We start from the raw sequence: 55,679 nt of genomic DNA on the forward strand, positions 1-55,679 counted from the left end.
GTGGCCGCCGGGCACGACGTCACCGCGGTCGCCCGCAACGCCGATCGGATCGGCTCGGAGGGCAGCGTCCGGGCCGTGCAGGCGGATCTGGCCGACCCGTCCCCGACCGCCTCGGCCGCGCTCAGCTCGGCGGTGGCCGGCAGCGACGCCGTGCTCTCCGGTCTCGGCCCGCGCACCCGGGCCGATGTGGGCATCGCCGAGCAGGGCACCCGGACACTGATCCGCGCCATGCAGGCGGTCGACGCCCGGCGGCTCGTGGTGGTGAGCGCGGCACCGGTCTCGACCACCTCGGCGCCCGACCCGGGCAACGGCTTCTGGGCCCGGCACCTGCTGTACCCGGTGATCGGGCGGGCGCTGCGGGGGAACTACGCAGACCTGGCCGAGATGGAGCGGGCGCTGGCGGCCAGCGGGCTGCAGTGGACGGCGGTCCGCCCGCCCCGGCTGACGGACGGCCCGCTGACCCGGCGGTACCGCAGTGCTCTCGACCAGAACGTCCGCGGTGGACTGTCCATCTCCCGGGCCGACGTGGCCCACCTGATGCTCGACGTCGCCGGTCGTCCGGAGACGGCCGGGCACACCGTGGGTTGTGGATACTGAGAACGCGGGCGAGGAGTACGCCGCCCATCGGAACCTGTTGTTCTCGCACTGGCCCGGCAGGCAGTGATCCGCCGGCGCCGGGAGACGTACGTCGGGCCGTGGCTGCCCGAGCCACTGGTCGGCGCGGCGGAGGGCACCGAGGAGGCGGTGCTGCGCCAGGAGCTGGTCTCGATGGCGGTGCTCGTCGTGCTGGAGACGCTGAGCCCGCTGGAACGGGCCGTGTTCGTGCTGCACGAAGTGTTCGGGTACGGGCACACCGAGACCGCGGTGGTCCTCGGGCGCAGCCCCGCCGCGGTACGGCAGCTCGCCCATCGGGCCCGGGAACACGTGCGCGCCCGTCGTCCCCGCTTCGAGGCCGACCCCGCCACCCAGGCGCGGGTCACCGAGCAGTTCGTGCGCGCCGCTACGAACGGTGACTGGCCGGCTCTGATGGAGCTGCTGGCGCCCGAAGTCACGCTGTGGACCGACGGCGGTGGGAAGGTCGCCGCCGCGGGCCTGAGGCCGATCACCGGCCGGGAGAAGGTGGTTCGGGCCCTCGGTGGCTACGCGCGCCGGGGCGCTGCCCTGGACATCCAGTTCCGACCGGTCAACGGCACTCCATCGATCGTGGTCTTCGACGGGGAGCGGCCGCACGTGGTGATCGGGCTGGACCTCGATCTGGGGCTGGCCCCGGGCCGGGGGCCGGTGCGGGCTCTGTACGCACTGACCAACCCGGACAAGCTCGGCCTGGTCCGGCGCTGAGTCAGGTCAGAGGGTGGGTCGGAGGGCGGGCCGGGCCGGCTGCGGAGGGCGGCCCGCCCACAGCGCCACGAGCATCTGCACGCCGGCGATCCCGGCCACCATCAGCACCGACGCGTCCCAGCCGCCGGTGCGCTCGGCCAGGAACCCGGCCGCGATCGGCCCGAGGGTGGCCAGCAGGTAGCCGAGCGACTGGGCCATGCCCGAGAGCCGGGTGGTCTCGTGCTGGCTGCGCCCGCGCAGGCTGATCAGGGCCAGCGCCACCACCAGGGCGGCGCCGGTGCCGATGCCCGAGCAGATCGCCCAGAGCAGGAACAGCGACGGGGCCAGGAGCACCCCGAACGACCAGATCACGACCGGGACGGCGGCGGCCACCGCGGCCACGACCTGGCTGCGCCCGCGCATCAGGAACGGCACCAGCAGGCCCCCCACGATGCCCGCGCCGGAGGCCAGGAACAGGTGCAGCCCGGCCACTTCGGCGCTCACCCCCTGCGCGGTCTCGATCGAGGGCAGCCAGGTGATGGTGATGTAGAACGTGGTCGACTGCAGGCCCATGTAGGCCGTCACCAGCCAGGCGGTGGGCCACTTCCAGACATTGGTGCCGGCTGCCTCTTCCGGTTCGGTCTGCTCCGCAACGGCCGTCACCGGCCGCTCGGCCGAGAGGGCCCGGGGCAACCAGAGCAGTGCCACCACGAACGGCGGGATCGCCCAGAAGGCCAGGGAAAAGCGCCAATTGAAGACGTTTGCGAGCGGCACCGCCACCAGGCTCGCGGTCGCGGCGGCCCCGGTGATGAAAGCGGTGTACACGCCCATCGCCCCGGAGACCCGTTCCGCGTAGTCGCGTTTCACCAGAGCCGGCCCGAGCACGTTCCCGACCGCGATCGACGCGCCGACCACCGCCGTCCCCAACCACAGACCCAAGGTGCCCAGACCTGCCCAGGAGCGCACCAGCGTCCCCAGACCCAGCACGATCAGCGAGATCACGACGGTGCGCTCGTAGCCGGTGTGCCGGGCCAGGCGGTGCACGAACGGTGAGATCGCGGCGAAGGCGAGCAGCGGGATGGCGCCGAGCACCCCCTGGGCGCCCTCACCGAGGTTCTCCTCGGCCCCGATCCGCTCCAGGACCGGGCCCACCGAGGTGATGGCCGGGCGCAGGCAGACCGCCAGCAGGAAGACGCCGGCGGCCAGCAGCAGCCCGGAACGTTTGGTCGCGGTCACCAGGGTCGACGCTGCTCCGCGAGAGGAAGCATGTGCAGCGGCTCGGTCTCCCACACCGCGCCGAACCGCCCGCCCTCCGGGTCGAGTTCGAGCACCAGGCCGTGCGGCGTCTCCAGGAACACCACGTCGACCCGCAGCCCGGCCCGGCCCAGGGCCGGCGTGGTCTGGGTGGCCACCACGTCGGTGGTCACCCAGCCGGAGGGGGCCAGGGACGCGACCACGTCCTTGCCGCCGTCACCGATCACGATCTCCCAGCCGGTCGGCCCGCCCTCGCGGATCTCGACCTCGGTGACCGCACGGGCCTCGCTGGCCCCGGCGACGGCGTACACGCTGGACACCTCGGCCACGTCGGCCGGCTCGAAGGCGGCTGCGGTGAACGATGCCTCGCCGCGCCCGGTGACCACCGGCAGGGTGAGCGCGGCCAACTGCGCGGCCAGGGCCCGGTCGGCCGCCTCGCCCTCGGCGCCGCCGGTCAGCGCGGGCAGCAGGTGCTCCCAGACCAGGTCGACCAGGGCCTGCTGGTCGGGCGACTGCGAGGTGATCGCGACCACCGCGTCCTGCTCCGGCAGCACCATGACCAGCTGGCCGAAGGCACCGTCGGCCCGGTAGCCGTGGGTGCTGCGCCAGAACTGGAATCCGTAGCCCAGCCGCCAGTCGGGCTTGTCCTGGTCCGGGTCGTCGTTGCTGACGTGCACCCGGGTGGCCAGCTCGACCCAGCCCTCGGGCAGCACCCGGCGGCCCTCCCAGACACCGTCCTGGTGGTAGAGCAGACCGAGCTTGGCCAGCACCTCGGTGGTCACGTGCAGACCGGAGAAGCCGAGCTCGCGGCCCTGCCCGTCGCGGATCCAGCCCATCCCCTCGACGTCCACCCCGAGCGGTTCGAACAGCCGCGGGCGCAGGTACTCCAGCAGGCCGGTTCCGGAAGTGCGCTGCACGATCTGGGCCAGCGCGATGGTGCAGGGCTGGTTGTAGGCGAAGATCGAGCCCGGCTCGGCGTCGGGCGGCAGCCGCAGGAAACCGCGCATGATGTTGCCGGTCTCGTCCAGCTCGGCGGCGCCGTACGTCTCCTCCTGGTGGCCGCTGGCCATCGCCGCCACGTGCCGCACCTTCATCGCCCGGGAGCGGGGATCGGTGACGTCGGCGTCGAGCTCGGGGAAGTACGACAGCACCGGGGCGTCCAGGTCGACCAGACCCTCGCCGACCGCGAGACCCAGGGCGGTGGCGGTGAAGCTCTTGCTCACCGAGTAGACCAGGTGCGGCCGCTCGGGCGCGTAGGGGGCCGACCAGCCCTCGGCCACCACCTGGCCGGACTTCACCACCATCAGACTGTGCAGCTCGACCCCGCTGCGCCGGGACGCGGCCTCGGTGAAGGCCGCGATGCCGGAGGCGCTCACCGCCTGCGCGGAGGGCGTGCTGCGGGGGAGCGGGACGGACTGGGCGGTCGACATGGTCCCTATTGGATCACGGTGCCGGACCGTGGCATCAGCAGCCGGATCCGTCACCACCGCAGCTGTCGACCGTGCCAGACCCGAGCTGTGGACCGTGCCGGACCCGAGCCGTGGACCGTGCCAGATCTGAGCTGTGGACCGTGCCGGACCTGCCTACTATCGCGGGTATGGCCGACTCAGCCCTCGGGGACTTCCTGACCAGCCGCCGCGCCCAGGTGAAACCGGCCGACGCCGGCCTGCCCACCGCCGGGTTGCGCCGGGTGCCGGGGTTGCGGCGGGAAGAGGTGGCGACCCTGGCCGGGGTGAGCGTGGACTACTACGTGCGCCTGGAGCAGGGACGCGAACGGCATCCCTCGGCCCAGGTGGTGGCCGCGCTGGCGTCGGCGCTCGGGCTGGCCGAAGACGCCCGGCGGCACCTCTTCCGGCTGGCCGGGGTCTCGGAGGTGGGCGCGGCCCCGGCCTCGACCGACGAGGTGCACCCGAGTCTGCGCGAGCTCATGGACACATGGCCGGACAACCCGGCGCTGGTCTACAACCGGGCCTACGACGTGCTGGCCGCGAACACCGTGGCCGACGAGCTGTTCCTGGGCTGGAACCGCTCGCGCAACCTGCTGGAGTTCCTGTTCCATGACCCGGGGGCGCGTTCCTTCTACCGCGACTGGGACGAGGTGGCCCGCAACTCGGTGGCCGGGTTCCGGCTCGCCCACGGTGAGGCCCCGGACGACCCGCGGGTGCGGCAGGTGCTGGCGGCCCTGCTGCGCGGCGAGTGGTTCGCGAACGAGTGGGAGCGGCACGACGTGCGCGGCAAGTCCCTGGAGCGCAAGCGGTTCCAGCACCCCGAGGTGGGCCCGCTGGAGCTCACCATGCAGACCTTCGCCGTGCGCGGGGCGCCCGGGCAGGAACTCGTGGTCTACCACGCCGAGCCCGGATCGGCCGACGCCCAGGCCCTGCGCCTGCTCGGCAGCCTGGCCGCCACCCGGGATCAGCCGAGCTGGAACGGGTCCCGGGTGCCGCCGGTGAGTTCCACGTAGACCGACTTGGTCTCGGTGTACTCGTTCACCGCCTCGAGGCCGTTCTCCCGCCCGATGCCGCTGGCCCCGAACCCGCCGAAGGGCATGTTGGGGGCGATCACCCGGTAGGCGTTGATCCAGACGCTGCCCGCCCGCAGACGCGCGGCCACCCGGTGCGCGCGATGGACGTCCTTCGTCCAGACCGCGCCGGCCAGGCCGTAGGGGGTGTCGTTGGCCAGTCCCAGCGCCTCGTCCTCGTCGGTGAACGAGTACACGCTCAGCACCGGGCCGAAAACCTCTTCCCGCACGATGGTGCTGGCCGGCGTCACCCCGGTGACCACCGTGGGCCGGACGAACAACCCACCCAGGTCCGGGTCGGGCGAACCGCCGCAGGCGAAGGTGGCGCCCTCGTCCGCGGCGGTGCGCAGATGGCCCAGGATCCTCTCGAACTGAGGACGATTGGCCACCGGTCCCATCTCGGTGTCCGGATCGGTGGGGTCACCGAGGCGGATCGACCGGGCCCGCCGGATCACCTTCTCCAGCAGGGCGTCCTGGACCGACTCGTGCACGATCAGCCGGGAGCCGGCCATGCAGGTCTGTCCGGTGGCCGCGAAAACCCCTGCGACCAGGCCGTTCGTGGCTGCGTCGAGATCGGCGTCGGGGAACACGATCTGCGGGCTCTTGCCGCCCAGCTCCAGGGTCACCCGGTTGATGTTCGCCCCGGCGGCCTGGGCGATGCGGGCGCCGGTGGCGGTGGAGCCGGTGAACGCCACCTTGTCGATGCCGGTGTGCCCGGCCAGGGTTGCGCCGGCCGAGCGGTCCCCGGCGGTGACCACGTTCAGCACACCGGCGGGAAGCCCGGCCTCGTGCAGGATCTCGGCGAACGCGACGGTGGAGGCCGGGGCGTGCTCGGAGGGCTTGGCCACGCAGGTGTTGCCGGCCGCCAGCAGGGGAGCCAGTTTCCAGGTCAGGAGCAGCAGGGGCGAGTTCCACGGGGTGATCGCGGCGACCACCCCGACCGGCTCCCGGCGGGTGTAGCAGAAGTAGTTCGGATTGGCCGGGGGCGGGGTGCGGCCCTCGAGCTTGTCGGCCAGCCCGGCGAAGTAGTGGAACCACTGGGGCAGGGCGGTCAGCTGCCCGCGCATCTCCCGCAGCAGCTTGCCCGAGTCCCGTACCTCCAGAAGGGCCAGCCGCTCGGCGTTGTCGGCCACCGCCTCGCCCAGCCGCCGCATCACCGCCGCCCGCTGGAACCCGGTCAGCGCCCCCCACTCGCCCTCGAACGCCGCGCGGGCCGAGGCCACCGCGTCGTCCACGTCGGCCGCCTCCGCCTCGGCCAGCACGGCCCAGGTCTGGCCGGTGTAGGGGTCGACCGACTCGAAGGTGCGCCCCGAACGGGCGGGCCGCGAGCGTCCGTCGATGAACAGGCCGAACTGCTCGAGGTCGGTCACGTCGCGCTCTCCCCGGATCGGCCTGTCTCGCTGATGATCTCGCTGGTGTGTTCCCCCAGACGCGGGGGTGGGCGGTGCGCGGCCGGAGGGTGGCCGTCGAACCGGAAGGGGGTGTTCACCACGCCGGTCGGTGGTCCACCGGCCGAGGTGACGCTGAGCACCATGCCCCGGCGCGCGGTCTCCGGATCGTCGAAGACCTCGCCCAGGTCACGGACCGGCCCGACCGGCACCCCGGCCTGTTGCAGGCGCTCGGTGACCTCCTGGCTGCCGAGTGAGCCGATCGCGGCGCCGACCACCGAGAGCACCTCCTCCCGGGCGGCGAGCCGCTGCGGGTTGGTCCGGAACCCGCCGATCGCCGCGGTCAGCCCCAGGGCCTCGCACAGCCGGGCGAACTGCGCGTCGTTGCCCACGCAGACGTTCACGAACCCGTCCGCGCTGGCGAACAGGCCGTAGGGCACGATCGCGCTGTGGTTGTTGCCGTCGTTCGGCACCGGCCGGCCGGTGGCCAGGTGACGGGCGGCCTGGTGGGTGAGCATCGACACCAGCGAGTCCTGCATGGAGATGTCGATCGTGCGCCCGGTGCCGGTGCGCTGCCGCTCGTACAGCGCCGCCAGCACCGACCCGGCCGCGAACATGCCCGCGCAGATGTCCGCCGAGGGCACCCCCCACTTCGTCGGCGAACCGGCCGGGCCGGTCAGCGACATCACGCCCGAGGTGCCCTGCACGATCTGGTCGTACCCGGCCAGCGGCGGCCCGTCCTGCCCGTAGCCGCTGATCGAGCAGTAGATCAGGCGCGGATCGGCCCGGCGCAGCTGCTCGGCGCCCAGGCCGAGCCGGGAGGCCGTTCCCGGGCGCCAGTTCTCGACCACCACGTCGGCCCGCCCGATCAGCCGGTCCAGGTGTTCCCGGTCGGCGGGTGACTTCAGGTCCAGGGCGGCGCTGCGCTTGTTCCGGTTCACCGCCACGAAGTAGGCGGCGTCCGGCCCGACGAAGGGCGGCCCCCAGTGCCGGGCGTCGTCACCCCGGCCCGGCGCCTCCACCTTCACCACGTCCGCCCCCAGGTCGGCGAGCATCAGGGTGCAGTAGGGGCCGGACAGGGCCTGGGTGAAGTCGACCACCCGGACCCCGTCCAGCACCGTCAGACCTGTCACCCCTCGGTCCCGTGGGAGTGGGGGTGGGAGTGGGGGTGGCTGTGCGGCATCGGGTCCCCGGCCCGCAGAGGTGACTTCTCGAACCGTCCCTCGTGGGCCAGCACCGGCCGCCGGTCGCCCTGCAGTTCGGGGTGCTTGTCCTCCAGCCGCCGGCGGGTCTCCCACTCCCGCCGCAGTTCTCCGATGTACTCGCGGTTGCCGTCCTGGGTGCCGCGCCAGGTCTGCGGCATCAGCTCCATCGGCCGGCCGGGATCGGCCCGGCCGCCCAGCGCCACCCGGGAGGGCACCTTGACCGCGGTGTCCGGGCAGGCCGGACACGGTTGCCCGGTCACCGACGGGGTGGGCACCAGTCGCTCGAAGCGGCATCCGCAGGCGCAGCGGTAGTCGTAGATCGGCATCCGGCGCTCACCAGTTCTCGATCGATCGGGCGAAGATCCCGGCGATGTCGTCCTCGCTGGGGGTGCGCGGGCAGGTGGCCAGAAGGCGTTGCTGCTTCATGGTTCCCGGAACCAGGGCGGGGATGTCGGCCTCGGTGTACCCGACGGCCCCGATCCCGTTCGGGATGCCGATGTCGCGCATCAGGTCGACCAGAACGCTGGGCAACTGCTCGACCGGGTCGTTGTGCAGTTCCGCGTCCGGCGAGAGCCACCGGGCCGCCCGCAGATGCCGTTCCGGCGCGCTCTCGAAGCTGAACCGGAAGGCCTCCGGGGCGGTCAGCGAGACCGACATGCCGTGCGGCACCATCGGCTCGTCCTGCGGGTAGCCGGCCGGGTGGAAATCCTTGACCATGCCCGCGATCGGGTAGGCGTTGGCGTGCGGGATGTGCACCCCGGAGTTGCCGAAGCCCATCCCGGCGAAGGTGGCGGCCAGCATCATCTCGCTGCGCGCCTCGAGGTCGTCGGCCCCGTGGTGCACCGCCCGGCGGAACGAGCCGGCGATCAGCTTCAGCGACTTCTCGCACCACAGGTCCGAGACCGGGTTGGAACCGCAGTAGGTCACCCGGTCCTCGGCCCGTTTCCGGTCGAAGGTCTCGTACCAGCGGGCGGTGTACGACTCCAGGGCGTGGCAGACGATGTCCATCCCGGCGCTGGCGGTCACCTCGGGCGGCAGGCTGAGCGTCAGCAGCGGGTCGACCACGGCCAGGGTGGGCCGCAGCCGCCAGTGGCTGATGCCGGTCTTGACTTTGAGCGAGAGCACGTCCAGCACGCACATCGCGGTGCTCTCCGAGCCGGTCCCGGCCGTGGTGGGCACCGCGATCAGCGGTTTGAGCTGCCCGGCGGGGGCTTTGGCGGCCCCGATCGGCTTGTTCAGGTAGTCGAGCAGCTCACCGCCGTCGGTGATGATCAGGTTGACCGCCTTGGCGGTGTCGATCACCGAGCCGCCGCCGACCGCCACGAAGGCGTCCCAGGGACCCTGCTCCCGGGCGTAGCCGGCCGCCTTGTCCATGCTGTCGTCGGTGGGCTCGACGTGCACGCCGTCGAAGATCTCGGAGCGGATCCGGTAGCGGGTGAGCTGTTCCTGGATGCGCTGCGGGATGCCGGTGGCGCTGATCGTGGCGTCGGTGATGATCAGTACGCGGGAGACGTCGTACTGGCTCATCTCGAAGCCGATCTCGTCGATCGCGCCGGGGCCGAACTTCAGCGGCGGGGCGCCCCAGGTGAAGATCGTCTCGTTCACGCGTACACCCCCGGCGCGACGCGCAGCTGCCGGATCTGTTCCGGGTCGTGGCCGAAAACCATGGTCGCGTCGGTCTCCTCGGCGATCCCGCGGAGCTTCTCCACCGAGGAGTACCAGCTCTCCAGATTGTTGACGATGGCGGCCGGCACCGAGGGCGGCCCGTAGCTCTCACCCCGGTAGACCGCGTCCGCGGTGAAGATCATCGTGCCGGACTCGGGCAGGTCGACCCGCAGCGACATGCTGCCCGGGGTGTGGCCGGGAGTCTGGATGAAGCTGACGCCGGGCAGGAACTCGGTGTCGCCGCTGACGGTCCGGAACTCCACGTCCTGGTAGTCGGACTTGATGTGGGCCCCGCTGAACGCCCCGTCGAAACCGAACGCGAACTCCTTCTCCACGTCGCTGACCACGAACGCGGCGCCGCTGTCGCGGAACAGGCCGAGGTTGCCGGCGTGGTCGAAGTGCAGGTGCGAGAGCACCACGTAGTCGATGTCCCCGGGCGCCACGCCGAGTTGCTGCAGCCGGGCGTGCAGGTACTCGTCCTCGGACACCTTGTCGTAGGGGAAGAAGTCGTGCAGGCCGGTCGGTTCCCAGCGCTGCTCCCAGTCCGGCGGGCAGCTGGTGTCCCACAGCAGCCGGCCCTCCGGGGTGTCGACCAGGACGCAGTGCGTGGGCACGTCCACCCACTCGGGCGGTTCGGCCTTCTGCTGCCGGCTGCGGATCGCCCGGCCCGGCGCCAGCAGCAGCCAGGTGAGGTCCGCGGTCATCGCCCCGCAGGGCAGGATCGTCAGCTTGGTGCCGGGTTTCGCGAGGGCCATGCGGATCCTCCGTCGACGTCGTCGTCACGTGCGAGGACACCTCCGGGCACGACCGCGCCCGGAAATGTACGGCCAAAGTCCGATGCGGAAACCCTCCGTCCGCTCCGGCCGTCTGTCAAGACCGTCGGCGCCGCCCGGTCAGCCGTGCCTGCGCAGCCGGATCCGGTACGAGTAGTGCTGCGGGTCGAAGTGGCTGACCGCCAGCTCCAGGGGCCGGCCGGTGCCGTCACGGTAGAGCCGCTCGATCCGCAGGACGGGTGAGCCCGGCGGGCAGGCCAGCACCTCGGCCGGCCCGGCGGCGCAGGGGGCCGCGGTGACGGTCTGCTCCGCGTCGCGGATCGGCCGGCCCAGGTGCTGCTCGAGCAGGCCGATCACGGTGGCGGCGCTGCGGTGGCCGGGCCGGGCCAGCTCCGGGGCGGCGGCGACCAGCATCTCTCCGGCGGTCGGGGGCAGGCTCACCTCGGTGTGGCAGAACGTCACGCCGCCGTGGGTGCGGGCGAACGAGAGCCGGCCCACGTCGTCGCCGTCGAGCTCCAGCCGGGCGGCGGCCGCGGCGTCGGTCCGGGTGCGCAGCGGGTGCAGGATCTGCGCCTCGGTGTCCACCGACAGGCTCATCAGTTCCTCGACCGAGCCGATGTGCCGCAGGTAGCGCTCCGAGCGGTCGACCGCGTAGGTGCCCCGGCCGGGCACCCGGTCGACCAGCCCCTCGGAGACCAGTTCCTGCATCGCCCGGCGCACCGTCTGACGGCTGACCTGGTGGGTGTCGGCCAGTTCGGCCTCGGTGGGCAGGCGCACCCCGCCGGCGAAGTCACCCCGGCGGATGGCCTCGCGCAGGGCGGCCGCCATCGCGCCGTAGGTGCTGTTGCGGGGAGAGGCCATCTCAGGACGGCTGCTTCCGGGTGGCCTCGGTGGTCCGGCAGGCCTGCGTGGTCTTCTCGTCCTTCTCCGGCTCCGGGTCGGGCCGGTCCGCCTTGGGCAGCCCCGGCAGGGCCTCGGCGATCTTGCTGAGCACCGGCTTCTTCTCGTTAACGGCCTTCAGTTCGGCCTCGCGGGCGGCGGCCTCCGCGGCGGCCCGGCGCTTCTCGTCCTGCTGCCGGCGGCGGCGCAGTTCGGCCTGGGTCACGAAGAAGGCGATCAGCACCGGCCAGACGTACTGCACCCAGCCGGGCAGGTTCGGCAGGTCGGGCAGGTTGATGTCGATGTCGGGCCAGGGGATGTCGGGCAGGTCGATCTCCGGCCAGGGGATGCGCGGGAGCTGGATGCGCGGCAGGTCGATCCGGGGCAGGTCGATGTCGGGCCGCCAGGTGATCTGGCGCAGCAGCCAGATCAGCGCGACCGGCACGAGCACCCCGGCCAGGGCGGTGGCCGTGCGGCGGGCCGCGTACTGGTTCGGGTGTTCGCGGATCCAGGCCTCCCGGCGGGCCGCCCGGCTGCCCTCCTCGGGCACGAAGTCGGTACCGCCCACCCCGAGGTGGGCCTGGCCGGCCGCGCCCAGGTCCTTGCTCTTCTTGGCCCCCTCGTCCGCGGCGGAGTACAGCGTGACCTGGCGGGCCGGACCGGTCAGGGAGGGCAGCTTCAGGCGCACCGCTCCGTGGTCCTTGCCGTCCAGCACCACCGTGCTGTCGGAGGTCTTCTTGGCCGCCACCTCGGTGCCGTCGCTGGTCCAGCGCAGCACCCAGGACGCGGCCGTGGTGGAGATCTCGACCGTGTGCTCGTGGCCGTCCTGGGCCAGGTGCCAGCGTTCGGGTTCCTTCGACATCAGCTCATCCGTAAGGTCGTCGACTATTAGTAGAGTAGATGCTCTATTAATATAGACGCCGGACCGCCGCACGTCATCCGTCGTGAAGCGGATCGCCGTCCGTCCCGGGAGGGAGTTGCCATGGCCCGCACCGTCGACCCGGCCCGGCACCGGGCCCGGCGCCTGCAGATCATCGACGCGGCCCTCACCCGGTTCAGCGAGGACGGGTTCGACCGGGCCACCACCACGGCGATCTGCCGCACGGCGGGCATCGGCTCGGGCACCTTCTTCCACTACTTCCCGACCAAGACGGCGGTGCTGCTGGCGGTGCTGGAAGAGGGCACCGCCGAGACCGAGGAGTGGTTCGCCGCCCGGAAGGGCAGTGCCGAACCGGCGCGGGTGGTCCTGGAGTACGCCGAGCACCATGCGCTGCAGTGCGCCGACCCCCGGGTCCCGGGGTTCGTGCGGTCGGTGGGGGCGATCGCGAACGACGCGGAGGTCGCCGTCGCCCTGGAACGCGACGAGGAGGTCATCCGCCAGGGCCTGGAGCCGCTGATCGCCGCGGCCGCCGGGCGCGGGCAGGTGCGCTCCGACCAGCCCGCCGAGCGCCTCGCGGTCTGGGTGGGGGTGCTGCTGGACGGGTACATCAGCCGGGTGGCGGGGCAGGGCCGGTTCGACCACCCGGCCGAGCGGGCGATGCTCCTGGACGCGGTGACCCGCCTGCTCAGACCCTGACGGCCGGGCCGAGTACCTTGACCGCATGAACAGGATTGCGGTGATCAGTGGGGCCAGCAGCGGCATCGGCGCGGCGACCGCGCGCGGGCTGGCCGGGGCCGGGTACGAGGTGGTTCTGCTCGCCCGCCGCGAGGACCGGCTGAAGCAGGTCTGCGAGGAGATCCGGCAGGCCGGCGGCATCGCCTGGTACCAGGTGCTCGACGTCACCGACGGCGCCGCCGTGCGGGCCTTCGCCGACAGCGTCGAGCGCTGCGACGTGCTGGTCAACAACGCCGGGGGCGCGGTCGGGGCCGACCCGGTGCTCAGCGCCGACGCGGCCGACTGGCGGGCCATGTACGAGGTCAACGTGATCGGCCCGCTGCAGCTCACCCAGGCCCTGGCGCCGAAGATGCGGCACACCGACGACGCGGTGATCGTGGTGATCGGCTCCACCGCCGGTGCGGTGGTCTACGAGGGCGGGGGCGGCTACACCGCGGCCAAGCACGGTGAGCACGCCCTGGCCGGCACGCTGCGGCTGGAACTGTGCGGCGAACCGGTGCGGGTGATCGAGATCCAGCCGGGAATGGTGGCCACCGCGGAGTTCTCGCTCAACCGGTTCGGTGGCGACCAGGCCCGGGCCGACGCGGTCTACGCCGGTGTGCCCGAGCCGCTCACCGCCGAGGACGTGGCCGACACCGTGGTCTGGACGGTCACCCGGCCGAGGCACGTGAACGTCGACCTCCTGGTGCTGCGGCCCCGTGCGCAGGCCGCCCAGCACAAGGTGCACCGGGTCAGCCAGGAGTAGCCGTGCGCTCCGAGCGCCTGCTGTCGATCATGCTGTTGCTGCAGACCCACGGGCAACTCAGCGCGTCCGATCTGGCCGCCCGGCTGGAGGTTTCCCCGCGCACCATCATGCGCGACGTGGAGGCGCTGTCGTCCGCCGGTGTGCCGGTGTACTCGGTGCGGGGCCCGTACGGCGGGATCGCCCTGCTGCCGGGGTACCGCACCGACGTCACCGGTCTCACCGCGGACGAGTCCCGGGCGCTGTTCGTCCTGCTCAGCGGGGGAGTGCACCGCGACCTGGGGCTCGGCGAGGCGATCGGGCCGGCGCTGCGCAAGGTGATGGCGGCGCTGCCCTCACCGCACCGGCCGGACGCCGACCTGCTCAGCCGCCGCATCCTGGTCGACCCCTCGCGCTGGCGGGGTGCGAGTGCCCGCCCCGCGGCCGATCTGGACGTGCTGCAGCAGGCCGTGCTGAGCGACCGGCGGCTGCGGGTGCGCTACCGGCACGGCGGCGACGGTGCCGAGCGCGACTACACGCTGGACCCGCACGGCCTGGTCAGCAAGGCGGGTACCTGGTACCTGGTGGCCGAGCACCGTTCCCGGCCGAAACTCTTCCGTTCCGACCGGATCCGGCGGGCCGAGGTCCTGGACGAGGAGGTGCGCCGGTCCGACCCGCGGGAGCTGCCGCAGATCTGGGACGGACTGCGCCGGGCGATCGACGAGGTGCCCACCCCGCTACTGGCCCGGGTCCGGGTGAGACGCTCGGTGCTGCAACGGTTCCGGATGGTGCAGGAGACGGACCTGGCGCCCGGTGCGGATTTCGAGGACGACGGTGACGAGTACGTGGTCACCACCCTGGCCTTCCGGTCGGTGGAGGCCGGGGCGATGCTGCTCGCCTTCGGCCCGGACGTGGAGGTCCTCGACCCGCCCGAGATGCGCCGCTACCTGGCCGGGCGGGCTCTGGCGACCCACGAGCAGTACAAGTTCTGAGGTATATGACAGAAGGTGTCAGGTATCCCCGGAAGAGTGCTCCAGGTCAGCAGCGAGACCCCTTCCGGAAGGAAATGCCGTGAGCACCAAGGACATCGTCACCGCCTACTTCGAGGCCTGGACCACCGGTGACATCCCGACCGCGCTGAAGTACGTGGCCCCCGACGTGGTCGTGGTCGGCCCGGCCGGCCGGCTGGACGGGGCGGACGCCTTCGCCCAGTTCTGCGGCAACTTCGCCGCCCGTCTCACCGGCATCCGGCTGCTCAGGCTGCTGGCCGACGACGAGGGGGCGGTGCTGTTCTACGAGACGGCCACCGACGCCTCCGCGTCGGCCCTCGCCGCCGAGTACCTGACCGTGAAGGACGGCGTGATCACCGAGGCCCGCTACGCCTTCGACCGGCTTCCCTTTGCACAACTGGCCCAGGGATAAAAGCCTTTTCCCCGACACCGCCAGATGTCACAATTTGTCGCGTGACTGCGACGAAGCGTGCACTGATCGTCCGGGGCGGCTGGGCCGGGCACGAGCCGGTGGCCGCCACCGACCTCTTCATCCCCTTCCTGGAGTCCTCCGGCTTCGACGTCCGGATCGAGGACGGCCCGGCCGTCTACGCCGACGGTGAGCTGATGGCCGGCATCGACCTGGTGGTGCAGTGCGTGACCATGTCGACGATCGAGCGGGACCAGGCGCGGGGGCTGAGCCGGGCGGTGGCGGCCGGCACCGGGCTGGCCGGCTGGCACGGCGGGATCGCCGACTCCTACCGTGACTCGGCCGACTACGTGCAGCTGGTCGGCGGGGTCTTCGCCTGTCATCCGGGCAAGGACCCGGCCGAGCGGGACGACAGCGAGCGGGACAACTTCATCCCGCACCGCGTCGACATCGCCGCCGGCGACCACCCGATCACCGCCGGGATCGACTCGTTCGACCTGGTCACCGAGCAGTACTGGGTGCTCTCGGACGAGTACAACGAGGTGCTGGCCACCACGACGGTGGCGGCCCAGCCCTGGAACGAGTGGAGCCGGCCGATCACCAGCCCGGCGGTCTGGACCCGGCGGTGGGGCCAGGGGCGGGTGTTCGTGGCCACTCCCGGCCACTCCCTCGACGTTCTGCGCACTCCGCAGGTCAGGACGCTGATCGAAAGGGGCCTGACGTGGGCGAGCCGGTGAGCACCCAGCAGTTGCGGATCGGCGTGATCGGCGCCGGGGCGATCAGTGGGCAGTACTCGCGCACGCTGTCGCGGCTGCCGCACCTGCCGGTCACGGCGGTGGCCGACCTGAGCCCCGAACGGGCCCAGGCCCTGGCCGGGCAGCATCCGGGGGCCCGGGTGACCGGCGTCGAAGAGCTGCTCGCGGCCGACGACGTGGACCTGGTGCTGAACCTGACCATCCCGGCCGTGCACGGCGAGATCGCCCTCGCCGCAACGAAGGCCGGCAAGCACGTCTACGGCGAGAAGCCGCTTGCCCTCACCGTGGAGGAGGGCCGGGCGGTGATGAGATCGGCCGAGGACGCCGGGGTGCGGGTCGGGTGCGCGCCGGACACGGTGCTGGGCACCGGGATCCAGACGGCGCGCTCGCTGCTGGATGCCGGCCGGATCGGGGTGCCGGTCGCGGCCACGGCCTTCATGACGACTCCGGGCCACGAACGCTGGCACCCTGATCCGGAGTTCCTCTACCGCCCCGGTGGAGGCCCGCTGCTGGACATGGGCCCCTACTACCTGACCTCGCTCGTGCACCTGCTCGGCCCGGTGGTCAGCGTGACCGGCGTGTCCACGCGCCCCACCACCTCCCGGGTGATCGGCAGCGGGCCGCGCGCCGGAACGGCTTTCGACGTCGAGGTGGACACCCACGTCACCGGTCTGCTCGCGCACGCCTCGGGTGCGGTCTCCACGCTGATGATCAGCTTCGACGTGTGGGCCGCCCGGCTGCCGCGGATCGAGGTCTACGGTTCCTCGGGCAGTCTCTCGGTGCCGGACCCCAACCACTTCTCCGGTGACGTGGAGCTGTTCACCTCGGAAACGCCTGAGTGGGAACTCGTTCCGCCGAGCGCCGGGTACGCCGACGGCGGCCGGGGCATCGGGATCGCCGACCTGGCCGAGTCTCTGGCCGCCGGTGGGCAGCACCGGGTCTCCGGCGAACTGGGCCTGCACGTGCTCGACGTGATGGAGACCCTGCTGAGGGCCGCCCAGGAGGGCCGCACCCTGCCGGTCTCCACCCCGGGCACCCGGCCGGACCCGGTGGCCGGCATCCTCAGCTTCTGAAGCCGGATCTGGTTAGGCTGCGCCACATGAGCTTCCAGGTTCCTGCCTACGCCGCCTTCTCCGCGCACGAGCCGCTGGCTCCGTACACGGTGGAGCGCCGCGACGTCGGCGCCCGCGACGTGCGCATCGACATCAAGTTCGCCGGGATCTGCCACTCCGACATCCACACCGCCCGGAGCGAATGGGGCGAAACCCCCTATCCGGTGGTGGTCGGGCACGAGATCGCCGGGATCGTGGCCGAGGTCGGTCCCGAGGTGACCAAGTACGCCGTGGGTGACCGGGTCGGGGTCGGCTGCATGGTCGACTCCTGCCGCGAGTGCGAGAACTGCAAGGCCGGTGACGAGCAGTACTGCCGCAAGGGCAACACCGGCACCTACGCCAGTACCGACGCCGACGGCCGGATCACCCACGGCGGGTACGCCCGGGCGATCGTGGTCACCGAGGACTTCGTGCTGCGCATCCCCGAGGGCCTGGAGCTGGACGTGGCCGCCCCGCTGCTGTGCGCGGGTATCACCACCTACTCGCCGCTGCGGCACTGGAACGCCGGCCCGGGCAAGCAGGTCGCCGTGGTCGGTCTGGGCGGTCTCGGCCACATGGCGGTCAAGCTCGCGCACGCCATGGGTGCCGAGGTGACGGTGCTGTCGCAGTCGCTGAAGAAGCAGGAAGACGGTCTGCGTCTGGGCGCCGACCACTACCACTCGACTGCCGACGCGGACACGTTCACCCGGCTGCACTCGTCCTTCGACCTGATCATCAACACGGTCAGCGCCAAGCTGGACGTCGGCGCCTTCCTGGGGCTGCTCAAGGTCGACGGCACCATGGTCAATGTCGGCGCCCCGGACGAGTCGCTCTCGGTCAACGCCTTCGCCCTGATCAACGGCCGCCGCTCGTGGGCCGGCTCGAACATCGGGGGGATCGCCGAGACCCAGGAGATGCTCGACTTCTGCGCCGAGCACCGGCTCGGCGCCGAGATCGAGGTGATCGGGGCCGAGCAGATCAACGAGGCCTACGAGCGGGTCCTGGCCTCGGACGTGCGCTACCGCTTCGTCATCGACACCTCGACCCTGGGCTGATCCGGGCCCGCGGTTTCCGCCGATTTTCGCCGCCGTCTGATGAACTGGGGCGGTGGCAGACACCGACGTGAAACTGTGGTCCCGACGACTCGCCGCCGGCGTGCTGGTGCTGGGGGTGGCCGGGTGCGGCGCCGAGAACGACGAATCGGAGTCCGCCGCGTCGCCCCCGGCGACCACCACCCAGGCGGCGCCGGCCACCCAGGCTCCCGAGACGTCCTCAATCGGTTCGGTCGCCATCGACCTGAGCAGCCCCGAAGAAGTGGCGACGGGCATCGAGGTGCCCTGGGGGCTGGCGTTCCTGCCGAACGGTGACGCCCTGGTGGCCGAGCGGGACTCGGCGCGGGTTCTGCGGATACCGGCCGAAGGCGGTGCGCCGGAACCGGTCTACGAGGTTCCGGGCGTGAGTGCAGAGGGTGAGGGCGGCCTGCTGGGGCTGGCCGTCTCACCCGAGTACGACTCCGACGAGACGGTCTACGCCTACTACACGGCCTCCGGCGACAACCGGATCGTGCGGTTCCAGCTGGACGGGGGCAAGCCGGAGGTGATCTTCGACGGCATCGCCCGCAACACGTTCCACAACGGCGGCCGGATCGCCTTCGGCCCCGACGGCCTGCTCTACGTGGGCACCGGAGACGCGGGAGACACGGCCACCTCGCAGGACCAGCAGAGCGTCAACGGCAAGATCCTGCGGCTGACGCCGGAAGGTGAACCGGCGCCCGGCAATCCGGAGAACGGCTCACCCGTCTACAGTTCCGGCCACCGCAACGTGCAGGGGCTGGCCTGGGACGCCGAAGAACGGCTGTTCGCCGCGGAGTTCGGGCAGAACGAGCTCGACGAGGTGAACCTGATCGAGCCGGGCCGCAACTACGGCTGGCCCGAGGTCGAGGGTGAAGGAGACACCGACGGCGGGCGTTTCACCAATCCGCTGGTGACCTGGTCGACCGACGAGGCCTCGCCGTCCGGCATCGCGATCGCCGGAGACATGCTCTTCGTTGCCGCGCTGCGGGGCGAACGTCTGTGGACGGTTCCGCTCACCGGCGGTGAGACCGGTGAGCCGGAAGCGCGTTTCGAAGGAGACTACGGACGGCTGCGGACGGTCGAGGCTGCCCCGGACGGTTCGTTGTGGCTCACCACTTCGAACACCGACGGACGAGGCGATGTCCAGGACGGCGACGACCGCATCCTTCGTTTCCCAGCCGCTGGGTAGTCGGTGATCAGTAGTCAGCGTTCGAACCGGGCCCGGGCCAGCGAGTGGGCCTTGGTGATCAGCTCCCGCAGGTCGCTCTCGGTGGCCGGGCCCGGGTTCTTGACCGCGAGCCAGCCCAGCGTGCCGTAGGTGGGGTGGGCGAACACCACGTCGTCGGTGGCGCTGAGCGGTTCCAGGTCACCGGCCGGGGCCCGGGGCTCCCGGCCGATCCGGGCCACGAACTCGTCCTTGCCGCTGCCCACGTTCACCCGGAACGCCCCCGGCTGGTTCAGGCCCGAGGGCACCTCGTCCGGGTAGTCCTTGGTCACGATGGTGGCGAACGGCTGGGTGCGGGGCGCCTCGCCGTCGGGGGAGTAGTGGAAGAACACATCGCCCCAGGCGATCTGCGGCGAGCCGTCGCCCTCGGTGGGCCGCTGCACCAGGACACCCTCGAGCGAGGTGACGAACTCGGTGATCTCCTCAAGCGTCATCCGCCCAGGTTTTCACAACCGGCCGCTGCTAGCGTCCCCACCGTGCTGAAACCTGCGTTCGAGGCCGTGCTGTTCGACTGCGACGGCGTGCTGGTCGACTCCGAGCAGATCACCAACGGCGTGCTCCGGGGGATGCTGCACGAGCTGGGCTGGCAGATCAGCGCCCCGGAGTGCTTCGGGCGGTTCGTCGGCCGCTCGCTGAAGGACGAGTTCGGGGTGATCGAGGAGAACACCGGGTTCCGCCCCGACCTGGACTGGCTGGCCGAGTTCCGCCGCCGGCGCGACGCCGAGCTGGCGATCAGCCTGCAGGAGATCCCCGGCGCCGGCGAGGCCGCGCGAGCTCTGTTCCAGGCGCTCGGCGGCAAGGTGGCCTGCGCCAGCGGGGCCGACCGGGGGAAGGTCGAGATGCAGCTGGCCCGGGTGGGCCTGCTCGACGTGTTCGAGGGCCGGATCTTCAGCGGTGAGGAGATGCCGCACAGCAAGCCCGCCCCCGACGTCTACCTGGCCGCCGCCGCGGCGCTGGGCGTCGACCCGGCCCGGTCGGCGGTGGTCGAGGACACCATCTCCGGCACACAGGCCGGGGTCGCGGCCGGAGCCACCGTGTTCGGCTACTGCCCGCCCGACAGCCCTTCGCACAGCCGGCCGGAGTGGCTGCTGGAGGCCGGGGCCGCGCACATCTTCACCAGCATGAAGGAACTGCCGGGTCTGCTTTCGGCCGAGTTGGGCCGACGCGAAGTTCCGTAAGAGAATGCGCCGGTGACTGACAGCACTGACGTTGATCCCGACATCCAGGCCTGGGTGAAGCAGGCCGCACTGCCCCAGGGCACCGTGCGCAAGGTGACCATGCGGGGCAACCCGGTGCTGCACCGTCCCTGCCAGGAGGTCACCGAGTTCGGGGCCGACCTGCGCCAGCTGGTGGCCGACATGTTCGCCAGCATGGAGGCCGCCAACGGGGTGGGCCTGGCCGCCAACCAGATCGGGGTCGACGCCCGGGTCTTCGTCTACAACTGCCCCGACGCCCGCGACGAGTACCAGACCGGCGCCATCGTCAACCCGGTGCTGGTGCCGGTGCCCGGTCAGGCCCTGACGCCGCCGGTGGAGGACGAGGAGGGCTGCCTGTCGGTGCCCGGCGAGTACGCGCCGCTGGCCCGGCCCGGGGTGGCCGAGGTCCAGGGGCAGGACATCGACGGCAAGCCGCTGCGGGTGCGCGGTGACGGTGTGCTGGCCCGCTGCCTGCAGCACGAGACCGACCACCTCAACGGCCTGCTCTACGTCGACCGGCTGGCCGGGCCCGAGCTGAGCCGGGTGCTGGAGTCGCTCGAGGCCCGGGTGCGCAAGGGCGACCTGCCGGCCTGGTCCGAGGGCGCCTCGTCGTAATCGCCGCAACAGCCCTGGTGGTCGCGCTCGGAGCGGTCTGCCAGGTGCTGTCCGGTGTGGGGTTCGCCCTGGTGGTCTCACCGTTGGTGATGCTCACCCTGGGGCACGAGGCCGGGTTGCGCACGGTGCTGATCCTGTCGGCGGTGCTCAACCTGTCGGTGATCGCGCGGATGCCGGGCCAGGTGCGCCGGCCCGACGTGGTGCGCCTGCTGGTCCCCGCGGCGCTCGTGATCCCGCCGATGCTGCTGCTCAGCGACCTGTTGCGGGGCACTGCGCTCAATCTGGTGGCGGGCCTGTCGATCCTCGCGGCCACCGCGGTGAGCATCGCCGGCCGGCCGCTGCCATTCTTCGAGCGTCCGGGCGGGGCGGTGGTGGCCGGGGGAGTCAGTGGCGCGCTGAACGTCCTGGCCGGTGCTTCGGGCCCGCCCGTGGCGCTTTTCGCGATGAGCCGGGGCTGGCCGCCGGCCCAGATGAGCGCCACTCTGCAGGCCTTCGGGCTGCCGCTGAACGTGCTCACCCTGATCGCCGTCGGCCTGCCGAGCGGTTCGGAGTGGGCCGAGATGGGCGGCGCCGGCCTGGGCCTGGTCGTCGGGATGGCGTTGTCGCTGCCGTTCGTGCACCGGGTCTCGCCGGTGCTGGTGCGGCGGGTCACCCTCGGCATCGCCGTTCTCGGTGGTCTGACCCTGCTCGGGGCCGCCTGGCCGTGAGGCCGCTGTCAGCAACATGTACTCGTGTTGCAACAGGGGGTGATTTATCCCCTTGGGAAACCTAGGGTCCGCGGTATGGCTGGGCATTCTGAGCGGCACGGTCCGGGGGTTCCCAAGGAGCTCGACCGGTACCTGGTCCCGAGCGAGCAGGTCGTCTTCCTCCTGCGCCGGCACTGGGTCGTCCTGGCCGAGCCGTTCCTCACCACCCTGCTCGGGCTGATCGTGCTGGCCACGATCAGCTCCCAGGTCGGCGACTCCGTCGAGACCGCGTTCACCCTGCTCTGGCTGCTGCTGCTGTCCCGCCTGATCATCGTGGCCTGGGAGTGGTGGCTGGAGCTGGTGGTGGCCACCGACAAGCGGCTGATGCTGGTGCACGGGGTGATCACCCGCAAGGTCGACATCATGCCGATGAGCAAGGTCACCGACATGCGTTACGACCGTACGGTCACCGGGCAGATCCTCGGCTACGGCAAGTTCGTGATGGAGTCGGCCGGTCAGGACCAGGCGCTGGGCACGATCAACTACATCCCCGACTCCGACCTGCACTACCAGCAGATCTCGCAGCTGATCTTCGCCCCGGGCGAGCCCCGGCTGGTGCAGCGCTCCGGCGGGGGCAGCTCGCGGGTGCCGGTCAGCGAGCCGGAACAGGCCTGGTGGCGCCGCAAGGCCTGAGCCGCCCCCCGCGCTTGAGGGTCCTGTCCACGCGATCTAGGTTGGCTGTGGACGGTTGCCGAGAGAACAGTGGGGTCGAACGTGAAGCTCGGGTACAAGGCGTCGGCAGAGCAGTTCGCCCCGGCCGAGCTGGCGGACTTCGCCGTTCAGGCCGAGGACCAGGGCCTGGACTCGGTCTGGATCTCCGACCACTTCCAGCCGTGGCGCCACGTCGACGGGCACGCCCCGTCCGCGCTGGTCTGGCTGCCCTGGGTGGCTGCCCGGACCTCGCGGGTGCAGCTGGGCACGAGCGTGCTCACGCCCACGCTGCGCTACAACCCGGCGGTGATCGCCCAGGCGTTCGCCACCCTGGGGTGCCTGGCCCCCGGGCGGGTGATCCTCGGGATCGGCGCCGGTGAGGCGCTGAACGAGACGGCCGTGGGGGTGCCCTTCCCCGAGCCCAAGGAACGCTTCGCCCGGCTGCGCGAGGCGGTCCGCCTGATCCGTCAGCTCTGGCAGGAAGAGCGGGTCACCTTCGAGGGCGACTTCTACCGGCTGCACGACGCGACCGTGTACGACCGTCCCGAGCAGCCGGTGCCGATCTACATCGCCGGCGGCGGGCCCGGGGTCACCAAGTACGCGGGCCGCGCCGGCGACGGGTACATCTGCACCTCGGGCAAGGGCATGGACCTGTACGAGGAGACGCTGCTGCCCGCCCTGCGCGAGGGGCTGGAGGCCTCCGGGCGCACCGAGGCGGACATCGACCGGACCATCGAGATCAAGCTGTCGTTCGACGAGGACCCGGCCCGCGCGCTGGAGAACACCCGCTTCTGGGCCCCGCTGTCGCTCTCGCCGGAGCAGAAGGCCTCGGTGCACGACCCGGTGGAGATGGCCCGGCTGGCCGACGAGCTGCCGATCGAGCAGGTGGCCAGGCGCTGGATCGTGGCTTCCGACCCGGAGCAGGTGGTCGCGGCGGTGAAGAACTACACCGAGGCCGGTTTCACCCACCTGGTGTTCCACGCTCCGGGCAACGACCAGTCCCGGTTCCTCACCCAGTTCACCCAGGACGTCGTTCCCCTGCTGCGCAAGCTCTGACAACAACTGAACCGACAATGGACGGCCGCGGCGCCCTGGTAGGTACCGCGGCCGTCCATTGTCGGTTCAGTTACGTGAGAGTGCTCAGATCTCCATCGTGCGCTCGAGGTTGGCCAGCTTGTGCCGGGCCATCGCCAGGTTCGAGCGCTGCTTGTCCAGGGCCAGGTAGAGGAACAGGCCGGTGCCGGACTTGTCGGTGATAAGGCGGATCAGGTGGTACTGGGTGTCGAGGGTGATCAGGATGTCCTCGATGTTCTCGCGCAGCCGCAGCGCGTCCATGGTGCGCAGCTTGGCCCGCACGACCTCGGTGTTGCCGGCCGCGGCGACCTCGAGGTTCAGCGTGTTGCCACCGGCCTGGCCGAGGGTCATGCCGCTGGTGTGGTCCACGAGCGCGACGCCGATGGCGCCGTCGATCTGCATGGCTTCCTTGAGGACGGTGTCGATGTTGGACACGTGATTTCCTTCCGGCCTACGTCGGCGGGCTCGTGGAGCTGGGAGGTGCCCCGGTTCTGGGGGCACCCAGCCGATCGGGGACGGCTGCGAGACGCTCTCGACATGTTTCCTCGGCAGTCTCCGGGGGCTCCTGATGGGCTGTTCGGGGTAACGGCCACCTGGCATTCGTCGCTCGAATCGTTCGAACATCTGTTCGAACTGGAGTAGAATATGGGTAGGTTGTGACGCTTCAGCGGCAGGAGTCGCAGATGTCCGAGATCAAGACCTCCCTTCCGTCGATCATCCAGTTCATCAGCACGCCCGGGGCCCGGCGGGGGCGCGTTCCGGTGCAGTTGCGGGCGATGTACGAAGACCCCACCCGTCATCCCTGGCGCTACTACGACCCGATCGTCACGGCCGTGGTCAACGGCCTGCGCGGCGACCGGTTGCGCACCGAGCTCGACCTGGCGGTGGCCCGGTCCGAGGAGCGGGAAGAGTCCGACCGGCGCTGCCGGGGGCAGTCGGTGCACTACGCGGAGATCCGGGCCGGCATGCTCAGTATCCGCCGAAGGGTCGGGCCGGTGCGGGTCTTCGGTGCCCCGTCGGGTGTTTGGCAGCATCGTGACCTGCGGGTCAACGTCGCCCCGCACCTGATCGTCGAGCGCCGGGGCGGCGTGCAGGAGGCCTGGTTCCTGCACCTCAAGGCCACCCGGCTCAGCCAGGCCACGGCCGACGGTGCCCTGGTCATCATGGGCGAGGCGCTGCGCTCGGTGGGCTGCGAGGCCACTCCCCGCATCGTCGACGTGCGTTCCGGTACGGTCGGTTTCGCGCTCAGCCGCAATCGCGACGTGCGCATGCTGACGGCCTACGCCCGGTCCGAGGCCGAGGCCTTCGCCCGGCTGTGGGAGGCCAAGGCCGCCGCCTGAGCACGAGAGAGCCCGAGCTGGAAGCGATTTCCAGCTCGGGCTCTCTCGTGGTGCCTCGGGATCAGACCAGGTCCTGCTCCACCACCTGATCGACCACCACCGGCTTGGGCCTGCGCACGAACAGGGCCAGCAGCACCGCCGCCGCCGAGATGATCCCGCCCCACATCAGGGCCGCGTGCACCCCGTCGGCCACGCTGGTCAGCGGGTCCACGCCGTCGTCCAGCGCGGCCGTCGAGGTACGGGTCATCACCGTCACGAACAGCGCCGTGCCGGCCGCGCCGGCCACCTGCTGCACCGTGCCCACGATCGCGCTGCCGTGCGAGTAGAGCGCGTGCGGCAGCGAACCCAGGGCACTGGTCAGCAACGGCGTGAACATCAGGGCCAGACCGACACTCAGCACCACGTGGGCGGCGATCACCGAACCCCGCCCGGTGCCGATGTCGAACGTGGTCATGCCCCACAGGGCGACGCAGGCCACCAGGGCGCCGGGCGCGACCAGCGGGCGCGGGCCGTAGCGGTCGAACAGCAGGCCCACCACCGGCGCCAGCAGACCCATCACCAGACCGCCCGGCAGCAGGATCAGGCCGGTGGCCAGGGTGGAGAGGCCGAGCGCGGTCTGCAGGTAGATCGGCAGCAGGATCAGCGTGCCGAACAGGGCCATCATGCTCACCGCGACCAGCAGCACGGCGATCGAGAAGGTCGGCGTGGCGAACGCCCGCAGGTCCAGCAGGGCCCGTGTCTTGAGGCTGAGCTGTCGCTGCACGAACGCCGCCAGCGCCAGGGCGCCCATCACCAGCGGGATCCAGGGCGCCACCGGGGTGTGGCCCGCGGCCGACTCGCCGATACTGCTCAGGCCGTAGATCAGGCCACCGAAGGCGAGCGCCGACAGCACCACCGAGACCACGTCGAGCGGGGAGGCCTTCGGGTCGGTCACGTTGCGCACCAGCGCCGCACCCACCGCCAGGGCGAGCACCGCGATCGGCATCACCAGCCAGAACATCCAGCGCCAGGTGAGCTGGTCGAGCACCACGCCGGAGATGGTCGGGCCGACGGCCGGGGCCACCGAGATCACGATCGAGACCACGCCCATCATCTGCCCGCGCTTGTGCGGGCTGACCACGTTCAGGATGGTGGTCATCAGCAGCGGCATCATCAGTGCGGTGCCGACGGCCTGGACCACCCGGCCGGCCACCAGCACGCCGAACACCGGGGCCAGGGCGCAGATCAGCGTGCCCAGGGTGAAACTGCCCATCGCCACGACGAAGACGGTGCGCAGCGGCAGCCGGGTCAGCAGCCAGCCGCTGATCGGGATCACGATCGCCATGGTCAGCAGGAACGCGGTGGTCAGCCACTGGGCGGTGGTGGCCGGGACGCTGAACTCCAGCATCAGGTCGGGCAGCGCGACGCCCATGATCGTCTCGTTCAGGATGACCACGAACGCGGCGCCGGTGAGGAGGGCGATCAGAGGCCCGGTGCGCACGCCCGCCGGGGCGCTCACCTCGCCTGTCCCCGTCGGTGTGCTGGTGGTCGACTCGGTGCTCAAACCCGGACCCTTCGTCTCTTACCCGATGCGGCTGTCAGCCAGTATGGCAGTGGCTGCCAACGCGGCACAGGGTGAAGTCATTCCTCTAGGATCGGACCGTGTCGAACGACCACGGGGAAGAACTGACGCCGCTGCGCGACCGGCGGCGGGCGCAGACCGAGCAGGAGATCGCCGAGGCGGCTCTGACGCTCTTCGAGAAGCAGGGCATCGACGGCACCACCGTCGACGAGATCGCGCGGCTGGCAGGGGTCTCGCCGCGCACCTTCTTCCGCTACTTCGCCACCAAGGAGCGGGCCGCCCTGGTCCCGCACCGCGACCTGGAGAACCGGGTCGAGGAGATGGTCTCGACGATGCAGCCGGACGAACCGCTGCTGCCCCAGCTCGAGGCGGTCTGGACGGAGGTGCTGCAGGCCTTCGACAACGGCCGCAGCGAGCCCGGCCGTCAGCTGCTGCGGGTGCGCCGGCTGATGCGCGCGGAGCCCGCGCTGCGCTCGGCCGCCCTGAGCCTGGACGAGGAGCGGCTGCAGGCCCTGGTCGCCCGCCTCACCGCGCTCACCGGCAGCGCCGACGAGCTGGCCGCACGGGTGCTGGTGGAGAACGCCGGGGCCACCGTCCGGGTGGCCCTCGACACCTGGGCCGAGGCGATCGAGGCCGGACGGCCGGTCGACCTGCTGCAGACCTACCGGCGCTGCCGCGCTGTGATGCACGACGCGGTCTCTGCCCAGCGGGTCGGTCAGCTGTCACGCTGATCGGTGTGGAGATCACCGACGAGCAGTTCTGGGACCGGGCCGGGCGTCACCTGATCCGCTACGGCGGCAGCTTCACCCCGCGGATCATCGAGCGCGCGAAGGGGTCCCACGTCTGGGACTCCGAGGGCCGGCGCATCCTCGACTTCACCTCCGGGCAGATGAGCGCGGTGCTGGGGCACGCCCACCCGGACGTGGTGCAGGCGGTCGCCCAGGCGGCCGGCGAGCTGGCCCACCTCTACTCCGGCATGCTCAGCCGGCCGGTCGTCCGGTTCGGCGAACGACTGGCCGCCACGCTGCCCGATCCGCTGGAGCGGGTGCTGCTGCTGACCACCGGCGCGGAGTCGAACGAGGCCGCGATCAAGATGGCCAAGCTCAGCACCGGCCGCTACGAGGTGGTCTCGTTCGACCGGTCCTGGCACGGGATGACCTCGGGGGCCTCGGCCGCCACCTACTCGGCCGGTCGTCGCGGCTACGGCCCGGCGGTCCCGGGCAACCTCACCCTGCCCACCCCGAACGCCTACCGTTCACCGTTCCGCCGGGCCGACGGCTCCTACGACTGGGAGACCGAGCTGGCCTACGGATTCGGCCTGGTCGACCAGCAGAGCTCGGGCTCGCTCGCGGCCTGCCTGATCGAGCCGATCCTCTCCTCGGGCGGCATCATCGAGCTGCCGCCGGGCTACCTGGCCCGGCTCCGGCAGTACTGCGACGAGCGCGGCATGCTGCTGGTCCTCGACGAGGCGCAGACCGGGCTGGGCCGCACCGGCACGATGTACGCCTTCGAGCGCGACGGGGTGACGCCCGACATCATCACCCTCTCCAAGACCCTCGGCGCCGGTCTGCCGGTGGCCGCGGTGGTCACCTCGGCCGCCGTCGAGGAGACCTGTCACGAGCGCGGTTTCCTGTTCTACACCACGCACGTCTCGGACCCGCTGGCCGCCACCGTGGCCCTCGCCGTGATGGACGTGATCGAGCGGGAAGGGCTGGTGGCCCGGTCGGCCGCGCTCGGGAAGGTGCTCGGCGAGCGGCTTCTCGGCCTGCAGGAGCGCTACGAGCAGGTGGGTGACGTGCGCGGGCGCGGCCTGCTGCAGGGTCTGGAGCTGGTCACCGACAAGCGCAGCAAGGCCCCGGCCGACCGGCTCGGCGCCGCCGTGACCGAGGCGTGCCTGGAGGGTGGGCTGCACATGAACATCGTCCAGCTGCCGGGCATGGGCGGGATCTTCCGGATCGCGCCTCCGCTCACCATAGACGAGACCGATCTGCACGACGGCGTCGACATCCTCGAGAACGCCCTCAGGAAGGTGATCTGAGCTGCAGGAAGCGAGTGGTGGGCAGACCGCCGTCCTTGCTCCGGGCCCCTTCCGCCGTGCTCGGGTCGACCTCGACGAAGACGGACGGGTCGGCGTCCCAGAGATTTTCGGTCTCCTCGGCGGTGGGGGAGAGGGCCGCGTCGTCCTGGTTGCCCGCCGCCACGTTGTCACTCAGCCGGGCGGCGGCGGTGGGCAGGTAGAAGCCGGTGACGTCGTTGCCGAACGCGACATTGCCGGTGAGGGCGGCCGGGCCGGTGTTGCCCTCCTCGTTGAACCCGATCCCGGAGTTCTCCCAGGCGGCGTTGTCGGTGAGCACGTGGGCCACGGCCAGGGTGGTGCCGCCCCCGCCGAAGGTGAAACCGTTGCCGTTGCGGTAGGACCAGCTCCCGCGCACCGTGACCGGGTCGGCGAACCCGCCGAGATCCACGCCGTCCGCCTGGTTCCCGGCCGCGCGTACGCCGCGGATCAGGTTGCCCTCACCGCTGCCGAACATGATGCCGAGGCCCGAGCCGTTGTTCAGGAAGTCGCTGTCGAGGATGCGGTTGCCGGAGGTGTTCTCGCCGCGCAGCATCAGCCCGGAGGACCCGTTGTCCCGGCTCACCAGACGGCGGAAGTCGTTCTGCTGACAGGAGTCGCACACGTAGGCGTGAGTCGGGGCGTTGCGCAGTTCGAGTGAGCGCACCGTCCAGAAGCTGCCGGTCTGCGTGATGCCCCACTTGTCCGGCGGGATGGCTGCGAAGTCGATGACCGGGCGCTCGTTCCGGTAGCCGCTGAGCGTGATCCGCCGGCCCTCGGCGCCGGAGACCTCGATGCCGACCGGTTCGGACGGGCGGTAGGTGCCGCCTCGCAGAGCGATCGTCTGCCCGGCCTGGACCTCGGAGACCGCCTTGCCCAGAGTGGCGAACGGCTCGTCGAGGGTGCCGTTCCCGTCGTCCGACCCGTTCGGGGCGACGTAGTAGTCGGCGGCAGCCACCCCGGCGTAGACCGGCGGTTTGCGCTTGGTCGGCTTCGGAGACGGTGCCACGCTGGTGGAAACCGCATCCGGCGTTGGGGTCACAACTATGGACGAGGGTTGCGGACTCGGAGCCGGAGCGGCACTTCGGGTGGGTGGCGGGCTTTCGGGGGAGCTGCTCCACAACGGGTAGGTGACCCCGCCCAGGGTGACTGCCGCGGCCGTGCCCACGATCGCAGCCTTGCCGGTGAAGCTGTGCAGGACAGCAGAAACTGGACCCAGCGAGGAGACCTCGGCGCCGGTGGACAGGATGCCGCCGACCTTGGCCACCAGCGCGGCCGGCACCGCCACCAGGGCGACGCCCTGCAGCAGGGCCTCGGGCCGCACCAGGTCCTGCCCATGACGGCGGCACTGCGGGCAGTCCCGGGTGTGCCGGGACAGGCGCTTGCGCCAGCGCGAGTCGACCTGCCCGTTCCAGCCCTTCACCAGCTTGTCCAGCTCCGGGCAGCGCGGCTGCGCGGAGAGGGCGCGCATCACCGCCCGGGAACCGTCCAGCCGCTCGCGCATCCGCTGCAGCCGGACGGCGGCCTGCTGCGGCGTGGTCTCCAGCGCCGTGGCCACCTCGGGCCGGCTCAGCTCGCCGGCCGCCTCCTGCCACCAGAGCGAGAAGAGCTGCCGGTCGCCCGGTTCCAGCCAGCGGGCGGCCCGGGTCAGTTCCCGCCGCTGGTCGTTCAGGGCGAGTTCGGTCACCGTGCGCTCGGCGAAGTCGGCCTGCGGGTCGGCAATGTCGGAGAAGTCGGGATCGGGGGCGGCCGACGCGCGCGGCCGGGAGCGGTAGCGCCGGCGGTAGTGCTCCTGCAGCCGACGGTAGGCGATGGTCACCGCCCACGAGCGGAACCGGCCCGGCTCCCGCAGGGCGGGCAGACCGCGGATGATCCCGACCATGGTGTCCTGCACCAGGTCGTCCACCTCGCTGTCGCCGTTCAGGGCGCGGCCGACGACGTTGTAGATCAGCGGCAGGCAGGTCCCGACCAGTTCGTCCAGCGCCGCCCGGTCACCGGCCTGGGCCAGCCGCACCAGCTCGGAACTCTCGGTGCCGACCCCTGCGTCCATGATTGGTGCCCTCCGACCGGCCTTTTCGGCGGCGCCGATCCTGACACAGCCGATCCGCCGGGAGCAAACCACAACTCGTCCACCATTGGTTGCCCGAAGTAGTTCTTCGGATTTCTGTTATCGCCCTCTCGGGACCGCGACTACTCCTACGCCGGGACGATCACCACCGGTTCCATCCCGAGAGGACATCCCTGTCATGCCCGCACTCCGGCAGTCGCTGAAGCGACTGCGAAAGCGCCACACCCTCCTGACCGCAGGCCTGGCCACGGTCGGGGCGGCCGTGCTGATCGGCAGCCAGATGCTGCCCTCGAACGCCGCGAACCCGACCGCCGGCGGCACCTATGCGCTGGTCAACGCCAAGAGCTCGATGTGCGTCGACGTGCCCGGGGCCTCCTCGACGGCCGGCACCCAGCTCCAGCAGTGGGGGTGCAGCGCGGGCACCTGGCAGCAGTTCAGGCTCACCGACCGCGGCTCCTCCCAGTACTGGCTGCAGAACGTCAGCAGCGGCCAGTGCATCGACGTCCCGGGCGGGGCGAAGACCGCCGGCCTGCGGCTTCAGCAGTGGGGCTGCGCCTCCGGCCAGTCCAACCAGCTCTGGACCACGAAGGCCAGCGGCGACGGGTACCAGCTGGTCAACGTGGGCTCCGGACTCTGCATCAGCGTCAAGGACGGCTCGACCGCCTCCGCGGCCGCCGTGGTCCAGGACACCTGCACCACGAACAACCGCATGCAGTGGACGCTCAAGGCGGCCGGCGGCACCACCACCCCGACCCCGGGCACCACCACGTCCGCCCCTTCCACCGGCAACGGCACCGGTAGCGGCACCGCCACCGTGGCCGCCGACGGCAGCGGCAAGTACAAGACCGTTCAGGCCGCGATCAACGCGGTCAGCACCGGCAACAAGAGCCGGGTCACCATCACGATCAAGCCGGGCACCTACCGCGAGATCGTCACCGTGCCCAAGGACAAGCCGTTCGTCTCGCTGGCCGGCACCGGGGCCTCGGCCAAGGACGTGGTGATCGTCAACAACCACCACGCCGGCGCCTACGGCACCAGCGGCAGCGCCACCGTGTTCGTCAACGGCGCCGACTTCACCGCCGCGAACCTGACCTTCTCCAACGACTTCGACGAGACCTCGACCGCCGACGGGCACCAGGCGGTCGCGCTCAACGTGAACGCCGACCGGGCCGCATTCAGCAACGTCCGGGTGCTCGGTGACCAGGACACCCTGCTGATCAACTCGGGCCGCTCGTACTTCGCCAAGTCGTACGTCGAGGGCACCGTCGACTTCATCTTCGGCGGCGGCACCGCGGTCTTCGACGCCTCGGACATCTACGAGAAGCGTTCCACCGGAGGCCCGCTCACCGCGGCGAAGACGGATGCCGCGAACAAGTACGGCTTCCTGATCCACAAGTCCAAGATCACCGGCGCCACGAACAACACCACTACTTTCGGACGTCCGTGGGGCCCGGCCGGTCAGGTCCTGGTTCGCGAGTCGAGCCTTTCGGCGACCATCAAGACGGCGCAGCCGTGGACCGACATGTCCGGCAACACCTGGCAGAAGGCCCGGTTCCACGAGTACAGGAACACCGGCGCCGGGGCCACCACCAACAGCAACCGCCCGCAGCTGAGTGACAGCCAGGCGGCCGACTACACCCCGCAGAAGTACCTGGCCGGCTCCGACGGCTGGAGCCCGGTGGGCAAGGCCGTCCCGACCGCTTCGGCGGCCACCAGCACGACCACCAGCACGACCACCACCAGCACGACCAAGGCGACCACCTCGTCCTCGGCCGGGAAGACCTGGTCCAACACGGCCGACGGCTTCGCCTCGACCGACGGCGGCACCACCGGTGGCGCCGCGGGCAAGACCGTGACCGTGAGCAGCTACGCCGACCTGGTGAAGTACGCCACCTCGGCCGACCCGTACGTGGTGAAGATCGCGGCCACGGTGAAGGTTCCGACCTACGGCTACGAGATCCCGGTCACCTCGAACAAGACCCTGATCGGGGTCGGCACCAAGGGCAAGATCCTCAACGGCGGGATCATCCTGAAGGCCGGCGTGAAGAACGTGATCGTGCGCAACCTCACCATCGGCGAGACCGAGATGGCCCAGGACGACCCGGACGACAAGGACTACGACTACGACGGCATCCAGATGGACACCGCCGACCACGTCTGGATCGACCACAACGACATCACCAAGGTCAACGACGGCGCGATCGACAGCCGTAAGGACACCAGCCACCTGACCGTCTCGTGGAACAAGCTGGGCGGGCACAACAAGAACTTCGGGATCGGCTGGACCGAGAACGTCACCGCCCGGATCACGATCCACCACAACTGGCTCTTCGACGTGAACCAGCGCAACCCCAGCGTGGACAACGTGCAGTACGCCCACCTCTACAACAACTACCTGCAGAACGTGAAGTCGTACGGCAACAACGCCCGCGGGAAGACCAAGATGGTGGTGGAGAACAGCTACTTCGAGAAGGTCAACAACCCGTACTACGCCGGCGACAGCACCGCCTCGGTCAGCGCGAGCGGCAACGTCTGCTCCAGCTGCACCGGCAAGCAGCAGACCGTCGGCACCACGTTCAAGCCGGGTGACTTCTACAAGTACACGCTCGACGCCGCCAAGGACGTGCCCGCGCTGGTGAAGACCTACGCAGGCCCGCAGGCGAACATCGGGCAGTAGGAGCCCAGTTCAGGAGCCCAGTTCAGGCGGCCGGGAGACAGAGGCTGACGGTGGTGCCCCGGCCCACCTCGGACTCCACCGTCACCCGGCCGCCGTGGGCCTTCACGATGGCCTGGACGATGGCCAGCCCCAGCCCCGACCCTCCGTAGTCGCGGCTGCGGCTGGCCTCGGCCCGCCAGAACCGGTCGAACAGCCGCGGCAGGTCGGCGGCCGGGATGCCGGTGCCGTTGTCGCTCACGTCCACCCGGACCTGCCCGGCCTCCTGCTTCAGGGTCAGCCGGACACGGGTGCCATCAGGATTGTGCTGCACGGCATTTCCCACCAGGTTGCGCAGGACCTGTTGCAGCCGGGCGGCATCGCCCCGGGCGGGCAGCTGATCCGGCGCCTCGAAGGCGATGTCGAGGCCCGGGTGGATCACCTGGGCGTCCTCCACCACACTCTCGGTCAGCCGGGCCAGGTCGACCGGCGCCGACTCCAGCGGACGGCCGGTGTCCAGCCGGGCGAGCAGGCCGAGTTCCTCCACCAGCAGCCGGATCCGGCCCACCTCGTCCTCGATCCGGGCGATCGCCTGCTCCAGGTCCTCCTCCCGCAGCCCGCCCTGCCGGTACAGCTCCAGCCAGCCGGAGACGGTGGCGATCGGGGTGCGCAGTTCGTGCGAGGCGTCGGCGGCGAAGGTGCGGGCCCGGTCCTCCGCGGCGGCCTGGGCGTCGAAGGCCCGGTTCACCGCCCGGGCGAGCACGTCGGTCTCCTGGTTGCGGTCCGAGACCGGCAGCCGCTCGTCGCGGGACCCGCTGGCGATCGCGTCGGCGGCCTGGGCCATCCGGGTCAGCGGGCGCAGGCCCACCCGCAGAACGACCAGGGCCAGGGCCATCAGGACGACCATGGCGACCAGCGCGATCGCCACCAGCACGCGGATGAAGTCGTTGACCGTGTCCTGGTCGATGTCGGCGTCGTTCACCAGGACCAACTCGGCGATGTCGGCCTGGATCCCGTCGTCGAGGCCGTTGATCTGCATCTGAGGCGTGAGGATCCGGACCGCCGCGACGTCGTTGTGGGCCACCATGATCTCGCCCGGTGCGGCGCCGGCGGCCAGCCCGGCCAGCTCGCTCTCCCGGCCCTTGGCGCTCCCGATGGCGAACACGGGCTCGCCGCCGGGGGCGAAGCCCATCATGCCCAGCGGCGGGCCGAGGAGGGTCTCGAACTGGTTGGCGTTGATCGTCTGCGGCCCGGAGGCGACCAGCACCCGCACCCGCTGCTCGTCCTGGCGCAGCTTGTCCACCGACCGGTCGAACACGTAGTCGTTGACCAGGTAGGCGGTGATCGAGCCGCTGGCGCCCAGGGCCAGGGCGAACAGCAGCAGGAAGCCGAGCAGCAGGCGGGCCCGGATGCCCAGCCGGAACCACCGGATCACGGTTCGTGCCGCAACGCGTAGCCCACACCGCGCACGGTGTGGATCAGCGGTACCTCACCGTCGTCCACCTTGCGGCGCAGGTTGGAGATGAACCGCTCGACCACCACCGAGTCGCCGCCGAAGTCGTACTGCCACACCGCCTCGAGGATCTGCGTCTTGGACAGCACCTGCCCGGGATGGGTGATCAGCAGGTGCAGCAGCTTGAACTCGGTGGGGGAGAGCCGGACCGGCCGCTCGCCGCGCCGGACCTCGTGGCGCTTCGGGTCGAGCGAGAGGTCGTGGAAGGTCAGGGCGGAGCCGGCCGGCACCGCGGTGCCGCGGGCCCGGCGCAGCAGGGCCTCGAGCCGGGCCCCGATCTCGACCACGCTGAACGGCTTGACCACGTAGTCGTCACCGCCGAGCTGCAGGCCGCGCACCCGGTCCTCGACCGAGTCGCGGGCGGTGAGGAACAGCACGGGTACCCCGATCGAGCGCGAGCGCAGCATCGAGACCACGTCGAAGCCGGTGCCGCCGGGCAGCATGACGTCGAGCACGATCACGTCGGGCAGCCGGGCCTGGACCCGTTCCAGGGCCTGCGGGATGTCGGCCGCCACCTCCACCTCGAACCCGGCGAAGGTGAGGGCGGACTCCAGCAACCCCCGGATGCCGGGATCGTCGTCGACCACCAGAACGCGGTCGGGTTGCTCGGGGGCGACCATCAGTGGGTACCTCGGTCTCTCTGTTTTCCTGGGCGGGACCGTTCCAGCCTGGGGCCGCGGATTGACGGTGACCCGCCGCCGTCTTGACGGCTTCTTGAAGGGTGGTGCCGACGACGCGCGGGACCTACCGGGCGGGCCGCCAAAAGCGAGAAGCCAGATCAGACACGCGGTCTGATCTGGCTTGTCTGATCTGGCTTGTCTGATCTGGCTGGCAGATGGTGGGCGATACTGGGATTGAACCAGTGACCTCTTCCGTGTCAAGGAAGCGCTCTCCCACTGAGCTAATCGCCCTCGTGCACGAGGTGCTCGAGGTGGAGACGGGATTTGAACCCGTGTAGACGGATTTGCAGTCCGTTGCCTCGCCTCTCGGCCACTCCACCGTGAGGCTCAGGTGAAACTACAGAGCCTATTTATCGAGCGGACGACGAGATTCGAACTCGCGACCCTCACCTTGGCAAGGTGATGCTCTACCAACTGAGCCACGTCCGCATGCTCCTGGCGTTCGGTCTGGCCTTTCGGCCGTCCCTCCCGTTCGGTGCCCCATAAACTTAGCAGAAGTTCGGGGCCCTCCTGACCACCCGGCGATCAGGTCCAGTTCAGGTCCGGATCAGGTCCTGGTCAGGGGTTGCGGCGGCCCGCAGCAGTGCCGTGGTGCCGGCCAGGGCGAAGACCCCGACCGTGGCCGGGATCAGGCTCATCAGCGTCCCGAACCCGGCCAGGAGGCCCAGCATGGTGAGCATGGTGGGGCCGAGCAGCGACTCGTCGTTGGCGAGCCCCAGCAGGAACGGCGGGATCACCATCAGGACGACGCCGATGGCAGCCAGGCCGGTCACCAGACGGCGCCGTGCGGGTGAGGGGGACAGCCGGGCGACAAGCGGTGCAGGATCAGGGCGGTCAGCAGCAGGGCCGGGCCCACGCAGGCGATGTTCCGGGCCACGGCACTGTCCGGATCGATCAGCGGGAACACCACGGCGGCGGTGGCGGTGCCACCGCCAGGGCAAAACAGGAAAGCCAGGTCAGTTTCATCTGACCTGGCTTTGGTGGTGGGCGATACTGGGATTGAACCAGTGACCTCTTCCGTGTCAAGGAAGCGCTCTCCCACTGAGCTAATCGCCCTCAGCTACACAGTGAGATCCTGTGTCGGAGGTGGAGACGGGATTTGAACCCGTGTAGACGGATTTGCAGTCCGTTGCCTCGCCTCTCGGCCACTCCACCGTGAGGCTCAGGTACAACCTACGTACTACTCAAAGAGCCCTTATCGAGCGGACGACGAGATTCGAACTCGCGACCCTCACCTTGGCAAGGTGATGCTCTACCAACTGAGCCACGTCCGCATGCTCCTGGCGGTCGGACCGGCCTCTCGGCCGTCCCTCTCGTTCGGTGCATGAGTAAGTTAGCCGAACAGCTGCCGGGAAGTCCAACCGGAAGCGTCCGGACCATGAACATCCTGGTCAGACCCCAGTTGAGCGCTGTCGGCGTACTACCAAAGCGGTACGCCGTCGCCCCCGGAGTCATCCTCCGGGAGGCAGCCAGGGCGGGGTTTCGCTTCCTACGATCGTGATCACTGGTTCCGGCGCTCCCGGGAGGAGCCGCGGGGACGGTCCGGCGGCCTCAACGGGGGAGAGGTCACCGGACCGTCGTCCAGGGGTGCAGAACGAGGAGGTGCGGATCTTGGTGGTGCGGGTGGAGCTGGGAGCGACGACCGGGGATCGCGCGAGGGTGGATCAGGTCAGCAGCCGGGCGACGGCGGCGTCGAGATCCAGGTACAGGCTCTCCTCACCGTCGGGCACCACGGCGGCGGTGCGGTCGAGGAAGGTGCGGACGTCGTCCGCGCCGGCCTCCAGAACGGCCTGGCCGTCGGGCGAGGTCAGGCTGATCATCACCAGTTCACGGCCGGTGCCCCAGGAGGGCCAGACATGAACGTCACCGTCGCCGATCGGCGTGGTGAGGCCGGTGCGGAGCAGGTCGCGGGCGAAGACCCACTCGACCTCCATGCCGTCACCGGAGAACACGGCCCGGACTGCATACGGGTCGGACGCGCCGTACCGCAGGCTGACCGGCAGGGGCACGGCATCGGCGTCTGCGACCACAAGACGCAGCTGAACGGACGCCTCAACGTCTACTTGCGGCTGCATCGATCTCCCTCATCTTCGCCCCGGTGGTTCCGCGGAACTCTTGGTCACGCGTCACCGTTTCGGGGGGCACACAGGTGGCTTACAGCGGCATCTTTCCCTGCCGGACCCGAACTGAAACCAGCCAACCGGGTGGTGATCTCAATAAGTATCTGTCGATCTTGATACCACAGGGTGTTTCGATCACCCTCCGCAGTCAAAGCTTCGTTCTAGGTCAGGAGATCAAGGGTCATGGGACCAGCTGGTGACGGATCGCTGAAGGTCATGGACAAAGTCGAGGAAGCCCGACATGACCAGCGAGAAAGTGATGAGTCAGAACGCGGTTCGCGGCGCTGGGCCCGTCGGGCGGTCCGCTGGCGGGAGTCGGTCCGCAGCTGTCCGTCCACTAACCGTCTGTATCGCCTCGCGGTAGGTCTTCTGGGCGGCGCAATTGTTGTGGTCGGTCTTGCCCTGGTGCCGCTTCCCGGACCCGGCTGGGTGATCGTCTTCGTCGGATTAGCCGCTCTTGCCACCGAATTCGTATGGGCTGCCCGTTTGGAGCAATTCGCCCGGAAACAGGTGAGTGTCTGGACGATCTGGATCCTGGCCCAGCCGCTCTATGTCCGCGCGGCGGTGGCGCTGGGCACGTCCGCCCTGGCGGTCGCCTGCTTCTGGATCACCTTCCTGGTGATCGGAGTGCCCGGCTGGGTCCCGGCCGACCTGATCCCCGCCTGGACGGGTCTGGAGTCCAGGCGCTGAGCAAGGCCGTACGCCGCTCTGGCGGCCGCCCCCGAAGACTCCGGCCCGGCGTTCCGTGGGCCGGCCGAAGAGCCGATTGGGATGTTCGGGGGAAGGTTCGCTACAGTTCTACTCGTTCGGTTCGCCGCTACGGCGCAACCGGGCAAGATTCGGGCGATTAGCTCAGCGGTAGAGCACTGCCTTCACACGGCAGGGGTCACTGGTTCGAACCCAGTATCGCCCACCCGAAAAGTTTTACCTTGCAGGCCCGGTCCCCAGGGGGGAACCGGGCCTCTGCTTTGTCACCCACCCAATGCCGCACTTTTGCCGCCTTCGGCTGCCTAAGATCCGTTTCATGATCGAAGTGCTCGGGCGTGAGGTGGAAGCTCAGCAGATCGGTAAGACCCTGGGGCACGCCCGGCACGGCCGGGGTGGGGCGTTGCTGGTGGTGGGGGAGCCCGGGATCGGCAAGACCACCCTGCTGCGGTCGTCCACCACCGGCGCCGGTGAGGACACCGGGCCCGCGGGGATGCGGCGGATCCAGGTCGACGGTTTCGAGGCCGAGGCGCAGATGCCCTTCGCCGCGGTGCAGCGCCTGGTCATGCCGCTGCGCGACTACCTTCCGGCGCTGCCCGAGCGGCACCTGCGGGCGCTGGAGGTGGCCTCCGGCCGGGCGGCCGGCCCGCCACCCGACCGGTTCCTGATCGGCCTGGGCGTGCTGGGCCTGCTGGCCGCGGCCGGATCCCAACGGCCGGTGCTGTGCGCGATCGACGACGCGCACCTGTTCGACCCGGAGAGCCTGGACGCGCTGGCCTTCGTGGCCCGGCGGCTGGAGGCGGAGTCGGTGGCCGTGGTGTTCGCTGCTCGCCCGGACGACAACGTGGACGCCCACATGGCCGGTGTGCTCCGGCTCCCGCCCGGGGGTCTGAGCCTGGAGCACTCGGTACGCCTGCTCGCCCGGTCCGTGGCGGAGCCGATCGACCCGGCCGTGGGGGCGCAGATCGCGGTGGCCACGGGCGGGAACCCGCTCGCGCTCACCGATCTGGCGCGTGAGCTGACGGTGCGGCAGCTGACCGAGTCCAGTCTGGGCGACCAGCCCTTCCCGGTCGGGCGCCGCCTGGAGTCGTTCTACGTGCGGCAGATCCGGGCCCTGGGTAACGAGGTGCAGGAGTGGCTCCTGGTGGCCGCGGCCGACGCCACCGGCGACCTGGCGCTGATCTCGGAGGCGGCGGCCAAGCTCGGGCTGCCCGAGTCGGCGGCCGACGGGGCGGAGGAGGCCGGCCTGGTCGAACTCGCCGCGCAGGTGCGGTTCCGGCATCCGCTGGTGCGCTCGGCCGCCTACAACGCTGCGGCCGGCCGGATCCGGCGCCGGGTGCATCACGCGCTGTCGGAGGTGGCCGACTCGATGGGCCGCGCCGACCTGGAGGCCTGGCACGCGGCCAAGGCCACGCTGGGCACCGACGAGGCGGTGGCGGCGCGCCTGGAGAAGGCCGCCGACCGGGCCGGTGAACGAGGCGGGTTCACCTCCCAGGCCGGTGTCCTGGCCCAGGCGGCCTCGCTCACCCCACCGGGGCCGGGCCGGTACCGGCGGCTGGTCGCGGCGGCCGAGGCAGCCCTCGCCGCAGGTACCGCGCAGCTGGCCAAGGACCTGTTCGACGACGTCGACGAGGACGAACTGGACGACGTCACCCGCGGGCGTCTGCTGTCCCTGCGCACCCAGTGGGCCCTGTTCACCGCCGATCCCTCGCTCACCCGGATCGGCGCCGACCTGGTGGAGGCGGCCGACCTCTTCCACGGCCACGACGACGAGCTCGAGCAGACCGCGCTGATCCGGGCCTGGGAACTCTCCCTGCCCGCGGAGAGACTGGCCACCGGCATCGACTGGGGCGAGCTGGGGCGCCGGATGGACGCGGCGGCCCGGCACCGGTCCGGTCCGGCGGCAGTTATGCTGCGAGCGCTCAGCGATCATCTGCTGCTGCCCTTCGACCAGGCCGTGCCCGCGATCCGCCGGGCCCTGGACATGCTCGGCGAACTGCCGCTGGAGCAGATGCTGGAGTTCGGTCAGAGCAGCGCGGCGCTCGCCTCGGCGCTGTGGGACGAGCAGCGCCGGCAGCACTGCCTGGACCGCTGGGTGCAGGCGGCCCGTGACGCCGGGTCCCTGCAGCAGCTCGACTCCGCGCTGTGGGTCCAGTCGCTGACCGAGGCGCAGATGGGTAGTCCGCGGACCGCGGCCGGATACATGGAGCAGGTCCGTGAGCTGCGTCGGGCCATCGGCTACGAGGCCGAGCACGTGGTCAACGTCTCGCTGCTGGCCTGGAACGGGGTGCCCCGTGAACAGGTGGTGGCGATGGCCGAGGGAGCTCGGGCGGCCGGCTTCGGTGGGGTGCACTCGGCGGCGGTCGCGGCGCTCGCGATGGTCGACCTGGCCTGCTCGCGCTACCAGGAGGCCCACGACCTCCTGGCCCCGATCGTCGACGTGCCCTTCTTCCACACCACCCCCCTGGCCTACCCCGACTTCGTCGAGGCGTGCGTACGTACCGGACGCACCGACCGGGCCACCGACGTCCTCAAACTGATGGAAGCCCGGGCCACCGCCTGCGCAACGCCGTGGGCGGTCGGGGTCGCGGCCCGCTCCCGGGCCCTGGTGACCGGCCGGCAGGTCGACTACCTCAAGGCCATCGAGGCGCTGGAGAGCGCCTCGATGAACACCGAACTGGGACGGGCGCACCTGCTTTACGGGGAATGGCTGCGCCGGACCAGACGCCGGCGTCTGGCCCGGGAGCACCTGCACGAGGCGACCGAGCTGTTCGCCCGATCGGGGGCGGACGTCTTCGCCGAGCGGGCGAACGGCGAGCTGGAGGCGATGGGCGAGGCCCGCACCCCCACGAGCCCGAGCGGCACGCCCGCCCTGACCCCGCAGGAGGCCACGGTGGCGCGACTGGCCGCGAGCGGCCGGACCAACGCCGAGATCGCCGCGACGATGTTCCTGAGTACCAACACGGTCGACTACCACCTCCGGAAAGTCTTCTCCAAGCTGGGCATCTCCTCGCGCCGGCAGCTGGCCGACCGGCTCGGCCAGTGATCACTACGAGGATCACGTGGTCCGCGGCGGCGGGGCGGCGGTGAGGCTCTAGGAGACAGAACTCCCCCACAGGAGCCCGCTCTCACTGAGACCCGGAGGCGCCCCATGCCCTTCGTCACCGCCGACGACGGAGCCGAGATCTTCTACAAGGACTGGGGGACCAGCGGTACCCCGGTCGTCCTGAGCCACGGCTGGCCGCTCAACTCCGACGCCTGGGAGGCCACCGCGCGCTTCCTGGCCGAGAACGGCCACCGGGCGATCGCCCACGACCGGCGTGGGCACGGCCGCTCCAGCCAGACCTGGCACGGCAACGAGATGGACACCTACGCCGACGACCTGGCCGCCCTGCTCGACACCCTCGACCTCGAGGACGTCACCCTGGTCGGGCACTCCACCGGCGGCGGGGAGGTCGTGCACTACGTCGGGCGGCACGGGACCGCCCGGGTGGCCAAGGTGGTGCTGGTCTCGGCGGTACCTCCGCTGATGCTGCGTCAGGACGACAACCCCGAGGGCCTGCCGATCGAGATCTTCGACGGTCTGCGCGCGGGGGAGGCGGCCGACCGCTCCCAGCTCTACCGCGACCTGGCCGACGGCCCGTTCTTCGGGCACAACCGTAAACAGGATGTGCCGCAGGGTTTCCGCGACGCGTTCTGGCTGCAGAGCATGGCCTGCGGGCACCGTGCGGCCTACGAGTGCATCGCCGCCTTCTCGGCCACCGACTTCCGCCCCGACCTGGCCAAGGTCGACGTGCCCACGCTGGTGGTGCACGGCGACGACGACCAGATCGTGCCGTTCGAGGTCGGGGGCAAGCGCTCCGCCGACCTGGTCGAGGGGGCGGTGCTCAAGGTCTACGAGGGCAGCGGCCACGCCCTGCCCGACACCGACCGGGACCGGCTGCACGCCGATCTGCTCGCCTTCATCGATGCCTGAAAACACTGAATTCCTGAGAACCCCGAAAACACTGAGAGGTCAAACGCAAATGAGCGAAACCCCCGACATCGTCGTCCTGGTCCACGGCCTGTGGGTGACTCCCCGCAGCTGGGCCGACTGGGTGGCCTACTACCAGGCCAAGGGCCTGAACGTGATCGCCCCCGCCTACCCCGGCTTCGAGATCGAGGTCGAGGCGCTGCGGGAGAACCCCGACGTGATCGCCCGGCTGACCGTGCCCGAGACGCTGGACCACCTGGAGTCGGTGATCCGCTCGGTCGAGACCCCGCCGATCATCATGGGCCACTCCTTCGGCGGCACCCTGACCCAGCTGCTGCTGGCCCGGGGCCTGGGCTCGGCCGGCGTGGTGATCGACTCGGCCCCGACCGAGGGCGTGCGGGTCACCCCGATCTCGCAGGCCCGCTCGCTGTTCCCGGCCCTGAAGAACCCGGCCAACCGTAAGCGGGCGGTGGCCTTCACGGCCGAGGAGTGGCACTACGCCTTCGCCAACACCCTGAGCGAGGAGGACTCCCGGGCCAGCTGGGAGAAGTACGCGATCGCGGCGCCCGGCCACTGGGTGTTCGAGTACGGCCTGTTCGCCAACTTCGAGCCCGGCCACCAGGACACCTGGGTGGACTACACCGCCGACCGGGCGCCGCTGCTGTTCATCGCGGGGGAGAAGGACCACATCATGCCGCCCTCGGTGAACCGCTCGAACGCCAAGCACTACGCCAAGTCGCCCGCCCTGACCGAGTACTTCGAGTTCGAGGGCCGCGACCACTGGACCTGCGGGGCGCCCGGCTGGGAGGCCGTGGCCGACCACGCGCTGGAGTGGGCCCTGAAAAACGCCGTCGTGCGTCCGTAGTCGGGGCTCCGGAAGAAGAGCGGCGGGCGCCCGGGTGCCCGCCGCTTTTTCGGGCAGGCATTGCACAAACATCTGTGCACATGTAATTGTGTACAGGTGACCTCAGAACCTGGCCGACGGGAGATCAGCGACCTCAGAACCCTGAGGGCGCTCAGTCACCCGCGGCGGTACGCGGTGTTCCAGCAGCTCTCGGTGCTGGGGCCGGCCACCTCGGCCTCGCTGGCCCGGGCGATGCAGCTGAACACCGGGGCCACCAGCTACCACCTGAGGGAGCTGGCCAAGTTCGGGTTCGTCGAGGAGTACCAGCCGCAGGAGGGGGCGCACGGCCGCGAGCGGTGGTGGCGGGTGGTCCCGGGCGACCTGCGTTTCCCGCCGCCGTCCCGGCAGACCCCGCAGATCCGAGAACTGTTCGACGAGATGAACCGGCAGGCGTACCTGGCCGACGTCGAACTGTTCGAGCAGTTGCGGCGCGAGAGCGACGGTCTGGGTGTCTGGGCCGATGCGTTCCTGTCGTCGCGCGGCACGATCCAGGTGTCCCCGGACGAGCTGAGCCAGTTCTTCGAGGAACTGATCGCCCTGGTGAACAAGTACAAGCGGGACGGTGGCGGTGACCAGACCCGCACCGTGCTGACCCGGTTCTTCGCCTTTCCAGCACCTGAACAGAGCACTGAACAGAGCACTGAACGGAACAGCTGAGCAGTTGACACCCGTGGGGGGACGAGATGGGTATGTGGGGGACATCGGGGCGGGCGTTGCGGGAAGCGTTGCCTGCGGCGGCTTTACAGATGGACGGGGTCGGCCGGGTCCACGGCAGCGGAACCAGTGCGGTGCGGGCGTTGAGGAACGTCGACCTTGCGGTCGCATCGGGCAGTTTCACGGCGGTGATGGGGCCCTCCGGGTCGGGCAAGAGCACGCTCCTGCAGTGCGCGGCCGGGCTGGACCGGCCCACCAGCGGTTCGGTCCGGCTGGCCGGCACCGATCTGACCGGGATGTCCGAGGTGGCGCTGACCCGGCTGCGACGCACCCGGATCGGGTTCGTGTTCCAGGGTTTCAACCTTCTGCCCGCGCTGACCGCCCGGGAGAACGTGACGCTCCCGCTGCGGTTGGCCCGGCAGCGGGTGCCCCGGCCCTGGCTGGATGAGGTGATCGAGCGGGTCGGCCTGGCGCAGCGGGCCGATCACCGGCCCGACCAGCTCTCCGGCGGTCAACAGCAGCGCGTCGCCATCGCCCGGGCCCTGATCACCCGCCCGGACATCATTTTCGCCGATGAGCCGACCGGTGCTCTGGACACCGTGACCGCCGGCGAGATCCTGCAGTTGCTCCGGGAGTGCGTGGACGAGGGCGGGCAGACCCTGCTGATGGTCACGCACGACCCGGTCGTGGCCGCGCACGCGCACCGGGTGGTGTTCCTGGCCGACGGTGAGATCGCCGATCAGCTGGAAGCGCCCGGCGTGCAGCAGATCTCCGACCGGCTCCAGAGTCTGCGGGGAGTGCGGTCATGATCCGGTACGCCCTGCGCACCCTGTGGTTCCGGCGCACCGCGAATCTGGCCGTCGTGGCCGCCCTGGCCCTGGCCGCGGCGCTGGTCACCGCCTGCGGCAGTCTTCTGGCCACCGGCCTGCAGGGGCAGGTGCGCACCGAGCGCTACGCGGCCGCCGACCTGATGGTCACCGGTGACCAGGCCGTGCACCAGGACAAGGTCAAGAAGAAGGACGGCGAGGTCAAGGTCAAGCGCAAGTCCAAGCCGCTGGCCGAGCGGGTCTGGCTGCCTGAGCAGGTCGTGGCGCAGGTCCGGGCCGTGCCGGGCGTGCAGCGGGCCGTTCCGGAGCTGACGTTCCCGGCCAACCCGGTGAGTGCGGCCGGAGACATCGTCGCCGGGCCGGACGGCGCCGAGGTCCTCGGGCACGCCTGGGAGTCCGCCGCCCTCACCCCCTTCACACTGGAGTCGGGCAGCGAGCCGACGGGGGAGCGGGACGTCGTCCTCGACCAGGGGCTGGCCCAGCGTTCCGGAGTGAGAACTGGCGACAGCGTCCAGATTCAGTCGGCCTCCGGACTGACCACCTATCAGGTCACAGGCCTCGCCGAGTCTGCGACCGGCGAGCTGCGCGAGCAGTCGTCCCTGTTCTTCTCCAGCACCGAGGCGGCTCGCCTGAGCGGGCGCTCCGGACAGGTGGCCACGATCGGGGTGATCGCCGAGCCGGGGGTCGAGGAGCGGCAGCTGAAGAGCGCACTCAGCAGCGCGCTGGCCGGCTCCGGGGCGCAGGTGCGTCCGGCCGCCGAGCGTGGAGCGATCGAGTTCCTCGACGCCGACCGGTCCCGGGTGCAGCTGATCAGTCTGGGCGGCGCCCTGGCCGGAACCTCGCTGATGGTCGGGCTTCTGGTGATCACCGGCATCCTCACTCTGGCGGTGCAGCAGCGCAGCCGGGAGCTCGCCCTGCTGCGGGCCATCGCCGCCACTCCGCGCCAGGCGCGCCGGCTGATCGGCGCCGAGGCACTTCTTCTCGCTGTCCCCTCCACCGTTTTCGGTGCCTTGCTCGGCCTGCCCCTTGCCTTCGTGGTGTACCGGCTCTTCGTCGGCCAGGGCATCGCCCCGGAAACCATGCCCCTGACCGTCAGTCCGTTCCCGCCCCTGGCGGCGGCCCTCGCCGTCACCCTGGGCGCCTTGGTGGCGGCCCGGCTGGCCGCCCGCCGGGTCGCGCGCATCCGTCCCGGGCAGGCGCTGGCCGAGTCTGCGACCGAGCCGGACGGCATGCCCAGGTCCCGGCTGCTCGCCGGAACCGGTTTCCTGGCCGCCGGTCTCGCGCTGCTGTTCACGCTGACCCGGCTGCACACCGAACCTGCTTCTTCGCCCGTGCTCTACCTGGCGATCATCGTGCTGTCCACGGCCGTCGCCCTGCTGGGTCCGGTCGTCACCCGGTTGGCCGTGGGAGCACTCGGCTCGGTGCTGAAATTCTCACCGGTCAGCGGTTTCCTGGCGGCCGCGGGCACCAAGGCCTACGCCCGGCGCTTCTCGGGGGCCGTCACCCCGCTGACCCTGCTGGTCGGGATGACCTGTGCCGTCCTGTTCGCCCAGACCACCATCGGGCACGCCGCCCGCAACCAGTTGGCCGAAGGCACGCTGGCCGATCTGGTGGTCGCATCGTCCGGTCCGGGAGTGCCGGCGCCGGCTGCGGAGGCCCTGCGGGCGACGCCTGGCGTGGAAACGGTGACCCAGGTCGTCCACAGCACCGTCCGGGTCGGCCTGGACAAGTACCCCATCCAGGGGGTCACACCGAACGGCCTGAACAACACCATGGATCCGGACGTGGTTGAGGGGTCTTTGGACGGCCTGGCCGACGGTGGCGTGGCGATCAGCGAGAACGCCCGCCGAACCATCGGCGGGGTGGGCAGCCGACCGGTGGTCACCCTGGGCGACGGCACCCGGGTGGAGCTGACGGTGGTCGCGGTGTACCGGCGGGGCCTGGGTTTCGGCGATCTGACCGCGGCCCACGACCTGGTGGCCGCGCACATGGACCGTCCCGCAGCCGCAACCCTCCTGGTCCGCGCTGACCCCACCGCCGCCGCAAACGTCCAAAAGGCGGTTCAGGAGTTCGCCGGGCTCAGCGTGCAGGATCAGGCCGAGGCACGCACCGGCCAGGGGGACAGTGACACCGCCGTCACCCTGATCGCGCTGGGACTGATCCTCGGCTTCACGGCCATCGCGGTGGTGAACACGCTGGCCCTGACCACCTCGGCCCGAGGTCCGGAGTACGCGCTGCTGCGCCTGATCGGGGCCACCCGGCGTCAGGTGATGGACATGCTCCGGCTGGAAACCCTTCTCCTGGTGCTGATCGCCGCAGTGGTGGGCACTCTGATCGCGGTGGCCACCCTGACCGCCTTCGCGATCGGGATGACCGGCTCCGCCGCAGTGCACCTGCCACCGGTCAGCTACGCCGCGGTGCTGGCTCTGGCCACCGCGTTGGCCCTGGGCACCACCGTGGCCTCGGCGAGGGTGGCGCTCAGAGCTCGGTGATGGTGGCCGCCAGGGCCTTCAGCTCAGGAATGCCGCCGGCCTCGGCCAGGGTCTCCTGCAACACCCGGTCATGGGTGGGGTGGGCCTGGCCTAGGAGGTCGCGGCCGGCCGGGGTGAGCTCGGTGTAGATACCCCGCCGGTCGTCCGCGCACAGGATCCGGGTGAGCAGGGCCCGGTCTTCCAGGCGGTTGACCAGGCGGGTGGTCGCGCTGCTGGACAGGGCGGCGGCGCGGGCCAGCTGCTGCATGCGCATGTGCCAGCCGTCCTGCCGGCTGAGGGCGTCGAGCACGGTGAACTCGACCACCGAGAGCCCGTGCTCACGCTGCAGCGCGCGCTCCAGCTCGCTCTCGATCAGCCCGTGCAGGGCCGCGAGCGTGCGCCACCCGCGGGCCCGGATCTCCACCGCATCGTCCGCAATTCCCACGGATGCCCACCTCCATCGCCGTCAGCACCCGAGTCTAGCAGCTTGCGCCGATATCCAGCGTGTGCAACTATCGCCAACTGTTGCGTCCGCCGATAGTTGCAGACGCGGATAGTCGCCTGGCGCAGATCAGTGCCGCGGGACGGTACACAGCAATCGTGGAAGGACCCATCCCATGCCTGTCGCGCTCTACGCGCTGGCTCTCGGCGGCTTCGGCATCGGCCTGACCGAGTTCGTGATCGCCGGTCTGCTGCCGGAGGTGGCGGCCGACTTCGACGTCTCCGAGACCACCGCCGGCTACCTGATCTCCGGCTACGCCCTCTCGGTGGCGGTCGGCGGCATCCTGCTCACCGCCCTGCTCGGCCGCCTGGACCGCAAGAAGGCCCTGCTCGGCCTGCTCATGCTGTTCATCCTCGGCAACGGGCTCTCCGCCCTGGCCGGCACCTACGAGGTGATGCTGGCCGGCCGGGTGGTCGCGGCCCTGTGCCACGGTGCGTTCTTCGGCATCGGGGCCGTGGTCGCCGCCGACCTGGTCGACGAGAAGCGCCGGGCGGCCGCCATCTCGGTGATGTTCGCCGGGCTGACCATCGCCAACGTGCTCGGGGTGCCGCTGGGCACCTTCCTCGGCCAGGCCGCGGGCTGGCGGGCCACCTTCTGGGCGATCACCGCGATCGGCGTGGTGGCCCTGGCCGGCATCCTGGCCCTGGTGCCCGCCCATCCGGCCGGCGCCCGGAACAGCAGCGTGCCGGCCGAGTTCGGCCTCTTCCGCAGCCGCCAGGTCTGGCTGTCGATGCTGGTCACCGTGCTCGGTTTCGGCGGCATGTTCGGCGGTTTCACCTACATCGCCTACACCCTCACCGAGGTCTCCGGCTTCAGTGCCGGCGCGGTGCCGTGGATGCTCGTGCTGTTCGGAGTGGGCACGTTCACCGGTAACCTGCTCGGCGGCCGGTTCGCCGACCGGGACCTGGGCCGGACCCTGGTCGTCGTGATGGCCGCGCTCGCCGCGATCCTGGCCCTGTTCGCGCTGACCGCCGGCTCTCAGGCCGCGACGATCGTGGTCATGGTCCTGATGGGCGGCTTCGGTTTCGCCACCGTGCCCGGCCTGCAGATGCGCATCATGAACTACGCCGCGCACACCCCGACCCTGGCCTCCGGGGCCAACATCGCCGCGTTCAACCTGGGCAACGCCTTCGGCGCCTGGGTGGGCGGCGTGACCCTGGCCGCCGGGCTGGGCTACACCTCACCGCTGTGGGCCGGAGCCGGGATCACACTCGCCGGTCTGGCCGTGTTCCTGCTGGCCGCCCGGGTGAAGGGCGGCGAGTTCGCCCCGGCCGAGCCCGAAATCATCAAGGAGACAGTATGATCCCGCAGATCACCCTCAACAACGGCGACCGCATGCCTCAGCTCGGCTTCGGGGTGTTCCAGGTGCCGGACGACGCGACCCAGCAGGCGGTCGAGGCGGCCCTGGCCGCGGGCTACCGCAGCATCGACACGGCCGCCGTGTACGGCAACGAGCGCGGTGTCGGAAGGGCGCTGGCTGCAGCCGGTATCGCCCGGGAAGAGCTGTTCGTCACCACCAAGCTCTGGGTGCCGGACATGGGCCGGGAGGTCACCGAGGCCGCTCTCGAGGCCAGCTTGGCCAAGCTCGGCCTGGACGCGGTCGACCTCTACCTGATCCACTGGCCCGCCCCGCGCACCGACGCCTACCTGGACGCCTGGCAGACCATGGAAAAGCTGGTGGCAGAAGGCAGGACGCGCGCGATCGGCGTGTCGAACTTCCTGCCCGAGCACCTCGACCGGCTGGTGGCGCTGGGCGGAACCGTGCCCGCGGTGAACCAGATCGAGCTGCACCCGGCCCTGCAGAACCGAGCCACCGTCGCGGCCAATCAGAAGCTGGGCGTGGCCACCGAGGCCTGGAGTCCGCTGGCCCAGGGCGCGGTGCTCAGCGATGAACCGGTCACGGCGGCTGCGCGGGCGCACGGTGTCAGCCCGGCTCAGGTCGTGCTGCGCTGGCACCTGCAGAAGGGCAACGTGGTGATCCCGAAATCGGTCACCCCGAAGCGGATCTCCGAGAACTTCGACGTCTTCGGCTTCGAGCTGACCCAGGCGGAGATGGATGCTGTGGACGGCCTGGACCGCGACGGCCGCACCGGTCCCCACCCCAGCTCTTTCAACGGCTGACCAGGGCTCGGGCCAGGGCGCCGACGGCGGCCCGCCCGGCCCGGTTGGCGCCCACGGTCGACTGCGAAGGGCCGAAACCGATGAGGTGAACCCGCGGCTCATCGGCCACCTGGGTGCCGATGAGCCGGATGCCGCCCTCGGGAGTCCGTAGTCCCAGCGGGTCGAGGTGGCTCAGAGACGCCTTGAAACCCGTTGCCCAGAGCACGGTGTCGACCGGTGTGAACGACCCGTCCGCCTCCCGCACTCCTTCGGGTTCCAGAGCGGTGAACATAGGACGTCGGTGGAGGGCCCCGCGGTCGCGGGCCGCGAGCGCGTACGGGGTCCAGATCAAACCCGTATAAGAGACGACACTTCCGGTGGGCCGGCCGGCCTCCACATCGGCGACCACCTTGGCAATGGTCTCCCGGCCGGCCACCTCGGGCTCGAAACCGTCTTCCCGGAAGACCGGTTCGCGGCGGGTGTACCAGAACGTCTCGGCGGTGCGGGAGATCTCCTCGAGTAGCTGGATCGCGGAGATCCCGCCGCCCACGACCGCCACCCGCTGACCGGTGAACTCGTCGGCCGAGACGTAGTCGCGGGTGTGCAGTTGCCGGCCCCCGAAGCGGCCGGGGTAGTGCGGCCGCACCGGGTTGTCCCAGGTGCCGGTGGCATTGATGATCGCCTCGGCCGACCAGTCACCCCGGTCGGTGCTGATCCGGAAGCCGGATCCTTCCCGCTGCACCTGCCGGACCCTGACCGGCCGCAGGATGGGCAGGCCGAGCGCACGTTCGTAGTCCGCGAAGTACTGCGGTACGGCCGTGCGGCTCGGCTCTTCGGGGTTCTGGGGCGGCCGGGGGAAGCCGGGCAGATCGAAGATCCCGTTGACCGTCTCCATCCGCAGCGACTCCCAGCGGTGACGCCAGGCCCCGCCCGGACCGGACTCCGCGTCGAACATCACGAAGTCCAGTCCTCGGCGCTGCAGGTGGTACCCGGCCGACAGACCGGCCTGACCGGCTCCGACCACGGCCACCGCCACCCTGTCCATGTCCCGTGAAGGAGGCCCGGGGGCAGGCTATTCCGCGGTGACCACGGCCGTGACGCGGATCTCGATGTGCATGGTGGGCAGTCCGAGCGCGGTGACGCCCACCTGGGTCCAGATCGGCGCCCGGTCCGGCATCCGGCGGCGGTACTCCTCCACGATCACCGGGTTGTGGTGCTCGGACATCGTCTGCCCCTCGCCCAGCACGTGGTACGAGTTCACGTGGATCACGTCGCTCCAGGTCGCCCCGGCGGTGTTCAGGGTGCGCTCGACGTTCTCGAAGGCGCGGCGGATCTCGTCCTCCAGGGACTCCGGGATGACGAAGTCGTCGTCCCAGCCGCCCTGGCCGGAGATCTCCACCCGGTCGCCGATCCGGACCGCCTGGTTGTAGTGGAGCAACTCGAGGGCCTTCTCGCCGTAGCCGGGCGTGGCGGTGAACTGCATGACGTTTCCTCCTGATGACTTCATGTGTGAAGTGAAGCTAACACGCCGATCACTTCAAGCGTCAAGTCATTGAGGAAATCGGTACCCTGGCTGCATGAGCACTGCCGAGCAGCCCCGGTGGCTGAACGCCGACGAGAAGGAGGCCTGGACCGGCCTGATCTCGCTGATGCTGCTGCTGCCCGGCCGCCTGGAGGCACCGCTTCAGCGGGTGGGCGGCCTGAGCCTGTTCGAGTACATGGTCCTGAGCCAGATGTCCGACGCCCCCGAGCGCCGGCTGCGGATGAGCGAGCTGGCGTTCCTGGCCAGCGGCTCGCTGTCGCGTCTGTCGAACGTGGTCAAGCGCTTCGAGAAGAAGGGCTGGGTGGAGCGCTACCCCGACCCGTCGGACGGCCGGTACACGATCGCCGCGCTCACCGAAGAGGGCTACGCGGTGGTGGTCGAGACCGCACCGGCGCACGTGGAGTCGGTGCGCCAGTACGTCTTCGACAAGCTCGATGCCGCCGACCGCCGGGCGCTGTCGCGGATCGCCGAGAAACTCCGGGTCCGGCCGGTGGACCTGGGCCCGGAGGAGCGGCTCAGATCGGGTCGTTGATGCGGTGCAGGAAGCGCCGCGTGCGCTCGTGCTCCGGGTTGTCGAGCACCTGTGCCGGGGTGCCGTGCTCGACCACCACACCGCCGTCCATGAACAGCACCTGGTCGGCCACCTGCCGGGCGAACCGCATCTCGTGCGTCACCACGACCATCGTCCAGCCCTCGGAGGCCAGGCTTTTCATCACCGAGAGCACCTCGCCGACCAGTTCCGGGTCGAGGGCGGAGGTGGGCTCGTCGAACAGCATCAGCCGGGGCTTGATGGCCAGCGCCCGGGCGATGCCGACGCGCTGCTGCTGACCACCGGAGAGCTGGTACGGGTACTGCTCGGCCTTCTCGGCCAGACCGACCCGTTCCAGCAGCGTCAGCGCCTCGGCCCGCACCTCGGCCGCCGGGCGCTTCTGCACCACGATCGGGCCCTCGGTGACGTTGCGCAGCACGCTCAGGTGCGGGAACAGGTTGTGGTGCTGGAAGACCATCCCGCTCTGCGCCCTGAGCCTGGTCAGAGCCCGCCGGTCCGGCTTCGCGGCGAAGTCGACACCGACGTCCCCGATCTGCACTGTGCCCTGGTCGGGCACCTCCAGACCGTTGAGCGAACGCAACACGGTGGTCTTGCCCGACCCGGACGGTCCGACCAGCACCGTCACCGAACCGGCGGGCGCCGAGAGGTCGATACCGCGCAGCACGTGGTTGTCGCCGAACGACTTGTGCAGCCCCCGGACTTCCAGCAGATCGGTCATGAGGCCACGTACCTGTCCAGTCGGGTTTCCAGCCGGGTCTGGGCGAACGACAGCACCAGGCAGACCACCCAGTAGTAGACCGCCGCCACGCTGTAGAGGGTGAAGAACTCGAAGGTCGGGGCGGCCAGTTCCTGGGCCTTGCGCAGGGTTTCGGTGACCAGGATGGTGGAGGCCAGCGAGGTGTCCTTGACCAGCGAGATCAGCGTGTTCGACAGCGGCGGGACGGCCACCCGGCTGGCCTGCGGCAGGATGATCCGCCGCATCGTGGTCGGGTAGTTCATGCCGACGGTCAGCGCCGCCTCGTGCTGTCCGCGCGGCACCGAGAGGATGGCCGCCCGGATGATCTCGGCCGCGTAACCACCCACGTTGAGGGTGAACGCGATGCACGCACTGGGGAACGGGTCGATCGTCGCGCCGAGCGAGGGCAGGCCGTAGAAGATGATGAAGAGCTGCACCAGCAGCGGCGTTCCGCGGATCACCGAGACGTAGGCCCGGGCGATTGCCGAGACCGGCCAGAACGGTGACAACCGCATCAGTGCGACGACCAGCGCCACCACCAGGCCCAGCACGAAGCTGACGGCGGTGAGCGGGATGGTGCCCTTGATCATCCCCTCGGTCAGGGGGCCGAGCGAGCTCCGGATCAGCTCGACGGTCGACTCGTCCACCTAGGCTCAGCTCTCGGTCGAGGACTCGACGGAGACGTCGGTGCCGAAGTACTTCTGCGAGATCTCGGCCAGCGTGCCGTCGGCCGCCAGCTCCTTCAGCGCGGTGTCGAACTCGGCGGCCAGGTCGCTGCTGTCCTTGCGGAAGGCGAACGCCTGCTGGTTGACCTCGCCGATCGTGCCGGAGATCTTGACGTCCTTGTCGCCGCTGGTGTTCAGGTACTCCAGCACGGCCAGGTTGTCGTTCAGGGTGACGTCGACCCGCTTCTGCTTGAGCAGGGCGACGGACTGGGTGAGCCCCTCGACGGCCTCCACCTTGGCGCCGGCCGCCTCGGCCGCCTCGCCCCAGTTGCTGGTGGCCGACTGGGCGGCGGTCTTGCCCTTGAGGTCGGCCTCGGTGGTGATCGAGGTGTCGCCGGCCTGGGTCACGATCACACCCTGGGAGTAGGTGTACGGCGCGGAGAAGGTGTATTTGGCCTCGCGCTCGGGGTTGACCGTGACCTGGTTGGCCACCACGTCGAAGCGCTTGGCCTCCAGCCCGGCGAAGATCGAGTCCCAGTTGGTCTCGGAGAACTCGACCTCACGGCCGAGCTTCTCGGCGACCGCCTCGACCACCTCGACGTCGTAGCCGGTGAGCTCGTTGGTGCCCTCCTCGTGGAAGGTGAAGGGGGCGTAGGTGCCCTCGGTGCCGACCTTCAGCGGGTCCTTGCTGCCGCCGTCGGAGCCGCCGGAAGCGCTGTCCGTGTCACTGTCACTGCCGCAGGCGGCCAGGCTCAGCGCCATCAGTGCGGCGGCGGAGACGGCGAGGAACCTCTTGCTGGTCATCGGACAAACCCTTCATTTTCGACAGAGATGGTAAGGATGGCATCCCTGTCGGCACACTGTGAAATCGACCAGGAGCGTAACGCGGATTCGCGCAGTTGCTGGTTTGGGGTGGTCATACCTCTGCTTGGCTACGGAATGTCCGCCGGTAACCGGCCGGAGAGGTGGCGAACCGGGCGGCGAAGTTCTGCCGCAGGGTCACCGGACTGCCGAAGCCGCAGGCCTGGGCGATCCGGTCGACTCCCCAGTGGGTGGTCTCCAGCAGCAGGCGGGCCTCGTCGAGGCGGCGGTCGGTGACCCAGCGGGCCGGGGTGGTGCCGGTGGCCTCGCGGAAGCGGCGCACGAAGTTACGGCGGCTCATGGTCGCCCGGGCGGCCAGGTCCTCCAGGGTGAGCGGCTGGTCCAGGCGGGTGAGGGCCCAGGCCAGCACCTCGGCGATCGGGGCGTCGGTGTCGGCGTTGATCACCGGGCGCTCGATGTACTGCGCCTGCCCGCCCTCCCGGTGCGGGGCGACGACCAGGCTGCGGGCGACCCGGTTGGCGTGGGTCACGCCGAGGTGCTTGCGCACGACGTGCAGGCAGGCGTCGATGCCGGAGGCGGTGCCGGCCGAGGTGAGCACGTCGTCGTGGTCGATGTAGAGCACCCCGCTGTCGACGGTGATGCCGGGGTGGCGGTCGGCCAGCTCCTGGGTGGCGCTCCAGTGGGTGACGGCCGAGCGGCCCTCCAGGAGACCCGCCTGGGCGATCGGGAAGGCGCCCAGGCAGAGCCCGATGACCGTCGAGCCGGTGGCATGAGCGGAATTGATGACGTTTGTGAGCCCCGATTCCGCGGGAGCGAGGCTTTCGTGCCAGGAGGGGATGACGACGATGTCGGCGCCCACCGTCGTGCCCGGCCCGCCCAGCCCGGCGACCGCGTAACCCTCCGCGGTGGTGATGCCCCGGCCGTCGGTGGACCACAGCTGCGTGGTCCACTCGCCCAGCCCGAGCTTGGTCACCTCGCCGAACACCAGCTGGGGAGCGGCGAGGTGAAACATGGAGACGCCGTCGAAGGCGTGGATCGCGATGCGCATCGGTGGGGGAGTACCCGGCCTTCCTGGGTCCGCTTCTCTTGGCCTGATCTCATCGCAATTATGCATTCGGGCCACTCGTCAGGGCCCCGGTCAGGCGTGAAGCTCTTGGTAACGCCGAACGAGAAGGAGCTAACGATGAGCACCCCCAAGCGCGCCCTGGTCGTGGTCGACGTCCAGCAGGAGTACTTCGACGGTCCGCTGGAGATCCAGTACCCGCCGCGCGAGACCTCTCTCCAGCAGATCGTCCAGGTCATCCGGACCGCCCAGGACCTCGGTCTGCCGATCGCCTACGCCCAGCACACCGCCCCGGCCGACAGCCCGGTGTTCGCCGAGGGCTCGGCCGGCTGGCAGCTGCACCCCGAGATCGAGGCCCTCGTCGGGGACAGCAAGCGGTTCACCAAGGAGTTCGGAAGTGTCTACGCCGGAACCGGTCTCGCCGACTGGCTGCGCGAGCAGGGCGCCGACACGATCACCCTGACCGGCTACATGACCCACAACTGCGACCTGGCCTCCTCGGTCGAGTCCGAGGGGCTCGGGTTCACCGCCGAGATCCTGTCCGACGCCACCGGGGCCACCCACCTGGCCAACGAGGCCGGGCACGTGAGCGCGCAGGACCTGCACACCACGCTGATGACGTTGTTCAACGCCAACTTCGCGGCGGTGGCCACGGTGGACCAGTGGACGGACGCGGCCCGGTCCGGCCGCGCGCTGGCCAAGAACGACCTGGTGACGTCGGCGGTGACCGGGCGTCAGAAGTTCAGTTCCTAGGGGTGGACGTAGGGCGGGGCGGTGCTCCGTCTGATCAGCAACTCGGTGTCGTCGGACCCGGCGCCGGTCTCGCCGGGATCACTGGCCGGTTTGCCGATCCGGGCCAGCAGGGTGTCCACCAGCCCCCGCCCGTGCCGGGCGTAGTCCACCTTCACGGTGGTCAGGGGCGGGCGCAGGTAGCCGCTCTCGGGGATGCCGTCGAACCCGGTGACGCTGATCCGGCCGGGCACGTCGATGCCGTGC

At 70.5% G+C, this 55,679-nt stretch carries 57 protein-coding genes and 7 tRNA genes (2 of these 64 cut by a window edge); 32 read left to right on the plus strand and 32 right to left on the minus strand.

Going from position 1 to position 55,679, the window contains the following annotated elements:
- Positions 1-597, plus strand: the 3' portion of a protein-coding gene (locus tag LWF15_RS17980; protein ID WP_232812003.1) for an NAD(P)-dependent oxidoreductase. Its footprint begins 60 nt before the window's first position; only the last 597 of its 657 coding nucleotides appear in the window; its start codon lies off the left edge, out of view; its stop codon occupies positions 595-597.
- 63 nt (positions 598-660) lie between these two features.
- Complete coding sequence (locus tag LWF15_RS17985; protein ID WP_232812004.1) at positions 661-1,338, plus strand: sigma factor-like helix-turn-helix DNA-binding protein; 678 nt, start codon at positions 661-663, stop codon at positions 1,336-1,338.
- Positions 1,339-1,344: 6 nt separating this feature from the next.
- On the opposite strand, the gene LWF15_RS17990 is transcribed toward LWF15_RS17985, so the two are convergent.
- Together LWF15_RS17990 and LWF15_RS36535 are read right to left on the minus strand one after the other, a co-directional pair.
- Positions 1,345-2,553, minus strand: a complete 1,209-nt coding sequence (locus tag LWF15_RS17990; protein WP_232812005.1) for an MFS transporter — start codon at positions 2,551-2,553, stop codon at positions 1,345-1,347.
- Positions 2,550-4,001, minus strand: a complete 1,452-nt coding sequence (locus tag LWF15_RS36535; protein ID WP_269810363.1) for a serine hydrolase domain-containing protein — start codon at positions 3,999-4,001, stop codon at positions 2,550-2,552. The genes LWF15_RS17990 and LWF15_RS36535 overlap by 4 nt, the downstream gene beginning before the upstream one ends.
- Before the next feature lie 167 nt (positions 4,002-4,168).
- Here LWF15_RS36535 and LWF15_RS18005 point away from each other — a divergent pair, with 167 nt between their 5' ends.
- Positions 4,169-5,032 (plus strand): helix-turn-helix domain-containing protein, encoded by an 864-nt coding sequence (locus LWF15_RS18005; RefSeq protein ID WP_232812006.1) that lies wholly within the window; start codon positions 4,169-4,171, stop codon positions 5,030-5,032.
- On the opposite strand, the gene LWF15_RS18010 is transcribed toward LWF15_RS18005, so the two are convergent.
- From LWF15_RS18010 to LWF15_RS18040, 7 genes are all read right to left on the minus strand, one after another.
- Positions 4,984-6,459 carry an aldehyde dehydrogenase gene (locus LWF15_RS18010; RefSeq protein WP_232812007.1) on the minus strand — a complete coding sequence of 492 codons (1,476 nt, stop codon included), beginning with the start codon at positions 6,457-6,459 and terminating at the stop codon, positions 4,984-4,986. The genes LWF15_RS18005 and LWF15_RS18010 overlap by 49 nt on opposite strands.
- Positions 6,456-7,610: a CaiB/BaiF CoA transferase family protein gene (locus LWF15_RS18015; protein WP_232812008.1), complete on the minus strand. Its 1,155-nt coding sequence runs from the start codon at positions 7,608-7,610 to the stop codon at positions 6,456-6,458. Before LWF15_RS18015 ends, LWF15_RS18010 begins: the two co-directional genes overlap by 4 nt.
- The gene (locus LWF15_RS18020; protein ID WP_232812009.1) at positions 7,607-8,008 is read right to left on the minus strand and encodes an FmdB family zinc ribbon protein; all 402 of its coding nucleotides are present in this window, start codon (positions 8,006-8,008) and stop codon (positions 7,607-7,609) included. The genes LWF15_RS18015 and LWF15_RS18020 overlap by 4 nt, the downstream gene beginning before the upstream one ends.
- A 7-nt stretch (positions 8,009-8,015) precedes the next feature.
- Positions 8,016-9,287: a hydroxyacid-oxoacid transhydrogenase gene (locus tag LWF15_RS18025; protein WP_232812010.1), complete on the minus strand. Its 1,272-nt coding sequence runs from the start codon at positions 9,285-9,287 to the stop codon at positions 8,016-8,018.
- The gene (locus tag LWF15_RS18030; protein ID WP_232812011.1) at positions 9,284-10,102 is read right to left on the minus strand and encodes an N-acyl homoserine lactonase family protein; all 819 of its coding nucleotides are present in this window, start codon (positions 10,100-10,102) and stop codon (positions 9,284-9,286) included. The genes LWF15_RS18025 and LWF15_RS18030 overlap by 4 nt, the downstream gene beginning before the upstream one ends.
- 138 nt (positions 10,103-10,240) lie before the next feature.
- Positions 10,241-10,981, minus strand: a complete 741-nt coding sequence (locus tag LWF15_RS18035; RefSeq protein WP_232812012.1) for a GntR family transcriptional regulator — start codon at positions 10,979-10,981, stop codon at positions 10,241-10,243.
- Between the two features lies 1 nt (position 10,982).
- On the minus strand, positions 10,983-11,861 hold the full coding sequence (locus LWF15_RS18040) for a hypothetical protein (protein WP_232812013.1): 879 nt from the start codon (positions 11,859-11,861) through the stop codon (positions 10,983-10,985).
- 120 nt (positions 11,862-11,981) lie between these two features.
- Between LWF15_RS18040 and LWF15_RS18045 the strand changes: the two genes are divergently transcribed.
- The 8 genes from LWF15_RS18045 to LWF15_RS18080 all read left to right on the plus strand — a co-directional run bounded on the left by LWF15_RS18045 (position 11,982) and on the right by LWF15_RS18080 (position 18,862).
- Entirely contained in the window at positions 11,982-12,575 is a 594-nt protein-coding gene (locus tag LWF15_RS18045) for a TetR/AcrR family transcriptional regulator (RefSeq protein ID WP_232812014.1), read from the plus strand.
- Between the two features lie 25 nt (positions 12,576-12,600).
- A complete protein-coding gene (locus tag LWF15_RS18050; protein ID WP_232812015.1) occupies positions 12,601-13,359 on the plus strand; it encodes an SDR family NAD(P)-dependent oxidoreductase in 759 nt (252 codons plus the stop codon).
- A gap of 2 nt (positions 13,360-13,361) precedes the next feature.
- Positions 13,362-14,327, plus strand: a complete 966-nt coding sequence (locus LWF15_RS18055) for a helix-turn-helix transcriptional regulator (RefSeq protein WP_232812016.1) — start codon at positions 13,362-13,364, stop codon at positions 14,325-14,327.
- Between the two features lie 79 nt (positions 14,328-14,406).
- On the plus strand, positions 14,407-14,757 hold the full coding sequence (locus tag LWF15_RS18060; RefSeq protein WP_232812017.1) for a nuclear transport factor 2 family protein: 351 nt from the start codon (positions 14,407-14,409) through the stop codon (positions 14,755-14,757).
- 41 nt (positions 14,758-14,798) lie between these two features.
- Positions 14,799-15,491, plus strand: a complete 693-nt coding sequence (locus LWF15_RS18065; protein WP_232812018.1) for a ThuA domain-containing protein — start codon at positions 14,799-14,801, stop codon at positions 15,489-15,491.
- The gene (locus tag LWF15_RS18070) at positions 15,476-16,582 is read left to right on the plus strand and encodes a Gfo/Idh/MocA family protein (RefSeq protein WP_232812019.1); all 1,107 of its coding nucleotides are present in this window, start codon (positions 15,476-15,478) and stop codon (positions 16,580-16,582) included. The genes LWF15_RS18065 and LWF15_RS18070 overlap by 16 nt, the downstream gene beginning before the upstream one ends.
- A gap of 26 nt (positions 16,583-16,608) precedes the next feature.
- A complete protein-coding gene (locus LWF15_RS18075) occupies positions 16,609-17,655 on the plus strand; it encodes an NAD(P)-dependent alcohol dehydrogenase (protein WP_232812020.1) in 1,047 nt (348 codons plus the stop codon).
- 52 nt (positions 17,656-17,707) lie between these two features.
- Positions 17,708-18,862, plus strand: coding sequence for a PQQ-dependent sugar dehydrogenase (locus LWF15_RS18080; RefSeq protein ID WP_232812021.1), 1,155 nt, complete (start codon positions 17,708-17,710; stop codon positions 18,860-18,862).
- A gap of 14 nt (positions 18,863-18,876) precedes the next feature.
- Here LWF15_RS18080 and LWF15_RS18085 read toward each other — a convergent pair whose 3' ends face one another.
- Positions 18,877-19,332: a DUF6194 family protein gene (locus LWF15_RS18085; protein WP_232812022.1), complete on the minus strand. Its 456-nt coding sequence runs from the start codon at positions 19,330-19,332 to the stop codon at positions 18,877-18,879.
- A gap of 42 nt (positions 19,333-19,374) precedes the next feature.
- Here LWF15_RS18085 and LWF15_RS18090 point away from each other — a divergent pair, with 42 nt between their 5' ends.
- From LWF15_RS18090 to fgd, 5 genes are all read left to right on the plus strand, one after another.
- Positions 19,375-20,076, plus strand: coding sequence for an HAD family hydrolase (locus LWF15_RS18090; RefSeq protein ID WP_232812023.1), 702 nt, complete (start codon positions 19,375-19,377; stop codon positions 20,074-20,076).
- A gap of 12 nt (positions 20,077-20,088) precedes the next feature.
- Positions 20,089-20,709: a peptide deformylase gene (gene def, locus LWF15_RS18095; protein WP_232812024.1), complete on the plus strand. Its 621-nt coding sequence runs from the start codon at positions 20,089-20,091 to the stop codon at positions 20,707-20,709.
- A gap of 17 nt (positions 20,710-20,726) precedes the next feature.
- The gene (locus LWF15_RS18100) at positions 20,727-21,416 is read left to right on the plus strand and encodes a TSUP family transporter (RefSeq protein WP_232812025.1); all 690 of its coding nucleotides are present in this window, start codon (positions 20,727-20,729) and stop codon (positions 21,414-21,416) included.
- Positions 21,417-21,491: 75 nt separating this feature from the next.
- Positions 21,492-22,088 (plus strand): PH domain-containing protein, encoded by a 597-nt coding sequence (locus tag LWF15_RS18105; protein ID WP_232812026.1) that lies wholly within the window; start codon positions 21,492-21,494, stop codon positions 22,086-22,088.
- Positions 22,089-22,169: 81 nt separating this feature from the next.
- Positions 22,170-23,162 carry a glucose-6-phosphate dehydrogenase (coenzyme-F420) gene (fgd, locus tag LWF15_RS18110; protein WP_232812027.1) on the plus strand — a complete coding sequence of 331 codons (993 nt, stop codon included), beginning with the start codon at positions 22,170-22,172 and terminating at the stop codon, positions 23,160-23,162.
- 84 nt (positions 23,163-23,246) lie between these two features.
- Here fgd and LWF15_RS18115 read toward each other — a convergent pair whose 3' ends face one another.
- A complete protein-coding gene (locus LWF15_RS18115; protein WP_269810414.1) occupies positions 23,247-23,582 on the minus strand; it encodes a hypothetical protein in 336 nt (111 codons plus the stop codon).
- Positions 23,583-23,863: 281 nt separating this feature from the next.
- Here LWF15_RS18115 and LWF15_RS18120 point away from each other — a divergent pair, with 281 nt between their 5' ends.
- The gene (locus LWF15_RS18120; protein WP_232812029.1) at positions 23,864-24,520 is read left to right on the plus strand and encodes a hypothetical protein; all 657 of its coding nucleotides are present in this window, start codon (positions 23,864-23,866) and stop codon (positions 24,518-24,520) included.
- A gap of 61 nt (positions 24,521-24,581) precedes the next feature.
- Here the strand turns inward: LWF15_RS18120 and LWF15_RS18125 are convergent, their stop codons facing one another.
- A complete protein-coding gene (locus tag LWF15_RS18125; protein WP_232812030.1) occupies positions 24,582-26,063 on the minus strand; it encodes an MDR family MFS transporter in 1,482 nt (493 codons plus the stop codon).
- 98 nt (positions 26,064-26,161) lie between these two features.
- Between LWF15_RS18125 and LWF15_RS18130 the strand changes: the two genes are divergently transcribed.
- Both LWF15_RS18130 and LWF15_RS18135 read left to right on the plus strand, forming a co-directional pair.
- Positions 26,162-26,812, plus strand: a complete 651-nt coding sequence (locus LWF15_RS18130; RefSeq protein ID WP_232812031.1) for a TetR family transcriptional regulator — start codon at positions 26,162-26,164, stop codon at positions 26,810-26,812.
- Positions 26,813-26,823: 11 nt separating this feature from the next.
- Positions 26,824-28,119, plus strand: a complete 1,296-nt coding sequence (locus tag LWF15_RS18135; RefSeq protein WP_352396611.1) for an aspartate aminotransferase family protein — start codon at positions 26,824-26,826, stop codon at positions 28,117-28,119.
- Here LWF15_RS18135 and LWF15_RS18140 read toward each other — a convergent pair.
- Positions 28,103-30,184: a sigma-70 family RNA polymerase sigma factor gene (locus tag LWF15_RS18140; protein WP_232812033.1), complete on the minus strand. Its 2,082-nt coding sequence runs from the start codon at positions 30,182-30,184 to the stop codon at positions 28,103-28,105. The two genes, LWF15_RS18135 and LWF15_RS18140, sit on opposite strands and share 17 nt — an antisense overlap.
- Before the next feature lie 196 nt (positions 30,185-30,380).
- On the opposite strand from LWF15_RS18140, the gene LWF15_RS18145 reads away from it, so the two are divergent.
- Positions 30,381-32,879 carry a pectinesterase family protein gene (locus LWF15_RS18145; RefSeq protein ID WP_232812034.1) on the plus strand — a complete coding sequence of 833 codons (2,499 nt, stop codon included), beginning with the start codon at positions 30,381-30,383 and terminating at the stop codon, positions 32,877-32,879.
- Between the two features lie 22 nt (positions 32,880-32,901).
- Here LWF15_RS18145 and LWF15_RS37630 read toward each other — a convergent pair whose 3' ends face one another.
- The 11 genes from LWF15_RS37630 to LWF15_RS18200 form a co-directional block, all read right to left on the minus strand.
- Positions 32,902-34,290 carry a sensor histidine kinase gene (locus LWF15_RS37630; protein ID WP_232812035.1) on the minus strand — a complete coding sequence of 463 codons (1,389 nt, stop codon included), beginning with the start codon at positions 34,288-34,290 and terminating at the stop codon, positions 32,902-32,904.
- Entirely contained in the window at positions 34,287-34,988 is a 702-nt protein-coding gene (locus LWF15_RS18155; RefSeq protein WP_232812036.1) for a response regulator transcription factor, read from the minus strand. Before LWF15_RS18155 ends, LWF15_RS37630 begins: the two co-directional genes overlap by 4 nt.
- A gap of 216 nt (positions 34,989-35,204) precedes the next feature.
- Positions 35,205-35,279 (minus strand) — tRNA-Val (locus tag LWF15_RS18160).
- 18 nt (positions 35,280-35,297) lie between these two features.
- Positions 35,298-35,368 (minus strand) — tRNA-Cys (locus LWF15_RS18165).
- Positions 35,369-35,404: 36 nt separating this feature from the next.
- Positions 35,405-35,477: transfer RNA gene (locus LWF15_RS18170), tRNA-Gly, on the minus strand.
- 107 nt (positions 35,478-35,584) lie between these two features.
- Positions 35,585-35,821, minus strand: a complete 237-nt coding sequence (locus tag LWF15_RS18175; RefSeq protein WP_232812037.1) for a hypothetical protein — start codon at positions 35,819-35,821, stop codon at positions 35,585-35,587.
- Complete coding sequence (locus LWF15_RS18180; protein WP_232812038.1) at positions 35,818-35,955, minus strand: hypothetical protein; 138 nt, start codon at positions 35,953-35,955, stop codon at positions 35,818-35,820. The genes LWF15_RS18175 and LWF15_RS18180 overlap by 4 nt, the downstream gene beginning before the upstream one ends.
- A gap of 74 nt (positions 35,956-36,029) precedes the next feature.
- A tRNA-Val gene (locus LWF15_RS18185) sits at positions 36,030-36,104 on the minus strand.
- A 28-nt stretch (positions 36,105-36,132) separates the two neighbouring features.
- Positions 36,133-36,203, minus strand: a tRNA-Cys gene (locus tag LWF15_RS18190).
- Between the two features lie 46 nt (positions 36,204-36,249).
- Positions 36,250-36,322, minus strand: a tRNA-Gly gene (locus LWF15_RS18195).
- Positions 36,323-36,712: 390 nt separating this feature from the next.
- Positions 36,713-37,123, minus strand: coding sequence for an SsgA family sporulation/cell division regulator (locus LWF15_RS18200; protein WP_231446700.1), 411 nt, complete (start codon positions 37,121-37,123; stop codon positions 36,713-36,715).
- Positions 37,124-37,384: 261 nt separating this feature from the next.
- Here LWF15_RS18200 and LWF15_RS18205 point away from each other — a divergent pair, with 261 nt between their 5' ends.
- From LWF15_RS18205 to LWF15_RS18245, 8 genes are all read left to right on the plus strand, one after another.
- Positions 37,385-37,858, plus strand: coding sequence for a PGPGW domain-containing protein (locus LWF15_RS18205; protein ID WP_232812039.1), 474 nt, complete (start codon positions 37,385-37,387; stop codon positions 37,856-37,858).
- A 151-nt stretch (positions 37,859-38,009) separates the two neighbouring features.
- Positions 38,010-38,081 (plus strand) — tRNA-Val (locus tag LWF15_RS18210).
- 111 nt (positions 38,082-38,192) lie between these two features.
- Complete coding sequence (locus tag LWF15_RS36545; RefSeq protein WP_269810364.1) at positions 38,193-40,919, plus strand: helix-turn-helix transcriptional regulator; 2,727 nt, start codon at positions 38,193-38,195, stop codon at positions 40,917-40,919.
- A 105-nt stretch (positions 40,920-41,024) separates the two neighbouring features.
- Complete coding sequence (locus tag LWF15_RS18225) at positions 41,025-41,849, plus strand: alpha/beta fold hydrolase (RefSeq protein WP_232812040.1); 825 nt, start codon at positions 41,025-41,027, stop codon at positions 41,847-41,849.
- A gap of 49 nt (positions 41,850-41,898) precedes the next feature.
- Positions 41,899-42,711, plus strand: coding sequence for an alpha/beta hydrolase (locus tag LWF15_RS18230; RefSeq protein WP_232812041.1), 813 nt, complete (start codon positions 41,899-41,901; stop codon positions 42,709-42,711).
- A 96-nt stretch (positions 42,712-42,807) separates the two neighbouring features.
- Positions 42,808-43,407 (plus strand): ArsR/SmtB family transcription factor, encoded by a 600-nt coding sequence (locus LWF15_RS18235; protein WP_232812042.1) that lies wholly within the window; start codon positions 42,808-42,810, stop codon positions 43,405-43,407.
- A gap of 89 nt (positions 43,408-43,496) precedes the next feature.
- Positions 43,497-44,213, plus strand: a complete 717-nt coding sequence (locus tag LWF15_RS18240; RefSeq protein ID WP_232812043.1) for an ABC transporter ATP-binding protein — start codon at positions 43,497-43,499, stop codon at positions 44,211-44,213.
- The gene (locus LWF15_RS18245; RefSeq protein WP_232812044.1) at positions 44,210-46,723 is read left to right on the plus strand and encodes an ABC transporter permease; all 2,514 of its coding nucleotides are present in this window, start codon (positions 44,210-44,212) and stop codon (positions 46,721-46,723) included. The genes LWF15_RS18240 and LWF15_RS18245 overlap by 4 nt, the downstream gene beginning before the upstream one ends.
- Here LWF15_RS18245 and LWF15_RS18250 read toward each other — a convergent pair.
- On the minus strand, positions 46,710-47,147 hold the full coding sequence (locus LWF15_RS18250) for a MarR family winged helix-turn-helix transcriptional regulator (protein ID WP_232812045.1): 438 nt from the start codon (positions 47,145-47,147) through the stop codon (positions 46,710-46,712). The two genes, LWF15_RS18245 and LWF15_RS18250, sit on opposite strands and share 14 nt — an antisense overlap.
- A gap of 172 nt (positions 47,148-47,319) precedes the next feature.
- Between LWF15_RS18250 and LWF15_RS18255 the strand changes: the two genes are divergently transcribed.
- Both LWF15_RS18255 and LWF15_RS18260 read left to right on the plus strand, forming a co-directional pair.
- Positions 47,320-48,507 carry an MFS transporter gene (locus tag LWF15_RS18255; RefSeq protein WP_232812046.1) on the plus strand — a complete coding sequence of 396 codons (1,188 nt, stop codon included), beginning with the start codon at positions 47,320-47,322 and terminating at the stop codon, positions 48,505-48,507.
- Positions 48,504-49,325: an aldo/keto reductase gene (locus tag LWF15_RS18260; RefSeq protein ID WP_232812047.1), complete on the plus strand. Its 822-nt coding sequence runs from the start codon at positions 48,504-48,506 to the stop codon at positions 49,323-49,325. The genes LWF15_RS18255 and LWF15_RS18260 overlap by 4 nt, the downstream gene beginning before the upstream one ends.
- Here the strand turns inward: LWF15_RS18260 and LWF15_RS18265 are convergent.
- Positions 49,315-50,349, minus strand: coding sequence for a flavin-containing monooxygenase (locus LWF15_RS18265; RefSeq protein WP_232812048.1), 1,035 nt, complete (start codon positions 50,347-50,349; stop codon positions 49,315-49,317). The genes LWF15_RS18260 and LWF15_RS18265 overlap by 11 nt on opposite strands.
- Before the next feature lie 27 nt (positions 50,350-50,376).
- Positions 50,377-50,787 (minus strand): RidA family protein, encoded by a 411-nt coding sequence (locus tag LWF15_RS18270; RefSeq protein WP_232812049.1) that lies wholly within the window; start codon positions 50,785-50,787, stop codon positions 50,377-50,379.
- Between the two features lie 94 nt (positions 50,788-50,881).
- Here LWF15_RS18270 and LWF15_RS18275 point away from each other — a divergent pair, with 94 nt between their 5' ends.
- The gene (locus tag LWF15_RS18275; RefSeq protein ID WP_232812050.1) at positions 50,882-51,379 is read left to right on the plus strand and encodes a MarR family winged helix-turn-helix transcriptional regulator; all 498 of its coding nucleotides are present in this window, start codon (positions 50,882-50,884) and stop codon (positions 51,377-51,379) included.
- Here LWF15_RS18275 and LWF15_RS18280 read toward each other — a convergent pair.
- The 4 genes from LWF15_RS18280 to LWF15_RS18295 form a co-directional block, all read right to left on the minus strand.
- The gene (locus LWF15_RS18280; protein WP_269810366.1) at positions 51,363-52,115 is read right to left on the minus strand and encodes an amino acid ABC transporter ATP-binding protein; all 753 of its coding nucleotides are present in this window, start codon (positions 52,113-52,115) and stop codon (positions 51,363-51,365) included. The genes LWF15_RS18275 and LWF15_RS18280 overlap by 17 nt on opposite strands.
- Positions 52,112-52,780, minus strand: a complete 669-nt coding sequence (locus tag LWF15_RS18285; RefSeq protein WP_285622468.1) for an amino acid ABC transporter permease — start codon at positions 52,778-52,780, stop codon at positions 52,112-52,114. Before LWF15_RS18285 ends, LWF15_RS18280 begins: the two co-directional genes overlap by 4 nt.
- 6 nt (positions 52,781-52,786) lie before the next feature.
- Entirely contained in the window at positions 52,787-53,602 is an 816-nt protein-coding gene (locus LWF15_RS18290) for a transporter substrate-binding domain-containing protein (RefSeq protein WP_232812051.1), read from the minus strand.
- A 112-nt stretch (positions 53,603-53,714) separates the two neighbouring features.
- Positions 53,715-54,668, minus strand: a complete 954-nt coding sequence (locus tag LWF15_RS18295) for a GlxA family transcriptional regulator (protein WP_232812052.1) — start codon at positions 54,666-54,668, stop codon at positions 53,715-53,717.
- 135 nt (positions 54,669-54,803) lie between these two features.
- Here LWF15_RS18295 and LWF15_RS18300 point away from each other — a divergent pair, with 135 nt between their 5' ends.
- Positions 54,804-55,436 carry an isochorismatase family protein gene (locus tag LWF15_RS18300; protein WP_232812053.1) on the plus strand — a complete coding sequence of 211 codons (633 nt, stop codon included), beginning with the start codon at positions 54,804-54,806 and terminating at the stop codon, positions 55,434-55,436.
- On the opposite strand, the gene LWF15_RS18305 is transcribed toward LWF15_RS18300, so the two are convergent.
- On the minus strand, positions 55,433-55,679 hold the final stretch of the coding sequence (locus tag LWF15_RS18305) for a LacI family DNA-binding transcriptional regulator (RefSeq protein ID WP_232812054.1). The gene runs 788 nt beyond the window's last position; only the last 247 of its 1,035 coding nucleotides appear in the window; its start codon lies off the right edge, out of view — the gene reads right to left on this strand; the stop codon is at positions 55,433-55,435. The two genes, LWF15_RS18300 and LWF15_RS18305, sit on opposite strands and share 4 nt — an antisense overlap.

Origin of the sequence: Kineosporia rhizophila, assembly GCF_021277265.1 — a bacterium.
Taxonomy (GTDB): domain Bacteria; phylum Actinomycetota; class Actinomycetes; order Actinomycetales; family Kineosporiaceae; genus Kineosporia; species Kineosporia rhizophila.

Coding starts and splice junctions, on each gene's coding strand:
- LWF15_RS18040 (WP_232812013.1), bottom strand. CDS start 11,861: ATGTCGAAGGAACCCGAACGCTGGCACCTGGCCCAGGACGGCCACGAG.
- LWF15_RS18145 (WP_232812034.1), top strand. CDS start 30,381: ATGCCCGCACTCCGGCAGTCGCTGAAGCGACTGCGAAAGCGCCACACC.
- LWF15_RS18155 (WP_232812036.1), bottom strand. CDS start 34,988: ATGGTCGCCCCCGAGCAACCCGACCGCGTTCTGGTGGTCGACGACGAT.
- LWF15_RS18255 (WP_232812046.1), top strand. CDS start 47,320: ATGCCTGTCGCGCTCTACGCGCTGGCTCTCGGCGGCTTCGGCATCGGC.
- LWF15_RS18035 (WP_232812012.1), bottom strand. CDS start 10,981: ATGGCCTCTCCCCGCAACAGCACCTACGGCGCGATGGCGGCCGCCCTG.
- LWF15_RS18050 (WP_232812015.1), top strand. CDS start 12,601: ATGAACAGGATTGCGGTGATCAGTGGGGCCAGCAGCGGCATCGGCGCG.
- LWF15_RS18265 (WP_232812048.1), bottom strand. CDS start 50,349: ATGGACAGGGTGGCGGTGGCCGTGGTCGGAGCCGGTCAGGCCGGTCTG.
- LWF15_RS18200 (WP_231446700.1), bottom strand. CDS start 37,123: ATGCAGCCGCAAGTAGACGTTGAGGCGTCCGTTCAGCTGCGTCTTGTG.
- LWF15_RS18205 (WP_232812039.1), top strand. CDS start 37,385: ATGGACAAAGTCGAGGAAGCCCGACATGACCAGCGAGAAAGTGATGAG.
- LWF15_RS18275 (WP_232812050.1), top strand. CDS start 50,882: ATGAGCACTGCCGAGCAGCCCCGGTGGCTGAACGCCGACGAGAAGGAG.
- LWF15_RS18005 (WP_232812006.1), top strand. CDS start 4,169: ATGGCCGACTCAGCCCTCGGGGACTTCCTGACCAGCCGCCGCGCCCAG.
- LWF15_RS18290 (WP_232812051.1), bottom strand. CDS start 53,602: ATGACCAGCAAGAGGTTCCTCGCCGTCTCCGCCGCCGCACTGATGGCG.
- LWF15_RS18245 (WP_232812044.1), top strand. CDS start 44,210: ATGATCCGGTACGCCCTGCGCACCCTGTGGTTCCGGCGCACCGCGAAT.
- LWF15_RS18105 (WP_232812026.1), top strand. CDS start 21,492: ATGGCTGGGCATTCTGAGCGGCACGGTCCGGGGGTTCCCAAGGAGCTC.
- LWF15_RS18085 (WP_232812022.1), bottom strand. CDS start 19,332: ATGACGCTTGAGGAGATCACCGAGTTCGTCACCTCGCTCGAGGGTGTC.
- LWF15_RS18020 (WP_232812009.1), bottom strand. CDS start 8,008: ATGCCGATCTACGACTACCGCTGCGCCTGCGGATGCCGCTTCGAGCGA.
- LWF15_RS36545 (WP_269810364.1), top strand. CDS start 38,193: ATGATCGAAGTGCTCGGGCGTGAGGTGGAAGCTCAGCAGATCGGTAAG.
- LWF15_RS18075 (WP_232812020.1), top strand. CDS start 16,609: ATGAGCTTCCAGGTTCCTGCCTACGCCGCCTTCTCCGCGCACGAGCCG.
- LWF15_RS18230 (WP_232812041.1), top strand. CDS start 41,899: ATGAGCGAAACCCCCGACATCGTCGTCCTGGTCCACGGCCTGTGGGTG.
- LWF15_RS18045 (WP_232812014.1), top strand. CDS start 11,982: ATGGCCCGCACCGTCGACCCGGCCCGGCACCGGGCCCGGCGCCTGCAG.
- LWF15_RS18295 (WP_232812052.1), bottom strand. CDS start 54,668: ATGCGCATCGCGATCCACGCCTTCGACGGCGTCTCCATGTTTCACCTC.
- LWF15_RS18240 (WP_232812043.1), top strand. CDS start 43,497: ATGGACGGGGTCGGCCGGGTCCACGGCAGCGGAACCAGTGCGGTGCGG.
- LWF15_RS18120 (WP_232812029.1), top strand. CDS start 23,864: ATGTCCGAGATCAAGACCTCCCTTCCGTCGATCATCCAGTTCATCAGC.
- LWF15_RS18225 (WP_232812040.1), top strand. CDS start 41,025: ATGCCCTTCGTCACCGCCGACGACGGAGCCGAGATCTTCTACAAGGAC.
- LWF15_RS36535 (WP_269810363.1), bottom strand. CDS start 4,001: ATGTCGACCGCCCAGTCCGTCCCGCTCCCCCGCAGCACGCCCTCCGCG.
- LWF15_RS18030 (WP_232812011.1), bottom strand. CDS start 10,102: ATGGCCCTCGCGAAACCCGGCACCAAGCTGACGATCCTGCCCTGCGGG.
- LWF15_RS18260 (WP_232812047.1), top strand. CDS start 48,504: ATGATCCCGCAGATCACCCTCAACAACGGCGACCGCATGCCTCAGCTC.
- LWF15_RS18115 (WP_269810414.1), bottom strand. CDS start 23,582: ATGCAGATCGACGGCGCCATCGGCGTCGCGCTCGTGGACCACACCAGC.
- LWF15_RS18270 (WP_232812049.1), bottom strand. CDS start 50,787: ATGCAGTTCACCGCCACGCCCGGCTACGGCGAGAAGGCCCTCGAGTTG.
- LWF15_RS18280 (WP_269810366.1), bottom strand. CDS start 52,115: ATGACCGATCTGCTGGAAGTCCGGGGGCTGCACAAGTCGTTCGGCGAC.
- LWF15_RS18140 (WP_232812033.1), bottom strand. CDS start 30,184: ATGGACGCAGGGGTCGGCACCGAGAGTTCCGAGCTGGTGCGGCTGGCC.
- LWF15_RS18300 (WP_232812053.1), top strand. CDS start 54,804: ATGAGCACCCCCAAGCGCGCCCTGGTCGTGGTCGACGTCCAGCAGGAG.